Below are 57,671 nucleotides of genomic sequence, written 5' to 3'. Positions count from 1 at the left end.
ATTCTCCTGCGCCGGCATCCACCTGCGTCTCACCCGGGATTCGGTTCAAATAGGCCCAATCCTCTTTGCCCGGATATTCCGGAACCGGCGGGATGCCCGACATTACGGGAGAGCCATAAGTTCCAGCCGGGTATGACGGCGCCATGTAAGGTTCAGGAAACACCATACCACAAGGAAAGCTTTGGGCTTCGCTCGTATAAACAGGCATAGCGCCATATACCGGTGCCTCATAGCCACTCTGATACGGCTGCATTCCTGAAGGACCTCCGCATCCGCAGGAAGGCCAAGGGAGCATTGTCGGCTGACCCCCGTACTGAGGTGAGGTATAGGCCGGATGTTCGGGATAGGGATTGAAATCGGCGGCGGGCATCTCTGTGGCATAGCCCGGCATGACTCCCGGATAGCACGGCGCCGCCATATTGGCGACAGGATAAACCGGGCCCGGATAGCTATAAGGAGCCTGCATTTCAGGCATATACGCAGCGGGCTGAACTTCACATGGCGCATAAGACATTGGCTGTACGGCCTCATACATCGGGTACGTCGGCGGGCAGTCGTTATAGTATGGATTTTCCGTTATCCCCGGGTAACCATAAGATTTTTCGCAGGGAGTTATAGGTTCGCAGGTGCAATAATCTTTAGGAGGCTCGGGCATCGGCGGGCAAGAGACAGCTTCTTGAGCAGGAACTGAAATCTGCACGAACAGGCTTTGCGATTCGGTATGAATCGTCTCGCTTACCGGTGTCACAGGCGCCGGGGGCATCTCAATAGGTACCGGGGCAACCGGAGCCGGAGCAACTGGAGCGACCGGGGCTATGGGAGCTGTCTGTTTCTCTTTTTCAATGGGACCGGTATAGGCTTTTCCGCCGGGGGTGGTTTTGTCAGAAATGACCGACGTTTCATGTTGCATTTGCTGCTGTGCCATCGGAGCTGCCCCTTTTTTCGGAATGTTGACGATATCTCCTATTTTAAGCATATCGGGATTCTTGAGCTGGGGATTGGCCTGGATGATATCCTTGAGTTGAATCCCCCATGCCTTTGACAGTTTCCACAAGGTGTCTCCCTGCATGACCGTGTGTTTGTGGAACAGCTCGCCGCCGTCCGGTACGGGAACGGGAACTGAAGGGATTTTCACCTTGTCTCCGATAGCAAGAACTTCGGGATTTGCAATTTGCGGATTGGCTTCAATCACTTTATCCAGCGGCACCCCATACTTTTTCGATAATTCATAGAGCGTATCGCCTTGCTTGACAATGTGTATTTTCACGCAAATATAACCTCCTAACGTTTTGTGGAGCAATGCTTTTTCGAAATATAAGAATGCATAAGCGTCGAGCTTACTCAAGGTCTTATATTTCTGCGAGAAACGGTGCCGCCTCTTAAGAGGACGGAAATCCGTTTCTTCTGACGCAGTGATTTGCGGTAGAGCCGCCTCCATCGTTACTACATCTTATGCAGCCCATGGGCGATTGACATCCCAGAAGCAAAAAAAATCCTTTCATGCGGCATGAGTGCATGCGCATCAAAGGATTGGTCGTTTGATATTCAAAAACTTAGGACTGCCACACCTTATAGCCATCTTTGTCCACAATGCTCCGGAATTCCTCAAGCAGCTTCAGCGTGATCGGACCGGCATGGCCTTCGCCAATAATCCGTCCGTCGATCTCGCGGGCCGCGATAACCTCTGCCGCTGTACCGGTGAAGAACACCTCATCCGCAATATAAATATCATGCATCGTGAAAGGCTCTTCCTTCAGCTTGATGCCGAGCTTCTCGCACAACTCGATAATGGCAAGACGCGTAATGCCTTCGAGAGCGCCAAGGTAGCAAGGCGGCGTGTAGACAACGCCTTTTTTGATGATGAAAATATTGTCGCCGGAGCCTTCGGTTACATACCCCTGTGCGTTCAGCATGATCGCCTCATCGGCTTCCGCGAGGTTGGACTGGATTTTGACCAGAATGTTGTTCAGATAGTTAAGCGATTTGATCTTCGGATTTAGCGCATCCGGAATATTGCGGCGCTGGGAAACGGAAACGGCGCGAAGACCGTTCAGATAAGCCTCCTCCGGGTAAATGGCCAGTTGCTCCACGATGATAATTACGCTGGCTTTGGGGCAGCGGCGGGGATCCAGTCCGAGGTTGCCCGCACCGCGGGAAACGATAAGACGGATGTAGCCGTTGCGCATATCATTGCGGCGGATCGTCTCCGCCATCGCTTCCAGCATTTCATCATAAGTCAGCGGGATGTCGAGCATGATGGATTTGGCCGAATCGTACAGCCTGTCCAGATGCTCCTTGCATTTGAAAATATTGCCGTTATAAATACGGATACCTTCAAAAATACCGTCGCCATACAGAAAGCCGTGGTCAAAAACGGATACCATGGCGTTTTCCTTCGTTACATATTCTCCATTAAGATAAATCAACTGCTCAGACATGAACTTACTGCACCTCCGCTTTCTCTTCCTCATAGGTGTATGTGGGATACGAGCCCAGAATTCGGACCTGGCAGCCCAAAGCTTTGATTTCCTCAATAGCGGCAGGCAGGAGGACCGATTCCAACGGTTCGAGCACATCGATATAAAAATAGTAGGTACCCAGCTTCTTCTTCGTAGGCCGTGATTCAATCCGCGACAAATTCAGTTTGCGCCAAGCAAAGGCTGAAAGAACCTGATGGAGCGCCCCCGGAAAATCCTCCGGCAGGGTGACCAGCACGCTGGTCTTGCTGCCGGTGCTTACACGGGGGATATCAAGCTTCCCGGGTCCCGCCAGCACAAAACGGGTAAAATTGTTGTGATGATCGGTAATTTTGCTTGCGATAATCTCTAGTCCAAAAGTCTTCGCACCAAGCTCAATGCCGATTGCCGCCCAGCCTTTGCCGGGATTGTTCTTGACGATTTCCACAGCTTCCGAGGTGCTGCCCACGGTTTCAAGTTCGGCTGACGGGGCATGGCTGCGGATAAAATGGCCGCACTGGGCCATTGCGACCGGATGGGAAAGGATTTTTACGATGCCCGAGTAATCGACACCGCCTTTTCCGTCCGCAAACTCACCGGGGTTAGCGATCAGGTTCTGCACGGAAGGATAAATCCATTCGGCCTGCATCGGCAGATCCACTTCATGAATAAGCCAGTCCATGTGCAGGCTTACCGAGCCTTCAATCGTATTCTCGACCGGAATGACGCTGTAATCGGTCTCTCCTTTGGCTGTGGCCAGAAACACGTCGGAAATAAGCTTATAGAACACAGGCCGGCAGGGCTCCCCTTTCATTAGATACAGCAAAGCTTCATGAGAGGTCGTTCCCTGCGGCAGCACCGCTATTGATTTCATGACCGTACTTCTCCTTTTATCATATCCAAAAATGATTGACTTTGCATCCCATTTTCGTCCACAGACTCCGCAAGCGCCCCAATTCGGCACGGCAGAAGCCAGCGAGTACGCGCTTCAATGCCATGTTTACGCATAGTTTCTGTCAGAAAGGCTTCCAGTTCGCTCTTTCGCGACTCCCGCCCATCCACAAACGCAATCAGCGTCGGGCCGGCGCCGCTTAAAGCGATGCCGAGGGCGCCGTGCCGCGTCGCTTCGGCCAGAACGGCTTCCATGCCGGGAACCAGAGCGGCCCGGTACGGCTGGTGCAGGCGATCCCGCATTGCTGCCCCGATCAGATCGAGGCGCCCGCTGGCAAGTGCTCCCGTCAGCAGCGAAGATCGGCTGATATTGTATACGGCATCGGCGACAGTCACGCTGGACGGGAGCACTTCCCGCGCTTTGGACGTCGCCAGCTCGAACTCGGGTATGACGACGAGGGTCTCCAGATCATCTGGCGGTTCGATGCGGATTACGTCGGCATGGCTGCCATCCCAGGCGGCGGCGATAATCCCGCCGAACAGGGAAGCGCCGACGTTATCGGGATGCTTCTCCTGCGCCGTAGCCATATCGAAGATCCGCTCATGGCTCAGAGGGGAACCGATCAGCGCATTGGCCGCAACCATGCCGCCGATAATGGCGGAGGCGCTGCTGCCGAGTCCGCGTGTGAGCGGGATCTCGGAATACATTGATATTTCCAGTTCGGGGACGGATACGCCCGCCTCGTCGAACACCATCTGCGCGACTTTGTAAATCAGGTTGCTTTTATCCCGGGCCACTTCCTTCATCTCATCGCCGTAAAGGTGAAACTCGGTCTGCTCCGCTTCTCCCATTTCGATCCAGGCGTACAGCGACAGCGCCATCCCGAGCGTATCGAATCCCGGCCCCAGATTGGCGGTGCTGGCAGGAACTTTTACCCTTACCTTCCGAACGTTACTCATGTCTGCACCGCCCTTTGGCAGCCATAAGGCCTTGAATAAAAATCATGGGAAGCTTCTCTATATTATCCTTCAATATGAAATATCTCACAAGCCATGTTCTCCTTTAAAGATAATTGCCTTTCCGGCGGTTTGCTTTAGCCCTCGACACGGTAATGGCTCTTCACGCGGCGAATGACCTCAAGTTCCTCGAAACGGCGGAGAACCTTGTTCATGCTGGCTTTGCTGGCATCGTGCGTAACGATAATGATTTCGGCATTCGGGTTGTTCGGATTAGCCTGCTGCACGACAGAATCAAGGCTGACGTCGCATTCGGCGAACACCTGGGTGATTTTAGCAAGCACTCCCGCCTTGTCGTCCACATGGAGCAGCAGAAAGTTTTTAAAGTAAATATCGTCGTCGCTCTTCAGCTTCTTCTGCTTGTAGGGAACAATCTGTTTCAGGCCATTGACGCCCAGCTTCAAATTCTTGATCACCGCCACCAGGTCGGCCACGACAGAGGTTGCCGTCGGCATTTCTCCGGCTCCCGCTCCGTAGAACATCGTCTCCCCAACCGCTTCGCCATAGACATAAACCGCATTGTAAACGCCATTGACTGATGCAATAGGGTGGCTCGCGCGAATCATGGTCGGCTGAACACTGATGTTGAATTCATCATTTTGGCTCTCGGCAATGCCCAGCAGCTTCATTTCGTATCCGAGACGTTTGGCAAATTGAATATCCTCTTTGCTTACGCCGGAAATCCCGCTTACGCACACATCCTGCAGCTCAACGTTGGTGCGGAAGCCAAGCGTACCGAGAATCGACATTTTGCGGGCGGCGTCAAGTCCCTCCACATCCGAAGTCGGATCGGATTCGGCATAGCCAAGCTGCTGCGCCTCTTTCAGCACATCGTCGTATGAAGCGCCTTCCTGGCTCATTTTGGTGAGTATGTAATTGGTCGTTCCGTTGACGATGCCCATGATTTTGACGATCCGGTCGGATGAAAAACCTTCGATCAATGTCCGGATAATCGGAATGCCCCCCGCCACGCTGGCTTCATAGAAGACATCGCACTGTTTCTCCTGCGCTTTGGCCAATATTTCGGTGCCGTGCAGCGCCATAAGATCCTTGTTGGCCGTAACGATATGCTTACCGCGCTCGAGTGCCTCCAAAAGATATTCTCTGGTCTTTTCGACTCCACCCATTACCTCAACAATGACATCGATTTCCGGGTCGCGTATGACCTCCCACGGATCTGTGGTCAGCTTCGCCGGATCGATCTCGATCGAGCGCGCTTTATCTGCGGATTTAACGGCAATACGTTCAATATAAATCGGCGAACCGACCTGGCTGCTCAAATCCTCCTGGTTCCCCTGCACGATGCGCACCACGCCCGTACCGACCGTTCCCAGCCCGAGCAACCCTACTTTCACCGGTTTCATTTGAATCTGAATCCCCCTTAACGTGTATTCCACTCTTAGCCTTGCACATTCTTTCAAAGACGCTTCCATCGTCAACCCTGTCCTACAATCAAAGCGCGTTTGACGCCGGGCATCCCCTTCAGGCTGTCCAGCATGTCTCCAAGCTCATCGTTCAAATGGGTAATCTCAATGGAAAGGACAACGTTCGCCCACCCTTGCAGCGGAATGCTCTGATGAATGGTCAGCACATTGGCTCCATGCCCCGCTACGGCTCCGAGTACCTTGGACAGCATACCGGACTCGTGTTCGAGATCCATCGAAATCGTTACGATGCGCTCCCTTTCCAGTTGGTGAATCAGATGGATGCCGTCCTTGTATTTGTAAAAAGCGCTTCGGCTGAGACCCACCTGCTCCACGCCCTCATGCACCGTCTTGGCATCGCCGGCTTCCAGCAGCTGCTTGACCTGCATCGTCTTCAGCACCGCCTCGGGCAAAATATCTTCACGAACCAAATAATAACGTTCTTTCACAAACGTCCTCTCCTCAAAGACTTTTGTTTTTACATAGTGGACATTATAAAGTTATTCAGAAAGAATTGCAATACTTTTCACAAAACGGATGAACTCCAAATCGAATACCGATTTCGTCGCATCCAACAAAAAGGTTCGTCCCTCCCGGGACTTAGCTCCGCCGGCCAGACGTTTTAAATGAAGATACACCTTTGGAAAGCGTAAAAAAGGCGCCTGCATGGTCTTCCCTTACGGAAAACCAATGCAGTCGCCTGATTTCGAGCCTAAAATTTATTTAATTAATAGTAGCTGCTGTTCTCGACGAACTCGAATTCGAAATCGGCGATCCGCACGATGGTGCCTTCAACCGCTCCGCGTTTGCGCAATTCCTCGTCAACGCCCATATGCCGCAGTGTCCGCGCCAGCTTGAGGATCGCATCATGCGAATTAAGCTGCATCCGTTTGAGCATCCGCTCAATCTTCGGACTGTTGACGACAAAGGCTTCGTTATCGCGGGTGATGGTAAACGAATCGTCCTCCGCCGCATCCAGCTTGTACACCTTGCGCTCGGCACTCTCTACGACTTCTTCCACGGCCGGAGCCTGCGGGATGGAGTCGAGCAGATCGGCGGCGCGGTAGAGCAGCTCCTGCACCCCTTGGCGGGTGAGCGAGGAGATTGGAAGGATTTCCAGATCGGGCCGAACACTGCCGGTGCGCTCGCGGAAAGAAGCCAAGTTCTCCTGCGCTTCTTCCATGTCCATTTTATTGGCCGCCACAATCTGAGGACGATCGGCAAGCCCTACATTGTACTGCTTCAGCTCGTCGTTGATCTTCACCCAATCCTCAAAAGGATCTCGTCCTTCCGAACCGGCCATATCAACTACGTGGATAATGATTCGCGTGCGTTCGACATGACGCAAAAATTCATGTCCGAGACCGACGCCCTCATGGGCGCCTTCGATCAGCCCGGGCAGATCCGCCATGACAAAGCTGCGGCCGTCCCCGACGTCCACCACGCCAAGATTTGGCGTTATGGTAGTAAAATGATAAGCGCCGATCTTTGGCTTGGCAGCCGAAACAACAGACAGCAAAGTCGATTTTCCTACACTTGGAAAGCCGACGAGCCCCACATCCGCCATGACCTTAAGCTCAAGCACAACGTAGCGCTCCTGGCCTTCCTCCCCATTCTCCGCGAGCTCGGGAGCGGGGTTATTCGGCGTCGCGAACCGGATGTTGCCACGGCCGCCACGGCCGCCACGGGCCACGACGACTTCCTGGCCGTGACGCGTCATATCGGCGATAGTCTCGCCGGAATCGTCGTCGATCAGCACCGTTCCCGGCGGAATACGGACAATCATATTTTCGGCTCCCGCGCCGTGCTGGCTCTTGTTGCGCCCTTTTTCTCCGCGCTGAGCCTTGAAATGCCGCTGATAGCGGAAATCCATCAAGGTCCGCAGACCTTCGTCCACGCGGAAAATAACATCACCGCCCTTGCCGCCGTCGCCGCCGGCCGGACCGCCCTCCGGCACATATTTCTCGCGACGGAACGCCACTAGACCGTCGCCGCCGTCGCCGCCTTTTACAAATATCTTCGCTTTATCTACAAACATGGATGTCTCACCTTCCTTCACATTCCCATCGGCAGGCGCAGCTGAAAGTCCGCCTTATGGGCCGTCAACCGCTCCGCTTTTACAATTTTGCCCTGCACGATATTAAATATCTGCTTTTGGAACAACTCCGCTCTCCCGCGCAGACCATCGCTGCCGAATACGATTACGATGTCCCCTTCATCCCGCTTAAAAGTAAGACGCAGCGATAGGGTATCGCCTTGAGCGGCCATTCCGCCGAACTGACAGGCTCTGACCATCTGCACAATAACCGAGGTCAACTCATCTCCGGCTTCGGGCGTCAGCATGTCTTCCAGATGCAACCCTTCTTCCACCTCGATATCCAGCTGCAGGCTGCCGCCAACAGTCCGGAAGGATTGAAGGTAGAAGACCAGCGAAGGAATACCGAGCTTGGCGATCCGGCTGTCCAGCGCGATGCGTTCCTTTATTCTTTCCACACACTGCACCGATTTATCAGGCTTTCCCAACTGAATATAACCGTACAGTACTTGGAGATCATTCATCCAGTCATGACGGTGGTGATTAAGCGTCCGAATCGCTGTCTGCTGCAGAATCCGTTCCTGTTTCCACAGTTCCCGTTCAAAATGCCGACGGACCGTCAAAACGCTGAATAAAGCCGCAGCAACTGCCCAAAATCCTAGCAATAGACATGTCCAAAGCGTCGGCCATATACAGGCGAGACCCAAAGGAAACGCTACCGACAACACCGCCGCTCCTATTGCGCTTTTCCAGGATTTCATACTGTCTTCCCCGTCCCTTGCGTTCGCGAATTGTTAGCATTCTACCGTAACCAGATCATTTCATGTTTACCAGTATACCATAGGAATTCCCGCAAATTCACCAAGAGGTTGTAAGAATCTTCCTAGATCCTGTTCCCTATTTCTTTGAAAAAAAGCCTCCGGCGATCATGCCGGAGGCTTTATTGCAATTATGGTCCGTAAGCTTACGCTTCCAGAGCCGCCGCTACCGGAGCGACGTCTACCGGGTAGACGCTCACTTTCTTGCGGTCGCGGCCCAGGCGCTCGAACTTCACAACGCCGTCCACTTTAGCAAACAAAGTATCGTCTTTGCCGATGCCCACGTTTGTGCCGGGGTGGATTTTCGTTCCGCGCTGACGCACCAGAATGCTTCCGCCGGTTACGGCTTGACCATCGGCGCGTTTCACACCAAGACGTTTCGCTTGGCTATCGCGTCCGTTCTTTGTGGAACCTACACCTTTTTTCGATGCGAACAATTGAAGATCCAATTTCAACATGCTGTCTACCTCCTTCTTCAAATAATGACTTCCTGTATCTGAATATACTTCCCGTACGACTCTGCAATCGTATTGAGCATAACGATCATGGATTCCATAAGCAGCTGCACTTTGGCAGCAGTCTCGGGGTCTTCAATCGGCAACAGTGTCCCGCTGAGAAACCCGTCCTTCATGGACGAATCCAGCACGACTCCAGTTAAGGCTTCAATCGCGTTGACGGTACCGACCGTTACGGTCGAAACACCGGCACATACGATATCTCTGCCCTCTCTGTCATACTCGGCATGGCCTTTTACGGCAAAACTGAGGATCGCGCCTTGAGAGGAAGACCTCGTAATCCGCACGTTAATCATTAACGCACCTTCTTACGCTTGAATCTTCTCGATCGTTACTTTCGTGTAAGGCTGACGATGGCCCTGCTTCTTATGGTAGTTCTTCTTCGGTTTGTATTTGTAAACGACAACCTTCTGACCTTTACCATGCTTCTCGACCTTCGCCGTTACGGAAGCGCCGCTTACGAGCGGAGTTCCCGCTGTCAGACCGCCTTCGTTCGATACAGCCAGAACACGATCAAACGTTACGCTTGCTCCGTCTTCCGCGTTAAGCTTCTCGATGAACAATACGTCGCCCTCTTGGACTTTGTATTGCTTGCCGCCAGTTTCGATAATTGCATACATTGGTTTTGCACCTCCTCATGTCTCAGACTCGCCTGGTCCAGGTGGCTCAACCTTTCGGAATCGCGCTTGGTTACCCGATCGGAGCGGTTACAGCATGTGCAGGAAAATAATAAACCGGACACATACTTATAGATAATAGCACGAAGGACTGAAATAGTCAACGTTTATACATAAGCTATCCCTGGCCCGGTTTCCGCAGCGGCGTTCTCCCGGTGCCTCCGCAGCATTCGCATAGGCGGGACGAGAACTCCAGCGCGTCATGCCGCACTTTCTTTCGCGTCATCTCCAGAAGCCCCAGCCGGGTCCAGCCCAAAATGTGCGTCTTCGTCCGGTCTCGGCCTACGATTCTCTCCAGCCGGCCAACAACCATTTTACGATGCTCGTCCAGTTCCATGTCAATGAAGTCGATGACGATAATCCCGCCGGTATCCCTAAGCCGGATCAGGTGTCCGATTTCCTCCGCGGCGAGAAGATTGGTGCGCGTAACCGTCTCCTCCAGCGACGCTCCGCCCGTATATTGGGCGGTATTTACATCGATTACGGTCAGCGCCTCCGCCTCATCCCAGATCAGCGTCGCTCCTCCGTCGAGCGTGATTTTTCGGCTGAAGCCTCGCTCCAGCTGCTCTTCCACTCCATATGCGGCAAAGATCGGCAAGTTTCCGGCGTACCGTTCCACCGGCTTGTACCCATCCGGAGCCATCTCGCTTAAGAATGTCTCGGCCTCCCGGACGGCCTGCTGCGAGTCGATCAGCAGCTCGTCCCTCAGAGGATCGAATGTATCGCGGATGAAACGCTGAACGATGCTGAGGTCGCGGTGCAGAAGAGCAGGGGCCTCCACCTTCTGCGCGCGGCGCATAATCCCCTTCCACTGCGCCCGCAGAATGGAAAGATCTCCTTCCACCGCTTCGGGAGGCTCGTCCTCGGAAACGGTGCGCATAATCAGGCCCTCTTCGTTCTTCCGCAAACGTTCGCCCAGCGCCTTCAATCGGCTGCGCTCGGATTCGCGTCCGATTTTTTTGGAAACCCCGACGTATTCCGCAAACGGCATGTATACCATCCATCTTCCGGGAAGCGTATAGTGTGTGGTGACGCGGGCTCCCTTGTTACCTCTGGGCTCTTTTCTGACCTGAACGACGATTTCCTGTCCGGGACGAAGGAGCGTATCAATCGAAGGCTTTACTCTGGGCTGCTTCTCCAGATGCGGATGCAGCACATCATCGACGTATAGAAACGCGTTTTTTTTCTGTCCAATATCGACAAAAGCAGCTTGCATGCCTGGAAGAACATTCATTACCCGGCCTTTGTAGTAGCTGCCGACAAGTCCCTGCTGCTCCTCTCGCTCCGCCGCATATTCCACCAGTCTTCCCTCCTCCAGAAGGGCCATCCGGGTCATATGCTGAGAGCAGTGAACGATCATTTGTTTCATGGCTTCACCTCTGGCTTACATAAGAAGAACGGCTTCATTTCCTTTTTAGGACAGCGACCGCACTCTCGTAGAAATAAAAAACTATGGATAAGCAAAGAGCTTATCCATTCTAAATTACCCGGCTTCTCTCAAGCGGGTCGTCAGCAGCGCCAATCATAACTTCCATCACATTCCAAAATAAGATGAGAGCAGACGCTGTTCCGGTACGACCCCCATCACGCCTCCTTTGGCGTCAAGCACATAAATCAAATGATACTGGTGCCTTTTAAATAGACGCAAAATATCATCCAAAGGTTTCGCAAGAGGCGCAACTATCGGGCGGGCCGGAGTGCCTTTGTCCATATGTTGTTCATAAACGGCCTCCCGGCTCATGAGAAAAGCCATAAACCGGAAAGGAAGGTTCCGGTGGTCCGTTATATTGGAATATAGCAGAAAAGCGGCGATCATCAGCAGATTAAGCCGTAGTCCGCCTCCGCTTTCCAAGGGCAGCAGGGCGTACACGGCCGTCAAGGCGCTTGCGAATATACTAACTCTTCCGCACCACAGCAGAGTCGAATAATAAGGTGCTTGCAGGCTGACCGCAGCCTGTACGATTTTCCCTCCGTCAAGCGGCAAGATCGGAAGTAAATTGAACAGGGCAATGATAAGATTGGCGTGAATGAGATAAGTCATAAAAGCGGCGCTGCCCCAGCCCATTTCCCTCAATGCCGCTGCGAACAGAATCATCAGGACGTTCTGCAGCGGACCCGCAAGCGCAATTCCGATTTCACGGTAAGCGGTCAGCTTCCCGTTGTCCTCGAGTACCGCGACTCCCCCGAAGGGGAGCAGCTGCACCGATTTGACAGTGGCACCTGCAAGGAGCGCCGCCCAGACATGACCCAATTCGTGAACGAGAACGATGGCAAAAAGCGTGAGCAGTTCGAGAAACTGCCCGGTAAGCACGGAAATCAGCATGATGATTACGAGCAGCGGATGCAGGGAAAAGGAAATGCCCCAGACCCTAATCAAAGCCGATCTCTTCCGCCGGATCGATATAAGCCTTGTCCTGTATAAGCGCAAAATAAAGCAGATTGGTTGAAGAAGCGCCGGTTTCCTCCATCCATCCCACGGTATCTCCGCTTTGAAGCCAGTCGTCCGCTTTCCGCTTCGTTCCGCTTAAATGTCCGTATTCGGCGGTAATTCCGCCGCTGTGCTGAACGGTTACCCGAATGCCTCCTTCCGCTTCTCTAGAAACGGACAGCACCCTTCCCATATCTACACTCTTGACCGTTACGCTTCCGGATGAACCGGCCGATGGTATAATTTCAACGCCTTTAAGCGTAGAAGCGAACGGCTTGACAATACTGCCTGTCAACGGCGGAGCAAGCTTATGATGGACCGAAGCTTTCCGAGCCGTTTCGCTATCCCCAAACATCGGAATAAATGCCGGAGCGCCGTCAAAATAACGTTCGTACCACGCCCGGACCGAAGTAAAGTCCATGTCCTTGCTAAGGGCGCCTGTTATGAAATTTTGCGCCCGATAGGCCCAGGGCTGCTGCACCGCGAATATCCCCCATACCGTCCCGAACAAAAGACAGCTGATGACCGTTCGACGGATCAATCCGGACAAAAAGCGAGGCTTCTCCCGTCCCCCCTCATCGTTCCAGTCCTGGCGCCGCTCTTTCCAAAGCTTTTCGGGATCGGGCTCGCCTGTATTCCCGTTCCGGAATCCCCGCCAATCGTCCGCGCCGCTGTCCTCGGGCATGCCGAACCACGGCGGTTTGGCGAAGTCCTGCTTGGTGTTGGGCAAATTGCGGATATGCTCCTTACGGTAGTTCCCTGCGTTTGGTTTATGACCCATATCCATCCCTCCGGCGGGCTTGTTTTATACCATCCTATGAGGGAATGAAGGTATTTTAGAACAAGCCCGCTCGGAGGATAAGGAGAGGACATGATGAGTGAATTGCCAGACGCAAAAACAAAACAGTCCCGGATGACCACTGAAGAACGTGGTATCCGGGACTGATGCGTTTCGGGGGGCCTCCGGCCCAAGGCGTTAGCCCAGACCGAAAAATTTCTTCAGCTTCTTGAATGTGCCCGGCTTGCGGTCCAGCTGCATGAGCGGTACCGCGTCGCCCAATATGCGGCGGGCAATATTACGGTAGGCGATGGCTGCGCCCGAATCCGGATTCATAACCGTCGGCTCTCCGAGGTTGGCGGCCTTGATCACCAGTTCGTCATCCGGCACGATCCCGAGCAGGTCGATATTGAGCACCTGCAGAATATCCTCGACTTCCAGCATGTCGCCGGATTTAATGAGTCCAGGCCGGATGCGGTTGACGACCAGCTTAGGCGACTGCACTTCGGACTGCTCGAGCAGTCCGATCACACGGTCGGCGTCACGCACGGCCGCATGCTCGGGCGTCGTCACGACAATCGCCTTGTCAGCGCCGGCGATCGCGTTGCGGAAGCCGTGCTCGATCCCAGCAGGGCAATCGATCAGAATATATTCATACTCTTTCTTCAGTTCCAGCACGATGTCTCTGACCTGTTCCGGGGTGACTGAAGTTTTGTCCTTTGTCTGCGCGGCCGGCAGCATATACAGCTCGTCAAACCGCTTGTCCTTGACCAAAGCCTGCCCGAGACGGCAGCGGCCTTCGGCTACATCCACCAAATCGTAAATGATTCGGTTTTCGAGTCCCATAACGACATCCAGGTTTCTCAGCCCGATGTCGGTATCAACGAGACATACTTTTTTCCCCTGCAGCGCAAGCGCGGTTCCAATATTGGCCGTTGTGGTCGTCTTGCCCACGCCGCCTTTGCCGGAGGTAACAACGATCGCTTCTCCCATGAGGCTACACCCCTTTAAACACATTTAAATCCCGACGCAGCTTGACGATGTTGTGTATTTTGTCGATCTGCATGACACCTTCCGACAAAAAAGCGAACTCCATGCTGCTCTCACGGGTTTCCCATTCATCCGGGGGGCGACTGATTATCTCGGCTATGCGAAGCTGGGTCGGAGCCATCACGGAAGCCGCGATAACCGCTCCTTCGTTGCCCTCCACTCCCGCGTGAGCCACGCCTTTCAGAGCCCCGAGAATAAAAATATCTCCTGTACAGGTAATCGCGCCGCCGGGATTCACATCCCCGAGAAAGAGCAAGTCTCCCTTATGGTTCAGCACCTGCCCGGAACGAAGAATTCCGCTCATTACATACAGTGAGCTTCCGTTCCCCGGTTTCACGGAATCCTGCGCCTCGACCGACCGAATCAGCAAGTTGCCCTGTCCGCGCAAAATATCCAGCACCGCTTCCTTTTCTTCCTCAGTCACCGAGCGTTTACCCATCTTGATATCCACATGCACAATAGGTCCGGTCAAAATATTTTGATGGCTGTGCTCCAGCTTGTAGCGAAGCTCGCCAAGCATCTCTTCAAAGGGACATTTGTCGTCTAACAGGAAGACCAGGCCGTCCTTGATGCCTTTGATCCGTACATGCTTGGATTTTACTGTCATTTGACCCTCCCCCCATTCTCATTCATTCGTGCCGCGCCCCTCAAGTTCCTGCTTTTATCCGAGAGAAATTGCGCCGGCCTTTACGCCTTCTCTTCCTTGTGCGTCTCGTTCTTCAGCTTCTCAAGCTGACGGCGGACAGGAATGTACAGCAGAAGCCCAAGGGCAAAATGAATAAGCATGGTAGGCAGCATATGGTTCATTAGTTCCCAGTTGTATGGCTCGCGGTTCAACTTGAAAATGCTGTAAATGCCGAACAGGATGCTGTCCTCAAGCCAGCTTCCCAGCAGTAAGATCGTCATCATCAGCGGCAGCGGTGCGCGGGGCGTCTGGAATATCAGGCCGATCAAATAGGCAGACACTCCCATCGCAAAGGAATGGGCTCCGATGATTCTTCCGTAAAATATGATATCATGCAGCATGCCGAAGCTTAACCCCAGCATCAGCGCCGTGTGCCGGTGATGATAAACCGTTATGAATAATAGAACGATAAAGACGAGATTCGGGACAATTCTCATTTCCCATGAATTCGGTATAATCCAGGGCAGTACGGCTCCCTGAAGAATAAACAGCAGAAACAACAGCAAAACTAGGACCGACCTGTGCGCTCTCACTGCGGCTCCTCCGGAGTAAAGACGATTAGCAGCTGCTTCCAGTCCTCATATTCGGCGGCCGGCTTGATGACCGCGGTTTTGGTCAATCCGAACTCTCCGACCTCGACGCTCTCGACGGTCCCGATCGTAAGTCCCCGCGGATAGAGACCGCCCAGTCCGGACGATATAACGGTATCTCCCTCAGTGATCGGGTCTTTCTCGTCAATCCGGGTCATAATGAGCCTGCCGGTCTGCTGGTCGTAACGCTCAACCATGCCGAACGTCTGGTCGATTTTGCCAATGACCGTCGCGGCAATCGGCGGCTGTGAATTCGGATCGCTGCTGTCCATCATGGTCAGGAGCTTCACAGTCGACGTGAAATTGCTGACTTGGCTAATGATGCCCACAAGGCCTTTCTCGGAGATGACAGACATGTTCGGCTTAACTCCATCACGCGAGCCCAGGTCAATAACCAGCGAATTGTTGCTCGGCTCCGTCGTCAGGCTGACCACCTGGGCGTAATGATACTCATAATTGTATTTGGTTCTCTGTGCCTGCGTTAAATCCCACAGCCGTTTATAGTGTTCGTTATCGGCCTTTATCAGATTATACTCGGCCTTCTCCCGGGTATACTGCGCGGCGATGATCTTCAGCCGCTCGTTCTCCTCGGCCAGATCCTTCAGATTGCCGATATCTTCAAACAAGCCCGCTACGAATCCAGCGGGCTTGTAAAACAGATTCTGCACAAAACCGGTTGTATCCCTGACGAAGTTTTCGGGCCACGACAGTGACTTTCTTGTTCCGAGAGAGAAGCCCATAACCACAATAAAAAGCACCAGTGTTATTAACAGTATAAATAGTCGCTTATTGCTAAACAGCTTAAACAGTTTCAACACCCTCTAACAACCGTTTTTCTCTCCCGCTCCAGAGGTTCCCTTCGTCCTTCCCTCTCCTCACCTGCTTACCGTTTCGTGCGAAAAGATCCGCTGCCCCGGGTCTTGAACAAATGGATATTGTCCAGCGCTTTCCCGGTTCCGATCGCTACGCAATCGAGCGGATTCTCCGCTACGATAACGGGCATGCCGGTCTCGCTCGCCAGCAGCTTATCCAGATTACGCAGCAGCGCGCCCCCGCCGGTCAGAACAATCCCGCGGTCCATAATGTCGGCGGCAAGCTCAGGCGGACATTTCTCCAGCGTTACCTTGACTGCTTCAGTAATCGCATTGACCGTATCGGCCAGCGCTTCGGAAATCTCATCCGATGTGATGGTGAGCGTCTTAGGCAGTCCGGTCACAAGGTCCCGTCCGCGGATTTCCATCGTCTCCGCCTTTTCCAGCGGCATAGCGGAGCCAACGTCCATCTTCAGTTGTTCGGCGGTACGTTCCCCGATCATGAGGTTGTACTGACGCTTAATGTATTGGATAATCGACTCGTCCATTTCGTCTCCGGCCACACGAACGGACCGGCTGGTCACAATTCCGCCGAGCGAAATGACGGCAACCTCCGTCGTTCCTCCGCCGATATCAACGACCATGCTGCCCGTCGGTTCCCATACCGGCAGGTCGGCTCCTATCGCGGCCGCGAACGGCTCCTCGATGATATACGCCTCGCGGGCGCCCGCCTGCTTGGTCGCATCTTCCACGGCGCGCTGCTCCACAGCGGTAATGCCGGAAGGAACGCACACCATGACGTTCGGATGGCGCTGGAACATGGACCGCTGCTTCTGAGCCTGGCGAATAAAGTATTTAATCATCGTAGCGGTTGTATCGAAATCGGCGATAACCCCGTCCTTCATAGGACGGATGGCGCGAATGTTCCCCGGCGTGCGGCCGATCATTTTTTTGGCGGATTCCCCTACGGCTTCAATCGTTTTCGTATCGGTACGGATCGCCACAACGGAAGGCTCTCTGACCACAATGCCTTTCCCGCGGACGTAAACCAGTGTATTTGCCGTTCCCAAGTCGATTCCCAAATCTTTTGTAAAGCCACCTAACATGCTGTAAACTCCCTTTCCCTGTCAATGTGCATCGTTTAATTTTACATAAGACCTTGTTCCTTCATGCTGATAAATCCGTCATCGCCGATAATCAGATGGTCGAGCACGTCGATTCCGACAATTTCTCCCGCATCAAGCAGTCTCCGGGTCAAAGCAATATCCTCCGGACTCGGCGTCGGGTCCCCGCTGGGATGGTTATGCGCACATATAATGGAAGCGCTGCTGCATTTGATGGCTGCCCGAAACACCTCTCTGGGATGAACAATGGAGGCGTTTAGACTGCCCATTGACAGCGTTTCCTGCGCAATTACGTGATTTTTTGTATTCAAAAACAGGCAGACAAAGTGCTCCTTCTGCAGATAACGAAGCTGCTCGGTCAAAATGTCCGCCGCATCATGCGGGCTGCGAATCGTAACCGGCTGATCCAGCCTCGTATTCGCCATCCGGCGTCCCAGCTCCATACCGGCCTTCAGCTGTACGGCTTTGGCGGGACCGATTCCTTTAATTTGCATCATTTCTTCAATGCTAAGGTCGGCCAGACGGCGAAGACCGCCTACCTGTCCCAATATGCGCTGCGCGACATGAATCGCCGATTCCCGGCGGGTTCCCGTCCGCAGCAGAATAGCCAGCAGTTCGGTCTGGCTGAGTGATTCCGCCCCATATTGCATCATGCGCTCTCTAGGTCGTTCTTCATGGGGAAGGTCTCGCAGCATAAACGTCGACGATTCCATCCCTGTTCTCTTCCTTTCAGCCGCAGATAACACGGTATTGCTGTATAATGTGATAGTTCATAGCTTATAATACCGGACAAGCCCGAAATCCCTTCAGGCAACGCCAGTATCTTACACCCTCAATCATTATACGGGTAAAGCCTGCTCAATACAAATATAAATCGGGCGGGGGAAGGATTACCAAATCACGGCATCAAGCGATGCAAAAAGACTCCTCCAGACCGTTGTACCGGCATGAAAGAGTCCATGGATTAACGCATCCTTCGGAAGCCGTTTCCGAAATGCTGCAGTTCAGCCGGGCTCCGCCGGCCGTTTGTGTCCTGCCTGCGCCTTAGCCGATTTTGAAAGGACAGACGTTGTATTTCAGCAGCATTTGATACAGCAGATTCAGAGGAAGCCCCATTACGCTGTAAAAGTCGCCTTCAATCTTCTCAACAAAAACGGACCCAATCCCCTGTATCCCATACGAACCCGCCTTATCCAGAGGCTCACCCGTCTTGATATAATCGTCGATTTCTTCCCCCGACATCGGCCGGAACGTGACCTTGCTTTCCGTATAACCGGCCATAACGACAGGCTCGCCATCAGGCGATTCCGAGAGAACGCTGTATTGTCCAAGGTCCCCCAGCCGCACCGATTGGCTGCCGCTATTATCTGTGACTTCCGGCCGAAGAGTATCATTCCTGCCGTCCCCAAGTTTGATGCAGGCCACGCCCGTATATACCTTATGGCTTCTTCCCTGCAGGGCGGCCAGCATAACCTTGCTGTCTTCCGCATCAACCGGCTTGCCGAGAACCCGGCCGTCCAAGACGACAATCGTATCGCTTCCGACGATGATGGCGTCCCGTTCGCCCGCCAGCGGATGAACCGCTTCCGCCTTGCGGAGAGCAAGCTCGCTTACGATGCGTTCAGGCTCCCATTCCGGCGGGAAGCTCTCATCCGCTTCACTCGGCATAACCTCAAGGGGAAGGCCCAGTAATGATAAAAGCTCCCGGCGGCGAGGCGAACCGGAAGCAAGAATGATCGGAGTTATGCTGTTGTCGTTCACGTCATATTATCCTTTCCATAGGCTAAACGGCTATTTTCTGCGGTACAGCCAAACGGCTATAATAATGCCGACCAGACTGAGCAGACATAGCTTCAACCGAATCGTAATGTCATAGCTGATGATGTCCAAGTCGGCTTGCGGCGACCATTTGATCAAAGTTGACTTTGTCAGGAATGACAGAGCTTTAACCGGCTGCAGCAGCCTGGCGATCCAGGAGCCGGCCAGCCAGCCCAGAATCAGAAACAACAGAAGCGTACCTACATTTTTCTTCTTCATCGACCGTCTTCCCTCACCTTTGTGACATCTTCATTATTATACGGTGAAAAGACGGTGAAATACAACGCAAAATCCGGCGCGGAATGAGATCCCTCCCCTCCGCGCCGGATTCGGTCAACGCATGATCATAACCGGTACTGTCTAACCTTGTTCCATTGCGGCCATCAGCCGTTTTTGGCCGCTGAGCATTTCGAGCATGGAAGACTGCACTTCCCAGAGCAGGCCGTCGGCCTTGCTTTTGCCATATTCGTTCATCGCCGATACACCCTGGCTTACGGATTTCTCCAGTTCCTTGGCTACAGCCTGTTCCTTGGGAGGCAGTCCCGCTTCCAGCGCCTTCACCGCTTCCGTCCACTGCAGATGGAGATCGCTTACCTTCGTCGTGTCCGCCGCCGTATCGCCGCCAAGCAGCGTCGCAGAGAGTGAGCTAAGCTCGCCGAGCAGCGCTCCGCTGGCTTCAAAATACTGGGTCACCGTTTCACCGTCTCCGGTATATAGAAGCCTGCTTTCGTTTGGAAGCGTTACTTCCTTAACATACAGATCAATGCCCTGCGCCTCCAGCCTGCTCCCGAGCAGCTTCGCCTGCTCCCGGTCGGATGACAGTCCGGCGTACACCCGGTTGCCGTCCTCCGGGTCGATTCCGGCGGCCAGTCCGGCGCTCACCAGCTCCTGCTTCGCCTGCGCCGCTCCTTCCGGTGTGCTGAACACCCCGTACTGGAGCAGATAATAGCTCTGCGCCGCCACCTGTACGGGAACCGCCGGGGCGGTTGCCGCATTGCCCGCGGTATGCTGACCCACGGCTGAATTTGACGATGCCGTATCCGCGGAATCGCCGTTATGGACTCCGCCGATAAAAGTCAGCGCGGCATATCCAAGCATTAAGCCGATGCCGATGGCGCCCGCGACCGAAGCCGGGAACTTCCACCAGGAAGAGGAACGCCGGGTTGTGTAGTATCCCCCGCCGGCGTCTTCCGGATCCTCCGGCCATTCCCCCAAAGGACCTTTAGCCGGCGGACTATCATCTTCCGTGAACGCCGGAGAGCCGTAATCGAAATCGGCATAGCTCACATCAGTTTCCGGCTGTCCCTCCCGGAAATCTCCGATCCTCCGGGAGCGAAGAAACGAATCGCGCAGCAGCTCTCTGTCCTCAGCGCCTTCACTGTCCTGTCCATCTCGGTTGCCATCGTCCCAGTCGTCCGGATCTACGCCGCTGCCGGCGGTTTTCTTGTTATTGTTGTAAGCCTGTTCCAGCTCCTCCAACCGATATTCCCGATCCTGCAATCTGCCCCGTGGATGTATAGGGTCCAAGGTTCTGCCCGACCGGCTTCCCCCGGCCGTACGCCGGACCTCGTCCAGGCTGTATACTTCCGCCTGCTGTTCCAGCTTCGCCTTGTCCGGTCCGGATTCCGGCTGAAGCTCCCTCGGCTTGTCCTTTCCGGCATCGAACCGGAACGTCATTCTACCGTTACTCAATCCGTCCACCTCACCTTGTCCAGTCTATAAGAAAAGATATGATAGACGGTAGAGAAGTATGCGTATGATTACAGGAAAACCATCCCGCCGTCAATCAGCGGCGATTGACCGGTCATATAATCCGAATCAGGCCCTGCCAGGAAGGAAACAAAAGCAGCGACATCCTCCGGCGTTGACAGGCGTCCGAGCGTGATTTTGCTGCCGAACTCCTTGGTTGCTTCGCCTTGCTCTTCTCCTTTGGAGCTTGTGATTTGTTTATCGATAGACCCCCACATTGGCGTCTGAACAATACCGGGGCAATATGCGTTTACGGTGATTCCGTATTTCGCCAGCTCCTGAGCGGCGGTCTGCGTCAGCGAACGCACCGCGAATTTCGAAGCGGAGTATACGCTGAGACTCGCATTGCCAACATGGCCTGCCTGCGAAGAGGCATTGACGATTTTGCCCCCATGTCCCAGTTCTTTCAGCTTGGCCGTCGCAGCCTGAATTCCCCAGACGACGCTGGCCACATTGATATGAAATACTTTGTCCAAGTCCTCGATCGTTACTTCTTCAAGCATTTTTACAGGCGCAATACCGGCGTTATTGACAATAACATCGAAACCTCCCAGCTTCGCAGCCGTCTCCTCCACTGCGGAAAATACCTGATCACGGCTCGAGACATCGGCCTTCAGCGCAATGGAGCGACCGCCTGCCGCTTCGATTTCCCCAGCGACTTTTTTCGCATTGTCCTCATTCAGGTCCACTACAGCAACAGCAAATCCGTCTTGACTAAGCCGAAGCGCGATAGCCCGGCCAATTCCTTGTCCTCCGCCAGTCACCAACGCCACTTTTCCGTCAACTCTACTCATTTTCGTGCATCTCCTTTGTACGTATAAATTTTGAAAGAATTAGATAGCACGGCAAACGATCAGTACTATTTGCCTTTAACTACTATAGCACTCTGGGAAAATAAGGCAAAAAAACAGGACGATTTTCAGAAAAACATCAAATAATTTTCAATAAGTCTTAACAAGTCTGATACAGTTTGTTCTAATCTCAGCTGGCTTCCAACCAAGAATGAGAAAAGGACCCCCGGCTTCCTTAAACTCAGGAAAGCGGGCGTCCTCCAATTGGGTTCATCTTGTGACCGTTGACCGCCTAATGTCCACCGATTCGCGAGACCAAAAACTGCCGCAATACGGTATATTCCTGGCTGGCCCGGATCTCGCTGAATGGACGCTGCGTGTCTCCGGTTGTGAGCGGATTGGCGAAATCCTCCACAATCCGGCCCGGTCCGGGATGCATAACGACAAGGCGGCTGGCCAGAAGCAGCGCTTCGTCCACATCGTGGGTGATGAAAAACATGCACTTCCCCGTCCGGCTCCAAATCTGGCGCAAATGCGCCTGCATGTTCTCCCGGGTTAGGGCGTCGAGAGCGCTGAAGGGTTCATCCAGCAGGACGATTTCCGGCTCGGTCGCGAGCGTTCGGGCAATGGCGGCCCGCTGCTTCATGCCACCTGACAGTTGATGCGGCAGCATACCCGCCGAAGAGGTCAGACCCATCATTTCCAGAAAGTACGCCACCCGTTCCTTACGCCGGGCCTTGGGCATGCCCTTCATCCGCAGGCCGAACTCGATATTCCGGGCAAGCGACAGCCACGGAAACAGATTCGCCTGCTGAAAGACGACACCCACATCGGAATCGGGCGCGGTATGGCGCTGTCCGTTAATGGTGATCATCCCCCGGGTGGGCCGCAGATATCCGGCGATGATGTTCAACAGCGAGGTTTTTCCGCACCCGGAGGGACCCAATACCACCACAAGCTCGCCCGGTTCAAGCTTCATATTGATGTCGTCAAGCGCCTGCTTGAGGACCTTTCCGCCGCGGTAGGACAACCCGATTCCCTCAAGCACAATACCGTGCCTCCGGTCAGTCAAGGCCTCTGAATCCGAGGATGCATCCCGGGCGGAGGTTGCGCCCTCCGATGTTTGTCCATTTTCCCCGTAAACTCCTGCGTTCAATATCTCCTGACCGCCTAGCTGCTCCTCCAAGATCATAGTGCCTCTCCTTCCTTGAAGCTAAAATAACTGACCGACGGACTTGGATTAGTTGACTGGATAAAGGTCGTTTCGCAGCGCTTGTTGATATACGGATAAATCCGGTGAAGCCGTAATCGATTTCTGCTCCACCAGAAAATCTCCGGTGTCTTTCAGCAGTTGGCCGAATGCTCCCGGCTTGTCCGGTGTCCCCATATATTCCGGCGAGGTCTGCTGGGAAGCGTCAAGTACGATGATTTCATTCATCGCTTGGAGAGTAGCTTCCGGCGTTAATCCCAGTTCCTTGGACAGCGCCTGCGCCGATTCCTGCGGATGCTCGCGGTAGGTTTTCACTGCTTCATCCAGCACGGAGATATATCCTTTGACGAAATCCGGATACTTGTCGACAAAATCCTTGAGGACAACGCCGAACTCTCCGGTTATGCCGCCCTTGGCTGCTACCTCGGCAGAGCTGATAATCACTTCACCGCCGTCCTCGGTCAGCTTAGACTGGCTCGGCTGCCAGGTATAAGCGCCGTCAATGTCTCCCCTTTGCCATGCGGCGACAATATCGGGTGCCTGCATATCGAGGATGGTAATCGTGGACGGGTCGATGTTCTCCTGCTTCAGCGCGGACAGAAGACTGAAATGGGAAGTGGAGCCGAAGGTAGTCGCGATTTTATGGCCTTTCAGATCCTGAAGCGACTTGATGCCGGAATCCTTCTTGACGACCAACGCTTCACTCTTGCCAATAACGTCATGAATGTAATAGATCTGGTATGGAAGTCCCTGAGCAATGCCCGAAGATCCGGGAGGAGTACCGACCAGTCCGAAGTCGATGCCGCCGCTGGCGGCCGCCACATTGACATCACGCCCGGAATCGAATTTCAGCCAGGATATTTTGATGTCGGGATATTTTTTCTCAAGCAGGCCGAGCGCTTTCGCCAGAAGCTCACCGTTTGGTGACACCTGGTAACCGATGCGGACTTCTTTGGGCAGTTCTCCTGTTGACGCGCCCGCCGGGTCCGACGAAGCCGCCGCCGATGGTCCGGCCGAATTTTCCGGGGAAGGCGCTGCGCTTGCCGCTGCATCCCCGGCAGTATTGCCGCTTGCCGTTCCGCTATTGTTCCCGCAGGCCGATAGTACGAGCAGCATGGCAAATAGACTGAGTGCAAAGATCCATTTAAATTTATTAGGTTGTTTCATTTCCTGTTTTCTCTCCCTTTAGTACGTCTAGTACATCAACTGCGTGAACCTTTCTATTGCTCGATCCATGGCGACACGCGCCGGATCAGACCGCGGATGCACAGATCGATAACAATCGCGATCAGCGCCATGATAATAATGCCGAGATACATAATATCGCTTCGCAGAAATTTGCTGGCGTCCAGCACCATCCAGCCGACGCCGGACACGGCGGCCACCATCTCCGCGGCTACCAGTGTGGCGTAGCTGATGCCGACGGCGGTACGCAGCCCGGTCAGAAGCTCGGGGAGGATGGACGGGAAGATGACAAAAACATAGAGCTTCCAGCCCTTTGCGCCAAGCGATTTGGCCCCGTTAATCACTTCGCCGCCCAGACGCTGGACGCTGAATACGGAAGTTATGAACAACGGCGCGAACGCCCCCAGGAACAACAGAATGACTTTGGACACATCGGTAATGCCGAACCAGAGAACCAGCAGCGTGTAATAGGCCAGCGGCGGGAGCGGGCGGTAAAATTCGATAAACGGATCAAAGATCGCCCGAAGCCAGCGGTAGCGGCCGCATAAAATGCCCAGCGGCACCGCGGTTGCGAAAGCGGCGGCAAGAGCCAGAAACAGTCTCCGCATGCTTGCCCCGATATGGCTCAGCAAACTCACCCCTTTGTACCCCTCATGAAGGATATCCGTGAAGGCGGCCCAGACCGTATGCGGAGAAGGGAGAAACAGGGGATTCACCCAGCCCCGGCCGCTTGCCAGCGCCCAGATCAGTGCTGCGGCCAGCAGTGATCCGACGGAAATACAGCGGTACAACCACTTTACTGTGAAAGATGGATGGACCGGTCGGTCTGATTTGCCGTTTCTTCGTTCTCTTGTCCCGGTTTCCCGTATCTTTGTCTGCATCATATTTTCGTCCCTTTCCCCATTCCAGCTCCAACATGAGGAAAGGCCTTCCTCTATCGCTGCAGACTTGCAGTCTGAAGCTGATTTAAGCGGAAGGCCTCCAGTTGTCCGGTAGGCTTGAAGATATCATTATTGTTACGAGGTCAGCTTGAGCCCGACCATTCCCACGACGATCAAAACCATGCATGCCAGCTTCAGCGGATTTACAGATTCTCCATACAGGAAAATGCCGGTTGCAATGGCTCCCGTGGAGCCGATTCCGGTCCATACCGCATAAGCCGTTCCGACCGGGATGGAAGACAGCGACTGGGAAAGCGCATAGACGCTTAGCGCCAGAGCGGCAATTGCTGCCGTGGCCCATCCCTTCTGTCTCCGTCTTTGCCATTCCTTAAGCAGCGGAACGCTGATTACCTCGACCGCTCCGGCAAGCAGCAGCCAAATCCAGGCCATCAGATCAGTTCACCGCCCTTTGGTTGAACGGTCTCGCATCCGGACGCAAGCTTCAGTCCTACGATTCCCAAGAGCAGTATACCGATGAAAAAAATTCTCCAGCCGCCGGCGGGCTCGTCAAGGAATAGAATGCCGATCAGCCCCGTTCCGGCCGTTCCGATCCCGGTAAATACCGTATACGCCGTTCCGGCCGGCAGAAGCTTTAACGACAATACATACAATAAATAGCTGACCGTCATGGAGGCCAATGCGAATACGCTCGGCCAAAGTACGGTTAATCCTCGCGAATAATTCAGCAGAACCGCCCAGACCACATCCATCAGTCCACCGGCAATAACGACCATCCAGGCCGCCTTGGCCCGAGTGGAGCCAACTGGACATTGCAGCGTTTGTTTCATTTAAGTTCTGCTCCTTTAACCGGGAAATCGAACATCGAACAGAACGATTGAATCGTCCCCATCATCTCTTTTTCGATCAGCGACAGATGATGCCGCTTGCTCCAGGCCAGAACGATGGAAATATCCAGCCGGGTGTCGGATATGTCCAGCGGGACAATGCTCTCCCGGTTGACAAAGTATTCGCTCATGAACTTCGGAACGAATGCGGAGCATTCATTCAGGGAAATTACTTTTTCCAGCATGGGGAAGCTGTCGAGCCGGTAAGCCGCATGGAAGGTGCCATACTTTCTCAAAAGCTCCGACACGCCGCAATCAGTGGCGAATTCGGTATTGTACAGCACAAGCGGCTGGGCCATCGCCTCCGCAAGCGTCACCGACGAACGGGCCGCCAAAGGCGACTCCCGGCTGACCATCAGCACCAGCTGATCCCCGAACAGCTCTTTAATGCACAGATCCTTTTCTTCCGGATGATCACAGGTTTTCATTAGAACCCCGAAGTCGGCTTTGCCCGCCGCGATGTCGCGCAGATTGTTATTGGATTCTCCCACCTTCATCAGCACATTGACATTGGGGTGCCTGTTCTTGAAGGTGGTCAACGTATTGACCATAATCGAGTTGGTGATAAACGGCTCTACCGCCAAATGAATGCTGCCGGTCAGTGTTTGTGTGCTCTCCTCGGCGATGGAGCGGATATCTTCCAGCAGGCCGATCGCTTCCATCGCCTTCTTAATAACCGCTTCTCCAACTTCCGTAGGATGTACCCCCTGATTGGTGCGTTTGAAGAGCGTAATTCCGAGCTCCGTCTCCAGCTTGGATACCGAGGAGCTCAGTGCAGGCTGCGAAATGTAGGAACGTTCGGCGGCAAGAGAAATCGAACCCGTCTGCGCAATCGCCACGATATGATAAAGCTGTTCCACACGCATGCGTTCCTCCCTCTTTGCCCTTTAGTAATCCATAGTATATTATAAATCCAATGTGAATACTAGGAAAAAGATTATAGAGGAGAAGCGCCGCGCATTACGAAACTGCTGCGGCTATTATTTTTCGACGATGATTAGAATTATCCGCCCGATCCGGCAGGTACAGGCTGTTCGGCTTCATTTTCCCGCTGCGGCGATGGACTTCCGTCCCCGCTCAAAATTTGATAGATAACCCCGCCTTCCACATTCCGAGGTACCGGCGTTTCGGTCAATTCGCAGATGGTCGGCACAAGATCCACCACCTTGACTTTGCGGTCAATCGTCTCTCCGGATTTCACGCCTGCGCCGAGTGCGATAAACAGCGCCTTCATGGAATATCCCGACAAGGTGTGGTTACTGAGGCCGTTGCCGTGGCAGCGGGTAAAGTCGGGCTCCAGAATGTAAAAGATGTCACCGCTGTTCTCTCCGCCGAGACCGACAACTTCCATATCATTGCGGTTAAGCGCAAAGCTGATCACTCTTCTGCCCGTCTTCGGATCGCGGTAGCTGTACAGATCGTCAATAATTTTCTCCACCGTCTTGTCATAATCGGCCGGGTCGACAATCCCTTGAGGGTCTCTGCCTTTTACATTCAAATATATGAAGGTTGCACGCTGGGCGACAGCCGTGGTGCGGCTCCAGTCGATTTCTTTGGCGCCAAAAGCATCTTCCTTAAGCTGCGTATAGCCCAGTTGTCCCAGAATCCCGACGTTGATCCCCCACATATCGCCGATCAGCGGATGATCGGTTTCCGGATTTTTGGCTACGCCGCCATGATCGGATACGATGAATATCGCCGTTTCGCCGTCCAGCCGATCAAGCAGCGCCCCGATAAAATGGTCGGTGATTTCATAGATTTTATAGACGATTTCCTGGTAGCGTTCATACTCGGGCGAGGCGGCTTCCAGCGTATGATCGAGATAGAAGTGCATGAACATGTCGATGCCGTGCATATGGGTGTAGAACAAATCCCACTCCTTGTTGTCCAGCAGGTAATTGATGGCGTCCTCATGCCAGCGGTACATTTCCTTGATCGACTCCAGCAGCACGCCGTCGGCCTGCGGGTTCAACCGGCTGTAATTGGAAGGCTGCAGCATCGGGCCGACATTGGTGTACAGCTCCTCGCCGATGCTCTGCGGGTAAAAGTATTTTCCCGTCTTCAGATCGAGCACGTAGGAGGAATAGAACGTAAAGCTCTCGCCTGAAGGGTCAAGCTCCAGCACACGGATTTTATAAGCCACGTCAACAGCTTCGCCGTTAATGGTATAACGATCATAAATCCAATCACTCCATTCACCGGATGCCGCTTCGCCGAGAGGGACTTCACTCTCTTTCGCTGAGTAAATGGCAATACGGTTGTACGTAACGCCGTCATCGGCAGTAAGCAATCCCCAGCGCCGCTCCGCTCCGCCGTTGACCGGAACAATAAACTCCCGCGCGCCCTGCGGAGCGTGCTTCCAGCCGGATGCCGGCTTAATCGGCGTCTTGATCTGATCGGCCGTCGGGACATCGGCGGAGAGTTCGCCGTCCTGGGTCGTTGTTACCAGTCCCGGCTGTGTGTAGCCGAAGCCTTCGTAGGTGTCCTTGCTGATCTCGGCTTTTTGCGTCGTCTCCTCGCCTTCGAAGCGGCAGTTGGCTCCGGTGTTGTCCACGATATGCGGAATCTCGATCAATTCAAAATCCCCGGTTTCCCCTTCATATATTTTCTCGTAATCAATATATCCGCGAAGATTGGTATAGATGCTAGTCCCGTCGACGTAGATCGCGTCCTTCACCTGAGGCGGCCAGGAGGTCGGATAATTGAAAATAATGCTCTTCTTGCCCGCTCTCGCATAAGCCTCCCAAATCGTTTCGGCCTTCAGCAGGCTGGAATCGAAACCATAATCGAGCACATCCAGTTCATTGCCGAGCGTATGGTTCCAAAAGCAGGTGATGCCGTGCGTGTTCGGATAAGCGCCTGTAGCGATCGACGCCCAATTGGGCGGAGTAATTGCCGGGAGCACGCTTTGCATGCTGAGATCCTCTGTCGATACCCCGAGATTCAGCGCTTTTTTGAAATTGGGCAGTTTCCCCTGTGCAATGTAACGCGCAACGAGTGTCGGGTCCGCGCCGTCGAGCCCGAGCAGCATTACTTTTTTGGCTTTGCCGTTGTTCTGTGCCATGTCTCCACCCCATTCATCAATATATAATCCAATAAGTTAACTAGGAATTATATTATGGTCCTATTATAGAGCCGTGAGATGGAGGTTGTTAAATAGTTGTTGATTATATCGGGTATAAGTCACGGTTATCTATCTATTCATTGCATTACAAACAGCCCCTCGCCTGCCTGACGGCAAACGGGGGCATGATGACGAACAGCGGATCAACTCCGCTCCGGCTCTTCCATCCAGCGGCTTCGGACCACACGGTTTCTTCCATCCTTCTTCGCTTTGTAGAGAGCGGCGTCGCTAAGCTTGTACAGCAAATCCAGCTGCGGCTTTTTGCTCGGGATGACGGTAATCACGCCTATACTGATCGTATATTGGAGGGAGTGGCCTTCAATCCGCGAATTCATAACGGCTTGTCTCAGCAGCTCCGCTTTCCGGTCGCTTTCTTCTTCGTCCACACCTGGCAGCAGAACCGCGAATTCTTCGCCCCCGTATCTGCCGAACAAATCTCTGGGTCCCAAACGAAACTCCACGGTGGCCGCAAAATTCCGGAGAGCGCTGTCACCGGTGACATGCCCGTAATTGTCGTTGACCTGCTTGAAATGATCAATGTCGATCAGCAGAAAAGATATCGGCTCTCTCCGCTCGGCCGCGGCGGCGGCTGTAATCTGCGCTTGTACAATAAATGCCCTGCGGTTCAGAATTCCGGTCAGCTCATCGACATTCGCCATCCTTCTAAGCTCGTCGTAAGACCGTTCCTTTGACAGCAGAACAAAGCCGACGGTTCCCAGAATCATGATCAAAAACATGCCGATATAGTAGAGATGCTGGGCAAGCCCCGGTGAGAATACATTCATGTCCCGTTCCGAGAAAAGCGCGGCAAAAGCCCTGGCGACCAAGATGGATGCAAGCAGCGTGTACACCAATCCCATAACCGTCTGAAGCGGCGATCCTCCTCGGGTTGCGGTAAAGCGGTAGGCGGGGAATGCGATGAACAGCCCTGCCGCCAGGGAGGCGGAAGCGATGCGAAGGTTGTCCGAATTATAGAAAAAATAAATCAGTCCGAAGCTCAGCACGCTCAAGATTGTGATGACCTTATAGTAACGTCTGGCGTCCGCGCCGAACTCCTCCGCCATCATCAGAAGGGCGATGATTTCCAGCCCGCCGCCTACAAGTATCAGCGCATTGCTGAGCAGAACAAATCGCGGCCCGGGAAGACTGTCCCGTATCATCACCAGCAGCCAGCAAGCCGCCTGCAGCCATTTGGAGACAGCAAAAAATGAAGTCGCTTTATCGTGGGGAGAGCGGAAACGGTATGCGGCGATAAGCAGCACCATGAACATATTTCCGAGGATAAGCGTAATCAGTATTGTTCTTATGTCCAGTTGGAAATCCATACGACGTTCACCACCACATATGTGCGTAAAATGACGGGCTGCAAACACTATGTAAAAAGAATATTAGTAAAACAGTACCATACCATGATGCGAAAATCTGTCGATTTATGAGGAATCACCGAAGAAAAAACGCATCCCCTTCTTCCGAAATCGTGAAGAGAATGCGTTCTGTCTTTTTGCAAAACCGCCAGCGTCATCGGCTTCAAATGCGGTGTATTATTCTGCGGATGCGGCTCCGCTTTATTTCGAGGCTCCGCGCTTCTGCAGGTTGTCCGCGAGCGCGTAACCAACCTTCCAAATGTCGCCCGCCCCCATGGTGATTACAAGATCGCCAGGCTCCAGACGGTCTCTGAGATCCGCAAGAACATCTTCTTTGGCCGGCAGATAGCGCGCTCCGGGGTTGCTGTTCTGAATGATCAGTTCAACCAGCTTGGCGGAAGTCACGCCCTCGATCTGCTTCTCGCCTGCCGGAGAGTAGATATCGGTGATGATGACCTCGTCGGCTTCGCCGAAGGCGCGGCTGAACGCGTCAAGCAGAAAAAAGGTGCGCGTGTAGCGCTGCGGCTGAAAGACCGCGATAATCCGCTTGCCGGTCGCTTTGGCTGCGCTGATGGTCGCCTGAATCTCCGTCGGATGATGGGCGTAATCGTCAATAATCAGAATGTCGTCCGCTTCGCCGAGCACTTGGAAACGCCGCTTAGCCCCGTGGAATTTCACGATGGCCGAGGCGATAGCCGCAAACGGAATGCCCGCCTTCAGGCAAGCGATAACCGTGGCCATCGCGTTGTACAGATTATGCTGGCCGGGCACCGACAGCTCAATCCGTCCGAGCGTTGCTCCCTTGTGATTCATCGTAAACGTTACCTGGCGGTCGCCGAGTGCAATGTCCGTCGCGGTATAGTCCGCCGTCTCCGAGCGGATGCCGTAGGTTGTCACATTCGCTTTAATCTTGGGAAGAAGGGAGATGACGGTCTCGTCGTCCCCGCAGACAATCGCCGTGCCGTCCGCGCGCAATTGGCTCATGAACTGCGCATACGCGCTCTTCAGGCGTTCGAAATCGCCGCCGTAATTCTCAAGATGATCGGCTTCAATGTTCGTGACAATCGCAAGCCAAGGATGATACTGGAGGAAAGAACCGTCGCTCTCGTCCGCTTCGGCCACAACGAATTCCCCCTGGCCTGCCTTGGCATTCGTGCCTACGTTCATAATCTCCCCGCCGATAATATACGTAGGGTCAACCCCGCATTCTTCCATGACGAGGGCAATCATCGACGAGGTCGTTGTTTTGCCATGCGCTCCGGCGACAGCGACGCCCTTGCGCTCGTTAAGCAGCCGGGCCAGCATCTGCGACCGGTGCAGAATCGGAATATTCAGGCGTTCCGCTTCCACCCGTTCCACATTATCCTTCGACAAAGCCGTGGAATAGACGACCAGATCGGCGCCTTTTACCTGCTCCGCCGTATGGCCGATATATACTTTTGCGCCTTTGGCTATCAATTTCTCCGTCAGTTCCTGGGCGGCCACATCGGAGCCCGTTACGGTATACCCCATCTCCAACATGACACGGGCAATAGCGCTCATCCCGTAACCGCCGATTCCTATAAAATGAACTCGTTCTGTAGTATCCAACAGTTAGTCACCAGCCTTTTTCAGAATCGGGTTGCCGCAAAAGCGCGCTCCGTACATCAGCGATCAAATAAAGCGTACCGGACACGACCGCCAAATCGTCTTCTTCCGTCATCGACTTCAGAAGCTGGAGCGCTTTGCCCCAATCATGCTCCACAATGATTTGCAAATGATCCTTGGCATAGTTCTCCCGCAGACTCTCCGCGATGAGCTGAAGGTGTTCCGCGTCCATTTTCTTCCGGAAATCCGGTTCGGTCAGGATAAGCGTATCCACTATAGGAAGTATATGCTTGAAGTACGACTCATGATGCTTGTTTGACAGCATACCCATCAGTAAATTTAATTTTCGGTAGTGATAGTACTTCGGCAGGCTTGACGCCAGGCTCTGAGCCCCCTCGGGGTTATGCGCGCCGTCAAGAACAATCCGCGGGGTGCCCGGAATTTCTTCCAACCTTCCGGCCCAGAACGTATGGCGAAATCCTGAGAGGACATCCTCGTCCTCAAGAATGAACGCCATATACTGGCGCAGCACCTCCAGGGCCATCATGGCGCCGGCGGCGTTGGCCAGCTGATGCTCCCCCTTCATGGCAATGCCGATATCCAGCGAGCGGAAAGGACCTCTGAAGGTAAAGGTCTGCACACCCTCTTCGATCCCTTTGCTCTCATAGGCAAATTGTTCCCCGGCGAGATACAGGGTCGCCTTGCAGGACGAGGCCTTATCCTTAAGCACGGAGATCGCTTCTGGCTGGGAGACGCAGCTGACGACAGGAACGCCGGGCTTGATAATGCCCGCCTTCTCGTAGGCGATTTTCTCAAGCGTATCTCCAAGAACATCCGTATGATCGTAGCCTACGTTCGTTATGACCGACACGATCGGGGTAACGATGTTCGTTACATCCATCCTTCCCCCCAGGCCCGTCTCCCATACGACAACGTCCGGATAGCATTCTTCGGCGTAATACAGAATGGCAAGCGCGGTTGCTACCTCAAACATCGTAGGAGAACCCAGCTCGGTATTCGCAATTTCTTCAACCAGCGGATGAAGGCGGTTCGCAATCGCCGTAAGCGACTCTTCGGGAATGTCCTCGCCGTTATACTGAAACCGGTTCGTGAACTTCGTAATATAGGGGGAAGTAAACGTTCCGACGGAATATCCGCTTTGTCTAAGCACTGACGTCAGGAAAGCGCAGGTCGAACCCTTGCCGTTCGTTCCCGCAACATGAATGAATTTCAGCCGGCGGTGCGGCTGCCCCATTCTTTCCATCATCCGTTCGATCCGTTCAAGGCCCGGACGGATGCCGAAAGGAATGAGGCCGTTGATCCAGTCCACCGCATCTGTATAGGATTGTAAAGGGGCGGCAGCGCCGGCCCCGTTCATCTCTTCCATATCCGTTATCCTCTCAGCTCCGCGATACGGGCCAGCACTTTCTCGCGTTTAGCCGAGTAATCGGCCTGCTTGGCCCGTTCCTCTTCGATGACTTTGGCCGGCGCCTTGGCTACGAAGCCGGGGTTGCCGAGCTTTTTATCCACACGTTCCACTTCGCTGTTCAGCGTCTGCACCTCTTTTTCAAGCCGGGCGATTTCCTGCTCGATATCGATCAGGCCAGACAGCGGCAGCAGCAGCTCGGCCCCCGTTACAACTGCGGACATAACCTTCTCCGGAGCCTCCGGATTCAGGCCCGCCTCGAAAGAGGAGGTATTGGCGAAACGGCTGATATAGGCGTTGTTCCGCTCGATAATAGCCAGCGTCTCTTCGCTTCCCGCCTTGACGATCAGCTCGACCTTTTTGCTCATCGGCACATTCACTTCGGCCCGGATATTGCGCACGGCGCGGATCATATCCATCAACAGATTCATTTCGGCCACCGCATCCGGATTCTCAAGCGCGGCATCATATTCCGGCCATGCGGCCAGCGTAATCGTCTCGCCTTCATGCGGCAGATGCTGCCAGATTTCCTCCGAAATGTACGGCATGAACGGATGAATCAGGCGCAGTGTGCGGTCGAGCACGTAAGCCAGTACGGATTGCGTGCTGCGTTTGGCGGCGGCGTCCGAGCCGTACAGGGACAGCTTCGCGAACTCGATATACCAGTCGCACAGATCGTCCCAAATGAAATTGTACAGGAGACGTCCGGTCTCGCCAAAATCATATGCATTAATGAGACGCGAAATATCGCGGGAAGTTTCGTTCAGGCGGTGCAAAATCCAGCGGTCGGCGGTGCCAAGCTTGCCGGAAATGTCGATATCCTCAAAGGACACGCCTTCCAGATTCATCAGCGCAAAGCGCGAGGCGTTCCAGATCTTGTTCGCAAAATTGCGCGCCTGTTCAACCTTCTCCCAGCGGAAACGCAGGTCCTGTCCCGGCGTGCTGCCTGTGGAAATCATATAGCGCATGGCGTCGGCGCCGTATTTCTCGATGACTTCGAGCGGATCGACGCCGTTGCCGAGCGACTTGGACATCTTCCGTCCTTCCGAGTCGCGGACAAGGCCGTGAATCAGCACGTCGGAGAACGGCTTCTCGCCGGTAAATTCCAGCGCCGTGAAGATCATCCGCGCCACCCAGAAATAGATGATATCGTAACCCGTCACGAGCACGTCAGTCGGGTAAAAGCGTTTCAAATCCGCGCTGTCATCCGGCCAGCCGAGCGTGGAGAACGGCCACAGGCCCGAGCTGAACCACGTATCCAGCACATCCTCATCCTGCTTCAGATCGTCCAGGCCGCTAATCCGGCGAGCTTCCTCTTCGTCGCGGGCGACAACCATCTCGCCGGTGGATTCGGAATACCAGGCCGGAATGCGGTGGCCCCACCAGAGCTGGCGGGAAATACACCAATCGCGCACATTTTCGATCCAGTGCAGATAAATCTTCTCGAACCGGTCCGGCACAAAGTTCACGCCGCTGCCGTCTTTTTGCGCCTGGATCGCCGCTTCGGCGAGCGGCTGCATCGCCACGAACCACTGCGTCGACAAATAAGGCTCAACCACGGCTCCGGAGCGCTCGCTGTGTCCCACCTGATGGACATGGTCCTCAATAGAGATGAGCACGCCCTGTTCTTTCAGGTCGGCGGTAATGTTCTTGCGGCATTCGCTGCGGTCCTGACCCTGGTAAGGCCCCGCTTCGGCGTTCATCGTGCCGCTCTCGTCCATGACGACGATCTGCGGCAGATTGTGGCGCTGGCCGACCTCGAAGTCGTTCGGGTCATGAGCAGGCGTAATCTTTACCGCGCCGCTGCCGAACTCTTTTTCAACATACTCATCAGCAATGACCGGAATCTCGCGGCCGATGATTGGAAGAATCAGCGTCTTGCCGATCATATCCTTGTACCGCTCATCCTTCGGATGCACCGCTACCGCCGTGTCCCCAAGCATCGTCTCCGGACGCGTTGTCGCTACGGTAATGAAGCCGCTGCCGTCCTTGAGGGGATAACGCAGATGATAGAGATGGCCGTTAACTTCCTTGTACTCCACTTCAATATCGGACAGGGCCGTACGGGCCGCAGGGTCCCAGTTGATGATGCGCTTGCCGCGGTAGATCAGGCCCTTTTCGTACAGCTTGACGAATACCTCGCGCACCGCCTTGGACAGTCCCTCATCCAGCGTAAACCGTTCGCGGGTGTAATCGAGCGACAGCCCCATTTTGGACCACTGCTCATGGATGGTTGCCGCGTACTGGTCTTTCCATTCCCATACCTGCTCCAGAAATTTCTCGCGGCCGAGATCGTAGCGGGATACGTTCTGGGCGCGCAGCTTCTGCTCAACCTTCGTCTGAGTCGCGATGCCCGCATGGTCCGTTCCCGGCAGCCACAGCGTATCGTAACCTTGCATCCGCTTGGTGCGGATGAGAATATCCTGCAGCGTAAAATCGAGCGCATGCCCGATATGCAGCATCCCCGTCACGTTCGGCGGCGGAATGACAATCGTATAAGGCTTCGCGTCCGGACGCAATCCTGCGCGGAAGAAGCCGCCCTCCATCCAGTAAGGATACCATTTCTGCTCCGCAGCCTTGGGATCATACGTGGTCGGCATGTCGTTCTTGGCGCCGCCCTCCGCCGGGCTGCCTCCAATCTCTTCAAGTTCCGGCTGCTGCGCCGGAGTCAATGGATTATGTTCTGTCATTGCTTTTTACCTCCATATTTGTCTAACTGTCGAAATAAATACAAAAAGACCTTCCGTCCTCAAAGGACGAAAGGTCATTCTTTCGCGGTACCACCTTTGTTTCGCGTACTGCGCCGGGCAACGGCGGAGCCGGATTGTTCAATAAAAAACGCCGGCAAAACGCGACACTCAATGCAGAAATAACGGCCTGCGTCCGGCGCGCTCTAACGATATGGGCTTAACGGCCATACAGCTCAAACGTGCGACTCCGGGGCGACTTCGGCTGGCTGCATCCTGCGGAAGCTCACAGCTGTTGCATTCCGCTCTCTGAAGGGCTCACCGCCTACTCTTCCCGTTCCCAGTCTTTAAGGAAATATTGCTTAATACTTTACATAATACATTTTGCTTTCGGCGTAGTCAACAGGGAGGCTGGTCATAGCAGGACAATCGCTTACGAATTTTTGGCGGAAAGTATCTGCTGGGCATGAGGGCTTGCTTGGCGTCTCGTCATTTTGCAAGTATTACTCTACGAGTATGTAAGTTCGAGGTTGGCTTTCGTGCTCCACCATGAAGGGCTTGGCGATTTTTAGTTGAGCGTCTGGCAAAACAGCTAATCGACGTCTTGAAAATAGCTAATCTACAATCGGCGTCTGGCAAAGCAGCGAATCGGCAATCGGCGCCTTGCAAAACAGCTAAAGTGCAGGTTATTTCGAACACAAGCGGTGGTTAGGCGGAAAAACCTGCTATTGTGCAGGAACTCAAGGCTCTGCCGACTGCATTTGAGCTTGCACGGGAAAATAACTGTATCTAGGCAGGCATATTATTCAGTGAACGTTCCAACGCCGATAAAAGATGTATAATTTCAGGTTTTCTGCATGATTTGGTTCATCGCGCCTCGCTGCAGCTCGTACCGCACTATATGTTTGCCCGCCGCTCCGGTTGCAGCAGTAAACCATCCTTTCTCGCAAAGTGTTTGCAGCATTCGAACGGCTGTGCGATGGTTGATGCTTAAATGAGTCTCCACATCGATGGGGCGAAGGGGGCGGGCGAGCATACAGGCAAGGGCGGATGATTTCCCGTTCCGCCACACTGTTCAGGTTAACCGGAGAAGTCTCGGACTGATAACGGCTAAGCACCATGCGCAGAAGCGTGATGGTTCGTTCAGGATGATGAGCGACGTCGTCATAGGCAAAAGAAATGACCTGGAAACCCATCGCCGTTAAAAAAGTTTCCCGGTTCAGTTCGTTGCAATATTTTTTTCTGTCCATGTCCGTGACGTGGGGACCGAAACCTTTGATTTCGATGATCAGCTTCGCAAACGGCGTAAGCCAGGCAAAATCGCAAAAGTAGGATAGCCCCCGCCAATCCAAAACTTCGTATTCCGGATGCAAATTATTGAAATTTCCTTGAAGCGGCCACCATATGCTGCGGCAAAATAGCTTCTCGGCATCGCGGTGTCCCCGCTTCAGGCGGCCTTTTCGTTCTCCTGTTCTGCTCTGCAAATGGTACTCGATAAATGCTGCATGCGCTTCCTCAACATTCATTTTGATTACCTCCCCTAAAATGACGAAGAACGTCCCGATCCATTCGGCGGGAATGGATCGGGACGTTCTTCGTCTCCTATATTTTAGTCTATCGCAAAATCGACCAATTCGCCAGTACAGCCTGATCGCAGCCACGGATATTTCACCGATATTTAATGCGGAAGTTAGCGTCTGAGTTCCTCGAACGTCCGCAGGGTATCCGAAGCTTTTCTATCGTTAAACACGATATATTCATCCGCTAACCTGATGACAATATAAGGAGGCGAGTGCTTGAATATGTACGCCCTGGTATTTCCCCAGCCATCCAGTCTGAAATGCCCTCTGGCATAGCTATCGGTTGCCACGCCATTCGTCCGAGTCCCGTCAGGCAATCTGTCCTCCAGCCGAAGTTCACGGATTTGATCCAGTTGAAAAGAATAACCGTAGCTTGGACTTTGCACACGTACGGTTCCATCCATGCCCACCGTCAGTTTCGGCGGCATCCAATCTTCCCTGAACAAAAAAATCGCAAGTCCCGCAATAATTATAGCAACCAATGCAAGGGTGACGCCCATTATGACTTTGCCGCCGCGCGTCGCCATATTGAGCGTGAATCCGGTCCCGGTCCGCTTAGACACCAGCATACTCCGGTCGTTCGGGTTGCAGTAAGTAATTCCGTTAATCCAATATTCATCATCGTCCGTGTAGAATAGCCGACCGTCGGCTTCATCAAGCCGTTTACTCCACTCCTTCATTTTACGATCCGTGTAATTGGCGACGGCAAAAGGGGCCGCCACCTGGATTCCGATAAAAATGTGCCAAGCAGCGTCAAAGCGGGCCGAGGTTTCCATTCCGGAAAGCGTAACGGCTGCGGTAAATACGGCGTCCAGTATAGCCATTGCCAGGAACAGCACCGACCAATATCTCCGCTGCGCCCGATTGAGCGCCGTATTTATTGCGCTGTCTGCGCTGTATACCTTGGTCCGCATACGCCGGATCGCAAGAGAAAGAAGGAAGAACAACAGCGTCATTCCGGCTGCCTGGATGCCCATGATTACCTCAAGTTCTCCGGAAGAACGCCGCGAGTAGAACATAACGAACAAAGAGAGCAGAAACGGCGCGATACACCAAAAAGGAGAAAGGGTCAGCTGTTTCTTCTGAGAAATAAGCGTGGTATCGACTCGAACGACGCGCCGTTCTCCCATGATCCAATCATGCTCACGCTTGATCCGGGCAACGGCCCGGTGATATTTTACGAACAATCGGTATCCGCCCCATATTCCAAGACCCATCCAGGCCCACCAGTATAAAAAGATCAGTGAAAAATAACGGTTCAACGCAAACATCGGGAGAAGCGTAAACGAGCTCATAACGATAAAGAAGATATTGTTTCGACGGAAAGAAGCCCTTAGGCTCTCCAGTTCCTCGGCTTGGGAGGCATGCTCCGGGATGCCAATACCGAAGACAATGATTCCTCCAGTAATGTGCGGCCGCATACCGTAAGACAGTTGCATTGTTAAGAGGATAATGAGGCATATGGGAATCAATATCAATACCATCGTCATTTTTATCAGGCCCCTTTCTATTCTGCAATCGGACGTTGTCCAGCGGCGAGCTCTGCGAAAATATCCGCGCAGGTATCAAGGAATTCCTTCCGGCCCACTCCCTTTAGGCTGGCTTCGCTGATAACGAGGGTCAGTTCCTGTTCCAGCTTCTCTCTGTACTCCCCGCGTCCGCCCTCGGGCCTTGTTACTGTAGCTCCGTGCCTGCGGTCAATCGTAATGAATTCTTCGTTCTTCAGAATTGCATAGGCTTTATTTACCGTCATCGCGTTAATCCCGAGCTCCTCTGCCAGCTGCCGGATCGTCGGCAGTTTCTCGCCGTCCTTCAAATCGCCCTTGCCGATCGCTACAACCACCGCATTCCGAAGCTGCATGTAAATAGGCGTCTCACTCTTGAAATCAAGCGTTATGATCATAAGTTACCTCCAACCAATAAAGTATTATTTGTATTATATATTATAATACAAATAATACAAAAAAACGTCTCCCTCCAGGAAAGACGTATTGTTGAGATCTTCCAAACAAAAATCCCGACTGTTTATCAGCCGGGATTTGAATATGCTCCGCCGGGAAGTCCCTACGGAATATAAATAACCTGCCCTTCCTCCACCGTCTGGCCGGGCAGCCGGTTGTACAGAACCAGTTCGCGGGCGCTGAGCTGATATTTCTCCGCAATCGTATCCAGCGTCTCCTCGCGCTGCACAATGCAGAGGCGAACCTTGCGGAAGGCCCCCTCTCCGTCCTTGTTCCTCATGAATCTGCTCTTCCATTCAGTATCCTCGGAAGATTCAGACGGAGTGACGGCCGCCGCTTCGGAGGCGGCTTTTTCCGCCAAAGCTTCCTCATTCTCGCTGCGCGAGCGGCTGGAGGACAACAGGGAAGAGAAGCTCAGGTGCTCCTTGGCCTGTTCGCCTGCGTCCTTTTTGCTGCCGAGAGCGATTTTCAGATCATGCTTCTCCTCCGGGGACAAGGCCGTCTCCGAAAGGCTGCCGGCGTCCTGCGCAAGCTGTTCTTCCGCCGAAGTGCCGTCGTCCGCAGCGTGGGACTCAAAGGAAACCGCGTCTGAAGCGTCTGCGATATCCGCACTCTCTTCGCCGTCCGCCGCCTCAATATCCGCCGTGTCCGCAGCGGAAGTCCGGCCACCGGCAAACGTGCTGCCGCCTGCGTCCGTACCGCCCGTGGCAAAATGGCTCCAGCTTTCCGGAGTCTTCCACTGGCTGCCAAAATCCGGCTCTTGTTCAATGCTGAACGGTTGGCCGCTCTCCGTATGAATCTCGGCATACCGGTCCTCCTCCAGATTCAAGATGGGCGATTCATCGCCGTCTTCTTCCTCCGTGATTCCCGGATATGCCTGAGCAGCACTGAATGCTACCGTCTGCTCCCGCTCCTGGACGGCATCTTCCGTTGCTCCTTCTCCGAATGTCCAAAGGGAATTTTCATACAATCCCTCTGCGCCCTCCGCCGGGTCATCGGCTTTCCCGGACAAAGCTCTCTCTCCCTCATCCGGCGAATAAGCAACGGTAAACTCTTCACTCTGCCAGGCGGGAGCCGGCTCCGCCCCTCCGATTCCGCGCAGCGACAGCACACCGGTAATATTCACGCTGCGCATCGTCAGAAGGTCGATATCGAAATTTTCAATTTCCACACCGATCTCATCAAGCGAGCTGACCCGGGCCAGCGGCACCGTGATTTCAACCGGAATGGAGTGCTCCAAACGGTGGGTCCGGTCGTCTTCGCTCCGGTAAAGGCCCGTCAGCAGCAGCTGTCCGTGCAGTTCCGCCCGGTCTTCTCGCTGAATGACCTGAATATCCGGCAGCAGCTCAACCTCTTCCAGTTCGGATATCCCCGGAAGGTCTTGAGACAGGTGAATGCGTTCGTAAATATCAAACCGCAGGCCGTGGGACTGGTCAAACACGGGAAATGTCCTCCTTCTTGGCATAATCTAACCCCGGGACAGGCCCAGAGCGTAAGCCCAAAATGTTACTCTCCCCATGTATATGCTTCTAAAAAGAGCACATGACAATCCGTTCAAAAGCCGCCGCCAAAAGCCCCCTGAAGCTGCGAAAATTCCGCGAATAAACCGACCATTAAACCGGACATTATCACTTGCGCCCCATTTAGGGTACAATAGAGGCAGAGTTAAAAGCGAGAAATTGGGAGTAGTGATCATAATGGCTAACAAAGAAGATGAAATTATCCTGACTCCGGAGGGCTTTGCCCAGCTGGAAGAAGAACTTAAAGAACTCAAAACGGTAAAACGCAAGGAACTGGCCCAGCGCCTGAAGGTAGCGATCAGCTACGGTGACCTTAAGGAAAACAGCGAGTACCATTCCGCCAAGGATGATCAGGCTTTTATGGAGACGCGCATCAAGCAGTTGGAGAACATGATGAAGTACGCCCGTGTCGTAAGGGCGGACAGTCTGGATGTTTCCTCCGTCAGCATCGGCTCCGTTGTTGTCCTGAATGATATTGAGTTCTCGGAGAAAGTCGAATACCGGATTGTAAGCCCCGCCGAGGCCGATGTGGCCCATAATAAAATTTCGTACGAAAGCCCCCTGGGCAAAGAGCTTATCGGCAAAAAAGCCGGCAGCGTCATCAAAGTGGATGCGCCAGCAGGCGTAATTGAGTATGAGCTGCTGGAAATCCGGCTGGCTTAACAACAGGCTCGCAGGTTTATTATACGGCGGAAGGGCCGGGCGGTTAGTCTCTGGTGACTCCGGCGCGAACGGGAAAACCTCCCTCTCATTTCCTGAAAAATGGGGCATCCCGGCCTTTAAGCAGGAAAAACTCCGGCTTATTGACTTCCATCTGGCAGTTTTCAGAGGAAACGTCCAATTAAGATGGAGAAATTCCCGTCCGGGTGCAGCCTAAGACCATTTTTGGAGAAATAAAAGGGAGGAATTCCGTTTCATCCATTCTGCGTTCCGATTTGATTACGAATGCACAGTTCGGCCGGGAGACGCCTTCTGCGTCCCCGGCTCTATTTTTCCGCAGCAGCTAAACAAAAAAAGGATCAAAAGCACCCGGCAGCTTGGCTGATGCGTTTTGATCCTTTTTTGTCGGTTTACCTGATGCCGCCGCTAAGAACGTTCTGCAGCAGCAGCATATCGTCCGGCCAGGGATCGCCAATGTCAAGTTCTTCCCCGCTCCATGGATGCGCAAAGCGCAGGGCTTCCCCGTGCAGCGCCTGCCGCAGCAGCGGACGGCTCCCCTGAACTACCGGCGCTTTCGGCCCTCCATACAGCTCGTCTCCGTATAGGGGATGGCCTACATGGCTTAAATGCACCCGGATCTGGTGCGTCCGGCCTGTCTCCAGCTCGATACGCAGCAGAGATGCTCCCTGCCATACCTCGCGGCCGACAATCCGGGTCACCGCCGGCTGCCCGCCGGGAGATACCCTCCGGCGTCCGGCATGATGGCGGTCCCGGCCGATCGGCTGATCGATTACGGTCAGCGAGCGGGGCACCTCCCCACGGACAATGGCGGCATACCGGCGGGAAATCGCCTTGTCCCGCATCGCCTCATCCAGAATCGCCTGCGCGAATTCATTCTTCGCGTACAGCACCGGTCCGGTCGTTTCCTTGTCCAGCCGGTGAATATGCCGGACGGCGCAATTCTCGCCGGAGGCGGCGTAATGGGCGGCGACCGCATGATCCAGCGTCACGCCGTTCCCGCTTCCGTCCGGATGCACCGCCATGCCTGCAGGCTTGTGAACGACGAGGCAGAAGTCATCCTCGTGCAGCACTTCAAGCTCATGCCAGACCGGTTCAATCCCCGGTTCCCTGAGCGGAAAAAGGGCCAGCCGCAGCCGGTCCCCTCTCCACTGAATACCGTCCTCGCGGCGAAGCCGCGCCAGCAGCTTGTCCGGCATTCCGACCGTCTCCTTCAGCCACCGGTCAATGGCCTCGCCTTTGTCCTCGGCGGAGGTCACACTGCGGCCGGGCATCGTCTCCAGCCATTCCCCGCGCCGTACCCCGCCTGGCTTCTTGGCCGATTCCCCCGGCTTCATAGCGTCTTCAGGGCCGCGCGATGAGCCTCAATCGTATCGTCGATATCCTGCTCGGTGTGGGCCGCGGAAATAAACATACCCTCAAATTGCGAAGGTGGCACGCTGATTCCCCGTTCCAGCATCTCGCCGAAATAGGCGCGGAAACGGTTCACGTCGCTGCCCTTCGCCGTTTCGTAATTGGTTACCGGCCCCGCCGTAAAGAACGGACACACCATCGAGCCTACACGGTTCACGGTCAGCGGAACTCCGGCCTCCTCCGCATTCGCTCTGAGCCCTTCTTCCAGCCGCGCGCCCAGAGTTTCCAGCCGGTCGTAGACCTCAGGCGTCAGCAGCTTCAGCGTCGTAAGACCCGCCGCCATCGCCAGCGGATTGCCGCTGAGTGTGCCCGCCTGGTAGATCGGACCGGATGGGGCGATTTGCTCCATAATCTCCCGGCTTCCGCCATAGGCACCGACGGGAAGTCCGCCGCCGATGACCTTGCCGAAGCAGGTCAGGTCCGGCTTGATGCCGAACAGGCCCTGCGCGCAGCCCCGGTTCACGCGGAAGCCGGTCATGACCTCATCAAAAATAAGCAGGGCTCCATAGCCCGTGGTCACCTTGCGCAGGCCTTCCAGAAATCCGGGAGCCGGCGGAACGACGCCCATATTCCCGGCAATCGGCTCCACGATAACCGCGGCGATATCGCTGCCGAAGCGCTCGAAAGCCAGCTTGACCGATTCCAGATCGTTGTACGGCACGGCGATTGTATTCGAGGCTATCCCTTCCGGCACCCCCGGGCTGTCCGGCAGCCCGAGCGTCGCGACGCCGGAGCCGGCCTTGATCAGCAGGCTGTCGCCATGGCCGTGATAGGAGCCTTCGAATTTCAGGATTTTGCTTCTGCCCGTATACCCGCGGGCCAGCCGGATCGCGCTCATGGTCGCTTCCGTGCCGGAGTTGACCATCCGCACGATATCCACCGAATCAACGCGTTCCACGACCGTCTTGGCCATTTCCGTCTCGATCAGCGTAGGCGCGCCGAAGCTCGTTCCTCTGACCGCCGTTTCCTGCAGCGCCTTAACCACTTCCGGATGGGCATGGCCCATAATGAGCGGTCCCCAGGAGCAGACGTAATCAATAAAGCTGTTGCCGTCGATATCGTAAATCCGGGAGCCTTCCCCGCGTTCCACATAGATCGGAGTCAAGCCGACCGATTTGAACGCCCGGACCGGGCTGTTCACCCCGCCGGGAATGTAGTGCTTCGCCTCTTCAAAAGCGGCCCGGGAAGCTTCTTCCCTCCGAGCCAAGCTCTCCTTGCCCATTCCTAATCCCTCCTGTCTAGTTCTACTCCCCGCGCAGCCAGCGGACCGCGTCCTTGGCATGGTACGTAATGATCGTATCGGCGCCAGCGCGCTTCAGACCTGTCAGAAGCTCCAGCACAATTGCCTTCTCGTTGATCCAGCCCTGCTGCGCAGCCGCCTTGACCATTGAGTATTCGCCGCTGACGTTATAAGCGACGAGCGGAAGAGCGAACTGGTCGCGGATCACGCGAATGACATCCATATAAGCGAGCGCGGGCTTCACCATCAGCATATCGGCGCCTTCCAGCACGTCGCTCTCCGCTTCGCGGATCGCCTCGCGCACATTCGCGGGGTCCATCTGGTACGTCTTCCGGTCGCCGAACTGCGGCGCAGAGTCCGCCGCCTCACGGAACGGACCGTAGAACGCGGAAGCGTACTTGACCGAATAGGACATGATCGGCACATGCTCGAACCCGGCCTCGTCCAGCCCGGCGCGGATCGCCTGCACGAACCCGTCCATCATGTTCGACGGCGCGATGATATCCGCTCCGGCCTTCGCCTGCGATACCGCCGTGCGGGTCAGAAGTTCAAGCGAAGCGTCGTTCATCACATCGCCGTGAACAACGCCGTCCACGGTATGGGTATGCACCATGCCGCAGTGGCCGTGGTCCGTGAACTCGCACAGGCAGGTATCGGCGACAACGAGCAGATCGGGATACCACTGCTTGATCAAGCGTGTCGCCTCCTGCACGATTCCGTGCTCGTCGAACCCGGAGGAGCCGACGGCGTCCTTCGTCTCCGGAATGCCGAACAGCAGAACCGCCGGTATGCCAAGGGAGACGATTTCATCCACTTCCTCCTTCAGCGTATCGAGCGAGAAATGATAAACGCCCGGCATGGAGCCGATCTCCCGCTTGATCCCGGTTCCATACGTAACAAATATCGGCTGTATCAAATCGAGCGGATTCAGCACCGTCTCGCGCACCATCCCGCGAATACCGGCGGAAGACCGCAAGCGGCGGTGCCGCATAAATGGAAAGCTCATTCTACTTCCTCCTGCATATCAGTTAGTTAGTGTAAACAAATATCGCGCTGCCATCCGCCGCGTTTAATGAACGTGGGATTATTTATCTATGGCCTTCATCGAAGCCTCGGGATACCGGAAGCCGGCTGCTGCCCCCTGCGGCGCCACTTCGTCGATTCGGCGCAGGTCATCCTCATCCAGCGTTATATCCAAAGCGCCAAAGTTCTCTTCCAGATAGGATCTGCGTTTCGTTCCGGGAATCGGCACGATGTCATCGCCCCGGCTGAGCAGCCAGGCCAGCGCCAGCTGCGAGGACGAGCAGCCTTTTTCCTTGGCAATCTCATGGATGCGTTCGACCAAATCGAGATTCTTGCGGAAGTTGTCCCCCTGGAAACGCGGAGAGAATCTCCGGTAATCATTCTCTTCCAAATCTTCGAAGGATTTGATCTGACCGGTCAAAAAGCCTCTGCCCAGAGGACTGTATGCCACAAAACCGATGCCCTCTTCCCGGCAGAACGGCAGAATCTCATCCTCAACCTCCCGGCTCCACAGCGAATATTCCGTCTGGAGCGCGGCGATGGGATGAACGGCATGCGCTTTGGCTATCGTCCGGGGCGATGCCTCGGATAATCCGAGATATCTGACCTTGCCGGCTTGTACAAGATCGGCCATTGCGCCGACCGTTTCTTCAATCGGAGTGTTCGGATCGACCCGGTGCTGGTAATAGAGATCGATATGATCCACGCCTAGACGCCGCAGGCTGGCATCGCACGCTTGCTTCACATACTCGGGCCGGCCGTTTATTCCGAGCGGTGTTCCGTCAGCTGCGCGAACGTTGCCGAATTTCGTAGCGAGGATAACGTTGTTTCGCTGTCCCTTGATCGCACGTCCGACCAGTTCCTCGTTTCTGCCGACGCCATACATATCCGCCGTGTCGAGAAAGGTAACGCCCATCTCAATCGCCCGGTGGATCGTGCGGATGGATTCCTCTTCGTCGAGGCCGCCGTAGAATTCGGACATGCCCATACAGCCGAGACCGAGAGCGGAAACCTCAAGACCGGATTTGCCCAATTCGCGTTTCTTCATATTAATCCCTCATCTCTGTAATTAATAGAGAACCGAATAACTAACCCTTTAATTTTACCGCAGCCTGCCGGGAAAAGCATCTTTGCACACTCTAGAGCAGGCAATGTCCGTCTCCGTTCAAGTTCACCGCTATTGCCCTTCCCGTGTTATCACCCCAAAAGCTCTTGCACCCATCCGGCCTCCTCCGATCCGGGACGCGAAGCCGCCTTCAAAGCGGGAAAGACAGCTGCTCTACCGGCAGCTCCCCGGCGATTTCCGCCAGTGCGGGACGCCGCAGCTCTTCCCCGGCGCGATGCCCGCCCTTTAAGGGAGACCATTCAGGCGCAGAGCGAAACCTTGAGCTGTACTTGCGGTGCAGCTCATCCAGAAGCCGGGACATGCTCTCGCGGTAGCCCGCTTCGGCATAACCTCCGTCCGCATACATTCTCCGGTATCGCTCCAGGATATCCGGGAACTGTTCTTTCAGCGTGCGGAAATACCAGCCTTTCACATCCGGGGAAAGACGCAGCAGCGAAGTCATAACCGATTCAGCTCCCCGTTCCGCCGCGGCGGCGAACAGCGCTTCAAGCCCGGCCGGATCATCGGTAAGCAGAGGAAGGATCGGGGCGATGAACACGCTCGTTGCAATTCCCCGTTCCGCCAGCTTGTGAACCGTATCCAGCCTCTTGGAAGGGAGCGGCGATCCCGGCTCCAGCCTGCGCGCAAGTCCGTCATTCAATGTATTGATGCTGATATTGACCGTAAGTGGACGCATTTGCTCCAGCAGATCCAGGTCCCGCAGAATTAAAGGAGAACGGGTAGTCACCGAGGTTCGAATACCGTACTTGGCAAGCACCATGAGACATTTCCGGGTCAGTTCCGTCTTGCCCTCAACCGGCTGATAGGGGTCGGTTGCCGTCCCGATCATCACCTCGCCCACCTCTTTTCGCATGGCTTCAAGATCATGCCTGTATCTGCGGGCCAGTCTCGACAGCTGTGCCTCCAGCGCCTCCGCCGCATTCGTCTTGAGCATAATATGGTTCTGGAACTCGTCATCCGCCTTTTTGTCGATGAATCCCTGAAATCCTCTGGCATAACAGAAGCTGCAGCCATGGGCGCAGCCCCGGTACGGATTGATTGACCAGCCGAAGGGCATTCGTTCCTCTTTTACACGTGTCATTCCCGTCTTCGCTGTTACCGGTTCGTATGTCTTCGGCATTCTCCATCCTCCATCCTCTATCATCAATAGGAACATTTGTTCCTATATCATATCACATCCGGAAGATTTAATACAGAGAACCGAGCCTGAACAACCCGAAGCGGCCAGCAACGACAAACAGCCCGGCGCGCATGTCGGGCCGGGCTGTAGCAGGCAGCCGTTGTGTACTAATCAGAGCGTCCGTTCATTCCAGCGGCATAGCTCGCCCACCAGCGAGTCGATCGTGGCTTCCGCTGCCAGCAGTCCGGGCTTCAGCCCCGCTTCCACAGCCGTCTGCTCCGTGAGCGGGCCGATGCACGCAATCTTGATCTTCTCCAGCAGCGGCAGCGGATCTTCCAGCCCCATCCGCTTCAATACTTCGAGGAGGTTCTGCACCGTGGACGAGCTGGTGAAGGTGACAGCATGTATCCGTTCTTCCTCCAGCAGCTTCAATAACTCGATGTCATCTTCGCCGGTAACGACCGTCTCGTACGTGTCAATCTCCGTCACCGGCAGCCCCAGTTCCGCCAGCTTCTGCGGCAGCCAGTTCCGTGCAAGATCGCCGCGTGGCAGCAGCACCTTTTGCCCGGGAAGCAGCTGCTCGCCGTATGCTTCGATCAGCCCTTCTAACTGGAAGCGGGCCGGCAGTTCCTCGGCGATCAGACCGCGCTGCGCAAGCGCCGCTGCGGTTGCGGGTCCGACGGCGGCGATGCGGGCGTTGGACAAGCCGCGAATGTCCACTTTAAGCTCCGCCAGATGGCGAAAGAAGAACTCCACGCCGTTGACGCTCGTAAAGAATACCCAATCATATTCCGGAAGCTTCGACAGCGCCGAGGCTATCGCTTCCTTCTTCTCTTCGCTCTCAGGCATGACCGTTTCGATAACCGGGAATTCATAAGGCTCTCCGCCCAGGTCCTCAATCCGGTCCACCAGCTCACTCGCCTGGCTGCGCGCCCGGGTGACTAGAATCCGCTTGCCGAACAGCGGCCGTTCCTCGGCCCACTTGAGTTCCTCCCGCTGCTTCACCACATCGCCGACGACGATAACGGCCGGCGACCCGAAATTCGCCGCCTTCACTTTCTCTTCAATGTCGGCGAGCGTACCGATCAGCGTCTCCTGCTCCGCGCGCGTTCCCCAGCGGACCAGCGCCACCGGCGTCTCCGGCGAACGTCCGTGCTTGATCAGATTGCCGCTGATATAGCCGATTTTGGCGACTCCCATCAGAAAGACCAGCGTACCCGTGGCATTCGTCACTTTATCCCAATGAATCGAGCGGTCCAGCTTGTCCGGGCTTTCGTGCCCGGTAATAATCGACACAGAAGATGCATAGTCGCGGTGAGTGACCGGAATGCCGGCATAAGCCGGCACACTGATCGCCGATGTGATCCCCGGGACAATCTCGTAGGAAATGCCGTTTCTGCGCAGCAGCTCCGCTTCCTCGCCAACCCGGCCAAATATCGTCGGATCGCCTCCCTTTAATCTCACCACCGTCTTGCCCTGAAGCGCCAGATCGACGAGCAGCTGATTAATTTCCTCCTGCTTCATCGTATGCCGGTCCGGCAGCTTGCCCACATAAATCTTCTCTCCGCCGGGAGGCATCCATTTCAGCAGCCGGGGACTGGCCAGCCGGTCGTAAACCAGCACATCCGCCTTCTGGATACATTCCATTCCTTTAATCGTAATCAGCTTTGCATCGCCGGGGCCTGCGCCCACCAAATATACTTTGCCCGTCAATCTCCTCAACCCCTTAGCTGTGACAAAATCTTCTCCGCGCCCCTCACGGTCAGCGCTTTTGCCACTTCTTCGCCCAGCCGCACCGGGTCGGTGCCGGTACATGTCTCCTTCAATATCACGGCTCCGTCCGGCGTGCCGACCATGCCGGTAAGCGTAATGCTCCGGCCTTCGGCCGCCGCGCCCTCCTCCCCGCTCTTCGTAAGGGTCGCAAAAGCGCCGATCGGCACCTGGCAGCCGCCATTAAGCACGCCGAGAAAGCGGCGTTCCGCCGCTACCGTGAGTGCAGTCTCTTCATCATTATACAATGAAAGCAGCTTCCGCAGCTCGCCATCGTCTTCGCGGCATTCAATCCCCAGCGCGCCCTGTCCTACCGCGGGAAGACACTCCTCCGGCGGCAGATAGGCCGTCACGCGGTCCTGCCAGCCCATCCGGGCCAGGCCCGCCGCCGCCAGCAGGATCGCGTCATACTCGCCGCTCTCGAGCTTCCGCAGCCTGGAGTCGATGTTGCCGCGCACCGGCTCAATGACCAGATCCGGCCGCAGCGCCGCCAGCTGGCTGGAACGGCGCAGACTGCTTGTGCCAACCCGCGCTCCCGCAGGAAGGTCTGCTAGTGCCACACCCCCGCGTGAAATCAGGCAGTCTCTTGGATCAACACGCCGGGGAACCGCCCCGTTGACCAGACCTTCGGGCAGCTCGGAGGGCATATCCTTCATGCTGTGCACAGCCATATCGATCTCCCGGTCCAGCATAGCCTGTTCAATTTCCTTGACGAACAGCCCCTTGCCGCCCACCTTGGACAGCGTAACGTCAAGGATGCGGTCGCCTTTGGTGACGATTTTTTTCACCTCGAATGTAAAAGAGAAACCGTGCTCCGCGCTCAGCCGCTTCAAATCGTCGATCACCTGGCCGGTCTGGGTCAATGCCAGCGCGCTTTGTCTGCTGCCAACTATAATTGTTCGCATCTTAATATTCCTCCCGATGTTGTGCGATCCAAGTCCCGATCTGCTCCGAATCCCACTCTGTAAAGGTACCCATTCTGATCTCATCCAGCACATTCAATGTGCCCAGCCTCTTTATCAGAGCCTTTCGAGCCTCCAGCGACGGTTCCTGCCGCTTGATTTCCTGCCGCATTTTATATAAAAAATCCAGATAAGCTTCGTATTCCTCGCCAAACGTTTCCTCCAGCAGCTTCGTGATCTTCGCGGCGGTGCCGGGACCCGCTCCCGAAGTCGATACCGCAACGGTCAGACGGCCCCGGCGCAGCACGCCCGGCGTGATGAAGCTTCCGGCTTCCGCATCGCTGCCCACATTGACCGGCACGCCCAGGCTGTCCGCTTCGCGCGCCACTTCAACGTTCACCGCCGGATCGTCGGTTGCCGCATAGACGAGAAAAGCTCCTCGGGCATCCCCGGGAGCATAGATACGGTTCAGCCAGACAATGGATGCCTGTTCCGACAGCTCCGAGAGCTGCGGCGTCAGCACAGGGCTGATTACCGTTATCGCCGCTCCCGCATCCAGCAGCCCAAGCGTCTTGCGCTCCGCCACCTTCCCGCCTCCGACAACGACGCAGCGTTTTCCCCAAACGTCCAGCATTACCGGCAAATATACAGCCATTGTCTACTCACTCTCCGCCCCAACGATGAAAATCAGACCACGAATTCAGCAAAAAATTAAGGATGATGAACCCGTAGCCCGAGACCGCCCAACGCGCCATAACAATCCCGCTGCGCCGGCCCGACCGTCTAAGTATAAGATAGGTTATGTAAATCCCGAGCCCGATAAGCGTGGACAACACTTTTAAATCTTGAAACAGCGGCAGACGCCCTTCGGAGACAATCGAGATCCCGGCCACCACAAGCGACACCGCAAGCAGAGGCGTCCCGGCAAGCACCGATGTGTAAGCATACTTATCAAGGACTTCCAGACTTGGCAGGCGCCGGACCCGGTCATTCCATTTCTTGTGCTTCAGCCTGGCGTGCAGGAACAGGTACATAATCCCGAACACCGCACCCAGCGTCAGCGCGGCAAAGCTCAAATTGGCGAGAATAATATGCATAGCCAGCCAGCCGTGCACCGCTTTCCAGCTCTGAAGCGTATGATCCTCAGCCGTCAGCCACACCCGGTTTAGCAAAAAAGCGCTGAACCCTGCCACACTGAGCAGCAGCACCGTGAATTCGGAACGCCTCATAAACGATTGGACCAGTGAAATCAGCACAATGGTGAAGGAGAACCAGAACAGGAAATCATACGGCGTAAAAATCGGCAACCCCCGCTCCTCGTAAAAGCGTATGCCAAGTCCGGCACATTGCAGCAGGCCGACAAAGACAAGAAGCCCTGTGCCTAACCGCTTCCGATCCGGACTCCGTTTCAGGCAATCCGAGAAATAAAACAGCAGGCTCAGGGCGTACAGCAGCAAGGCTGCGTCATATATTCCATTCAGGTATTGCATTCCGCTATCCTCCCATTAGAGGCCTGCCGGAGCAAAGGCACTCTTGGGCAGAGCGGCGTTTCCGCTGCCGGACGAAGGTTCGGGCGGTTTGCGGTTCCTCTCGGCAGCGGCGCTCACGCCCTCCGATCCGGACTCCAGCCGATCCTCAAGCGCAAAGATCTTCGTAAAAAACTCAAGAGATTCATTCCCGTTCTTGTCGCCCGACATTTCTTTGATTACATTAATCGGGTCATGCATCATCTGGTTCACGATACTCTTGGTCAGGCGGCGGATAATCTTGCGCTGATGCTCATCCAGTTCAGGCAGCTTGTTGAACAGGCTGTCCAGCGTTTCTTCATGAATGGCATTCGATTTCTCCTGAAGAGCCCGGATGACCGGCTGCACGCCCAGCGTCTTGACCCAATGCTGAAAGCTGTCGCTCTCCTCCGCAATCAACCCTTCGATCTTCGCGGCTTCGCTGCGCCGCATTTCCAGATTGCTCTCCACAATACCCTCCAAATCGTCGATATCGTACAAAAACACATTCGGAAGCTCCGACGCGGACGGATCAATATCGCGCGGAACCGCAATGTCGATCATAAACAGCGGACGGGACGGACGGTTCTTCATGCTTTCCGCGATTCTGCCAGCCGTAAGCACATAGCCTCCAGCTCCCGTTGAGCTGATCACAATATCGAACTCATGCAGTCGCGAAGCCGCTTCTTCCAGCGTGCACGGACGGCCCGCGAACTTCTCCGCCAGCTCGGCCGCGCGCGCCAGGGTGCGGTTCGCCACAACCACTTCCGCCGCTCCGCTCGCGTACAGGTGCTTGACCGTCAGCTCGCTCATTTTGCCGGCGCCGAGAATCAGCACTTTTTTGCCGGTGAACATACCAAAGATACGCTTACCCAGCTCAACCGCCGCGTAACTGACCGATACCGCGCTCTCTCCGATCGACGTCTCACTGTGGGCCCGCTTGCCCACGGTCACCGCTTGCTTGAACAGCCGGTTGAACCACGTTCCCGTGACGCCTTCGCTCTGAGCAGTCAAAAAGGCGCTCCGAACCTGACCCAAAATCTGCGTCTCGCCGATCACCATAGAATCCAGACCGCAGGTCACCCGGAACAGATGCCGGATCGCCTGCTCTTCCTCATATATATACATATGTTGTGTAAATTGCTCGCTCTTCACGCCGAACCACTGCTCCATGAAGCTGCGGATAAAATGCCCGCACATAGGAAGACGGTCCACAACCACATAAATTTCCGTCCGGTTGCAGGTGGCGACGATGACCCCCTCCAGCACGCTCTTCGTCCGCATCAGCTCATGAAGCGCTGCCGGCAGGTCCTTCTCAGCAAAAGCAAACTGTTCCCTCACTTCGACAGGCGCTGTACGGTAGTTCAGGCCAACGGCGACGATGTGCATCTGCAAGTTCACCATCCTAGTCTTAATTCATTGCTGTATATTAGCATTTGCATGTTTAGTCCATATCAATCGAGACTATCCATTTCATACATTCGCTACACACTATATAAAGTATATCACACAGACATAACGCTTCTTACTCATTTTTTGAATACTTTATGAAATTAGAATTATTATAATGTAGGAAAAAGAATGGAGCAAGGCAATCATGAAGATTTCATTAGTTTCGCAAATGCGCAATGAAGTCCTACTTAATGTAGAATTTAATTCAAATCAGCAAAAAAGTTCAAAAAAACATATCCATTTAAGAGATTAAAGAAACAAGGAAATCTTAGAAAATAACATATTCAGGGACATAATTCCATTTATAGATCAAATATATAACCTTTTATGTAGGGTACTATTCGAGAAAGGATATGTATAATAATTATTTTCCGGGTCAAAAAACGACAAACATTACTTACGAACCAGCTTATAATTAGAGTAATATAGCAATCGGTAAGGAGAAATGGAATAATGCCCAACTACTATTTCAAAGAAATCTGGACCCCCTTAAAACTGTTCCGGATCAGCTTCTTCCGTGATGATGAGGACCGCGTTTGGATTAAGTTTGGAACGAAGCCGCGGAGGTTGCTGCGGAGACAAGCGGCGGACAAGTCGGGTGAACATGTTGTTTAGAGGCCTAAGCTTGAGGTAGTTTTATGAGCGTCGTCCAGATCTAATTGGCGGAAATGATAAGAGTTAGCGGAACCAGCCCTTGATCTGATCAAGGTTTTTTTTGGCTCCTGGCCCACTGTATCCGAAAAAGTTGCCGATCATTTTAGCATACTCGCTGAAAGTGATCTCTCGACTGTACGGGTTGCTCCACCACCGCTTCGAATCGTATCCGGAAACGGAGCCTACATAGGTCAATTCAATACCTGACTTCTTGTACACATGGTCAAAAATAAGCTTCACCCGCCGCATATGAAAATCGGAAGAAACGACAATGGCCGAGGTGAAACCATGCTTCTTCATTATGGCTAATGTGAGTGTAGCATTGTCATACGTGCTTAAGGCTTTATTTTCGGTAAGGATGTCATCCTGCGGTATGCCGAGAGCTAGGGTGGTTTGGAGCATGTTGCCGGACTGGCTGCCATACCCCTTCGAATTAGATAGAACAAGATACTGTGAATAACCGGCATGATACAAATCGGCTCCTTTTTTCACCCGTCCTCCACTTCCGCTTAACACGATGATGGCATCGGCTTGTTTCGGTGAATCAGTCAAGGTGAGAAAACGGCCTGCGGTAAGGAATGCTATAAGAACCAGGAGAGCGAACAAACAAAAAGCAGATGCCAGCTTGCTCGGTCTCCTTATTTTCATCCGGATTTGCTTCATATCAAACCTCGCGGTACTCCCCGCTGAGAATTCGTTCCCACCACTCCGTATTGTCAACGTACCACTGAATCGTTTGGGCAATCCCGGTCTCAAAGATGAATGTCGGCTTCCATCCCAAATGCTCAAGCTTGGAGGGGTCAATAGCATATCTTTTATCATGTCCTAGACGGTCGGCGACAAATTCAATTAAATCTTCCGATTTACCAAGTGTATGGATAATCGTCTTGACCACCTCAAGATTGGTGCGTTCATTATGTCCCCCGACATTGTATACTTCGCCGCTTACGCCCTCATGCATGACCAAGTCGATAGCAGCACAGTGATCCCATACATGCAGCCAGTCCCGAATATTTTTGCCGTCCCCGTAGACTGGCACCTTTTGATCGTTCATGACGCGGGAGATCGTAAGGGGGATTAATTTTTCCGGAAAATGAAAAGGTCCGTAATTATTGGAGCAACGTGTAATATTCATTGGCAGTCCGTAAGTCTCGTGGTAAGCGCGAACCAATAGATCTGACGACGCCTTGCTGGCGCTGTAGGGGCTATTAGGCTGAAGAGGTGTATTCTCCGTAAAAAATACAGCCGGATCAAAATCCAGTTCTCCATATACCTCGTCCGTTGATACATGAACAAATTTCGTTATCCCAAACGTTCTTGCCGCATCCAGCAGTACCTGTGTTCCCATTACATTCGTACGCACAAATACCGAAGGGTCCGTAATGGAACGGTCTACATGACTCTCCGCCGCGAAGTGAATGACAAAATCAAATCGTTCCCGCTCAAAAAGAGTCATGATCGTCTTACGATCCGCAATATCCGCCTGTTCAAACTGGTAATTGACCTTATCCTTGATCGAGCGATGCTTTGATAAATCACCGGCATAAGTCAACAAGTCCAAATTTATCACGTCATAATGCGGGTATTTATTCACCATGTATTGCACAAAATTCCCGCCTATGAAACCGGCGCCGCCGGTAACCAACACTTTTGTTTTACTCATCATCCACTCCAATCCTCAAAAAGCTACTGAATTATTTTTTAATTTGAATTAAGACTTCTAATAAGAATCATCCCCACCACATAAAGCGAGTTCAAGGAATGTCCTCGCATTTAATAGTGATATCAAAGATTGTGAAAAATAACATCATTTTATATCATATGTGAATAAGTAACTAAACGAAAAGGTAAATAAGTATTACCTCTCACATATAAAACTAAGCATAAATGACCGAAACAAACCTGCTAGGACTAGGCTGTACTATATATTAAAAAATGCCGAATTATGATTTTCATCTCCAAACAGACTCTCGAATCCACTGTAACCTCAGGAATTCAATTGGTATTACCATCCTAAATAAAAGTAATAAATTCATTGGATAATAAATCACGGTCTATCGTAAATCTGAATCAACTGCTTACTTGTTATCAATTAAATGGGATAAACACGTAACACTACCTCCGACTAGGATAATACCTTTCATGGACTTGGTTTCTTCTTAGATTATCTTCGTTCGTTGGTCTTTAGAATTTTCTTTGATATTAACATTTTTATTTTCTTTGGTATGCGTTTTAACCTCATTGAAAATTCAACTGGTTCTAAGTTAATTACCGGAACCTCTTTTATTTTCAAGTTTCTGTGTACTAACCACACGTTGAATAAACGTTCACTTAAAAAACCAAAAATTCTCTGTTGGTATCTATCGTAACTAGAGATATCTAATCTCATTTCCAGTTCGAAAAGTATATCAAATAACCAGTTGCTATATTCATTAAATAAATTCTTATTGGTAATAAACATATTAAATAAATACAACTCTTTACCAGACATTACTTTATCGAATGAATTAAGATATATTGGATATTTTTCTGATAATATGTTTCTTATTTCCTTTAAATCCTGAGATCGGTGATACTTAATGTAATGCGATTCTACTGTATGTTTATTGGTAAGGACTTTTTGAGGCATGATGATGTCATAATTTTTCATTATATCTATAATTTGGATTTCATTTAGAATATTTGTTAATTTACTATTAAGCTTTGAATTGTTTATACTAAAATATCTTCTGTAATGGCAAAGTCCTATTATATCGCAGGTTACGTTTTTCCAAGCCCAGTAAATGGCTGTTAATTCACAATAATTACTGTTTTTAGATGAGATATTATCGCCTGTATTATCTCCCTGATAACCTAAATCAATCCTCCCTTCTCTTCCTACATGAATTGGTGTATATATTCCCTCACTTGGCATTTCATATTTTTTATGTGTTGCCACAAGTATTTTAATCTTCAAATTCTCCAAACTCCTTTTTCACTATCTTTAGCGCTTCATAAATTACATTGTGCATGTCGTAATACTTATATTCTGCCAATCTGCCGCCAAAGATCACATTTGTCTCTTTTTCTGCTAGTTGCTTATACCTGATATATAACTCGTTATTTTTCTTATCGTTAATTGGATAATAGGGTTCGTCGCCTGGTTTCCACTCTACTGAATACTCTCTAGTAACAACAGTTTTTTCTTGAGTACCAAATTCAAAGTGCTTATGTTCAATTATTCTTGTATAAGGTGTCTCTCTATCCGTGTAATTCACAACAGCATTTCCCTGATAGTTCTCAATGTCCAGCAACTTATTTTCAAAAACTAAACTTCTATACTCTAATCTTCCGAATTTATAATTATAGTATTCATCAATCATTCCCGTAAAGACAACTTTTTTTGTTAATTGTTCAAACTCATTTCGGTTGGTTAGAAAATCAGTTGATAATCTCACATCTGATCCCAATAATAATTTCTCAACAATAATATTGTAACCACCCTCAGGTATCCCCTGATATTTATCATTAAAATAGTTGTTATCGTAATTAAACCTGATAGGTAATCTTTTAATAATAAATGCAGGTAATTCAGTTGCATTTCTCCCCCACTGCTTTTCAGTGTAACCTTTAATTAATTTTTCATATATATCTGTTCCTACTAGAGAAATCGCCTGTTCTTCAAGATTCGTAGGATCGATTATACCTGAAGTCTTCCTTT

Annotated in this window: 55 protein-coding genes and 2 other annotated features (2 of these 57 running past the window's edge); of the genes, 2 read left to right on the top strand and 53 right to left on the bottom strand. The window is 53.5% G+C overall.

Annotated features, from left to right (window positions below):
• From EH198_RS25320 to EH198_RS08875, 39 genes are all read right to left on the bottom strand, one after another.
• A protein-coding gene (locus tag EH198_RS25320) for a LysM peptidoglycan-binding domain-containing protein (protein ID WP_185702818.1) crosses the window boundary here: on the bottom strand, window positions 1–1,267 show its 5' portion. It extends 218 nt beyond the left edge of the window; only the first 1,267 of its 1,485 coding nucleotides appear in the window; the start codon lies at window positions 1,265–1,267; the stop codon falls past the left edge of the window.
• Between the two features lie 286 nt (window positions 1,268–1,553).
• Window positions 1,554–2,438, bottom strand: a complete 885-nt coding sequence (gene ilvE, locus EH198_RS09060; protein ID WP_124695208.1) for a branched-chain-amino-acid transaminase — start codon at window positions 2,436–2,438, stop codon at window positions 1,554–1,556.
• A 4-nt stretch (window positions 2,439–2,442) separates the two neighbouring features.
• Window positions 2,443–3,330: a prephenate dehydratase gene (gene pheA, locus EH198_RS09055; RefSeq protein WP_124695207.1), complete on the bottom strand. Its 888-nt coding sequence runs from the start codon at window positions 3,328–3,330 to the stop codon at window positions 2,443–2,445.
• On the bottom strand, window positions 3,327–4,307 hold the full coding sequence (thrB, locus tag EH198_RS09050; protein WP_124695206.1) for a homoserine kinase: 981 nt from the start codon (window positions 4,305–4,307) through the stop codon (window positions 3,327–3,329). Before thrB ends, pheA begins: the two co-directional genes overlap by 4 nt.
• Before the next feature lie 134 nt (window positions 4,308–4,441).
• A complete protein-coding gene (locus tag EH198_RS09045) occupies window positions 4,442–5,728 on the bottom strand; it encodes a homoserine dehydrogenase (protein ID WP_124695205.1) in 1,287 nt (428 codons plus the stop codon).
• 71 nt (window positions 5,729–5,799) lie between these two features.
• Window positions 5,800–6,237, bottom strand: a complete 438-nt coding sequence (locus EH198_RS09040) for an ACT domain-containing protein (RefSeq protein ID WP_025336025.1) — start codon at window positions 6,235–6,237, stop codon at window positions 5,800–5,802.
• Window positions 6,238–6,515: 278 nt separating this feature from the next.
• The gene (gene obgE, locus EH198_RS09035) at window positions 6,516–7,826 is read right to left on the bottom strand and encodes a GTPase ObgE (RefSeq protein ID WP_124695204.1); all 1,311 of its coding nucleotides are present in this window, start codon (window positions 7,824–7,826) and stop codon (window positions 6,516–6,518) included.
• A gap of 17 nt (window positions 7,827–7,843) precedes the next feature.
• Entirely contained in the window at window positions 7,844–8,584 is a 741-nt protein-coding gene (locus EH198_RS09030) for a Spo0B domain-containing protein (protein WP_124695203.1), read from the bottom strand.
• A 203-nt stretch (window positions 8,585–8,787) separates the two neighbouring features.
• Window positions 8,788–9,099, bottom strand: a complete 312-nt coding sequence (gene rpmA, locus EH198_RS09025) for a 50S ribosomal protein L27 (RefSeq protein ID WP_124695202.1) — start codon at window positions 9,097–9,099, stop codon at window positions 8,788–8,790.
• Window positions 9,100–9,116: 17 nt separating this feature from the next.
• Window positions 9,117–9,452 (bottom strand): ribosomal-processing cysteine protease Prp, encoded by a 336-nt coding sequence (locus EH198_RS09020; protein WP_124695201.1) that lies wholly within the window; start codon window positions 9,450–9,452, stop codon window positions 9,117–9,119.
• A 12-nt stretch (window positions 9,453–9,464) separates the two neighbouring features.
• Window positions 9,465–9,776: a 50S ribosomal protein L21 gene (rplU, locus tag EH198_RS09015; protein WP_036603262.1), complete on the bottom strand. Its 312-nt coding sequence runs from the start codon at window positions 9,774–9,776 to the stop codon at window positions 9,465–9,467.
• A 14-nt stretch (window positions 9,777–9,790) separates the two neighbouring features.
• Window positions 9,791–9,875, bottom strand: a sequence feature (ribosomal protein L21 leader region).
• Window positions 9,876–9,951: 76 nt separating this feature from the next.
• Entirely contained in the window at window positions 9,952–11,202 is a 1,251-nt protein-coding gene (locus EH198_RS09010) for an Rne/Rng family ribonuclease (protein WP_124695200.1), read from the bottom strand.
• 165 nt (window positions 11,203–11,367) lie between these two features.
• Window positions 11,368–12,210, bottom strand: a complete 843-nt coding sequence (locus EH198_RS09005; RefSeq protein WP_185702817.1) for a M50 family metallopeptidase — start codon at window positions 12,208–12,210, stop codon at window positions 11,368–11,370.
• Entirely contained in the window at window positions 12,203–13,042 is an 840-nt protein-coding gene (locus tag EH198_RS09000) for a M23 family metallopeptidase (RefSeq protein ID WP_185702816.1), read from the bottom strand. Before EH198_RS09000 ends, EH198_RS09005 begins: the two co-directional genes overlap by 8 nt.
• Window positions 13,043–13,237: 195 nt before the next feature.
• Window positions 13,238–14,032, bottom strand: a complete 795-nt coding sequence (minD, locus tag EH198_RS08995) for a septum site-determining protein MinD (protein WP_124695198.1) — start codon at window positions 14,030–14,032, stop codon at window positions 13,238–13,240.
• Between the two features lie 4 nt (window positions 14,033–14,036).
• The gene (locus tag EH198_RS08990; protein WP_124695197.1) at window positions 14,037–14,696 is read right to left on the bottom strand and encodes a septum site-determining protein MinC; all 660 of its coding nucleotides are present in this window, start codon (window positions 14,694–14,696) and stop codon (window positions 14,037–14,039) included.
• An 80-nt stretch (window positions 14,697–14,776) separates the two neighbouring features.
• On the bottom strand, window positions 14,777–15,307 hold the full coding sequence (gene mreD / locus EH198_RS08985) for a rod shape-determining protein MreD (RefSeq protein ID WP_124695196.1): 531 nt from the start codon (window positions 15,305–15,307) through the stop codon (window positions 14,777–14,779).
• Window positions 15,304–16,182 carry a rod shape-determining protein MreC gene (mreC, locus tag EH198_RS08980; protein WP_124695195.1) on the bottom strand — a complete coding sequence of 293 codons (879 nt, stop codon included), beginning with the start codon at window positions 16,180–16,182 and terminating at the stop codon, window positions 15,304–15,306. Before mreC ends, mreD begins: the two co-directional genes overlap by 4 nt.
• A 65-nt stretch (window positions 16,183–16,247) precedes the next feature.
• Entirely contained in the window at window positions 16,248–17,282 is a 1,035-nt protein-coding gene (locus EH198_RS08975) for a rod shape-determining protein (protein ID WP_124695194.1), read from the bottom strand.
• A 41-nt stretch (window positions 17,283–17,323) separates the two neighbouring features.
• Entirely contained in the window at window positions 17,324–18,013 is a 690-nt protein-coding gene (gene radC, locus EH198_RS08970) for a RadC family protein (RefSeq protein WP_124695193.1), read from the bottom strand.
• Window positions 18,014–18,344: 331 nt separating this feature from the next.
• Entirely contained in the window at window positions 18,345–19,061 is a 717-nt protein-coding gene (locus tag EH198_RS08965; protein ID WP_124695192.1) for a Maf family protein, read from the bottom strand.
• Between the two features lie 30 nt (window positions 19,062–19,091).
• On the bottom strand, window positions 19,092–19,337 hold the full coding sequence (locus EH198_RS08960; protein ID WP_124695191.1) for a DUF4321 domain-containing protein: 246 nt from the start codon (window positions 19,335–19,337) through the stop codon (window positions 19,092–19,094).
• Window positions 19,338–19,478: 141 nt separating this feature from the next.
• Complete coding sequence (locus tag EH198_RS08955; RefSeq protein WP_124695190.1) at window positions 19,479–20,810, bottom strand: SPOR domain-containing protein; 1,332 nt, start codon at window positions 20,808–20,810, stop codon at window positions 19,479–19,481.
• 68 nt (window positions 20,811–20,878) lie between these two features.
• Complete coding sequence (locus EH198_RS08950) at window positions 20,879–21,661, bottom strand: (S)-acetoin forming diacetyl reductase (RefSeq protein WP_124695189.1); 783 nt, start codon at window positions 21,659–21,661, stop codon at window positions 20,879–20,881.
• A gap of 289 nt (window positions 21,662–21,950) precedes the next feature.
• Window positions 21,951–22,850 (bottom strand): ABC transporter ATP-binding protein, encoded by a 900-nt coding sequence (locus EH198_RS08945; RefSeq protein ID WP_124695188.1) that lies wholly within the window; start codon window positions 22,848–22,850, stop codon window positions 21,951–21,953.
• A 48-nt stretch (window positions 22,851–22,898) separates the two neighbouring features.
• Window positions 22,899–24,035 carry a taurine ABC transporter substrate-binding protein gene (locus tag EH198_RS08940; protein ID WP_246014157.1) on the bottom strand — a complete coding sequence of 379 codons (1,137 nt, stop codon included), beginning with the start codon at window positions 24,033–24,035 and terminating at the stop codon, window positions 22,899–22,901.
• Between the two features lie 53 nt (window positions 24,036–24,088).
• On the bottom strand, window positions 24,089–24,934 hold the full coding sequence (locus tag EH198_RS08935) for an ABC transporter permease (RefSeq protein WP_124695187.1): 846 nt from the start codon (window positions 24,932–24,934) through the stop codon (window positions 24,089–24,091).
• 135 nt (window positions 24,935–25,069) lie between these two features.
• The gene (locus EH198_RS08930) at window positions 25,070–25,384 is read right to left on the bottom strand and encodes a DMT family transporter (RefSeq protein ID WP_124695186.1); all 315 of its coding nucleotides are present in this window, start codon (window positions 25,382–25,384) and stop codon (window positions 25,070–25,072) included.
• Complete coding sequence (locus tag EH198_RS08925; RefSeq protein WP_124695185.1) at window positions 25,384–25,782, bottom strand: DMT family transporter; 399 nt, start codon at window positions 25,780–25,782, stop codon at window positions 25,384–25,386. Before EH198_RS08925 ends, EH198_RS08930 begins: the two co-directional genes overlap by 1 nt.
• The gene (locus EH198_RS08920) at window positions 25,779–26,699 is read right to left on the bottom strand and encodes a LysR family transcriptional regulator (protein ID WP_221621500.1); all 921 of its coding nucleotides are present in this window, start codon (window positions 26,697–26,699) and stop codon (window positions 25,779–25,781) included. The genes EH198_RS08925 and EH198_RS08920 overlap by 4 nt, the downstream gene beginning before the upstream one ends.
• 143 nt (window positions 26,700–26,842) lie before the next feature.
• Window positions 26,843–28,903 (bottom strand): alkaline phosphatase family protein, encoded by a 2,061-nt coding sequence (locus tag EH198_RS08915; protein WP_124695183.1) that lies wholly within the window; start codon window positions 28,901–28,903, stop codon window positions 26,843–26,845.
• Window positions 28,904–29,106: 203 nt separating this feature from the next.
• On the bottom strand, window positions 29,107–30,288 hold the full coding sequence (locus tag EH198_RS08910) for a GGDEF domain-containing protein (protein ID WP_124695182.1): 1,182 nt from the start codon (window positions 30,286–30,288) through the stop codon (window positions 29,107–29,109).
• 240 nt (window positions 30,289–30,528) lie between these two features.
• Window positions 30,529–31,917 (bottom strand): UDP-N-acetylmuramate--L-alanine ligase, encoded by a 1,389-nt coding sequence (murC, locus tag EH198_RS08905; protein WP_124695181.1) that lies wholly within the window; start codon window positions 31,915–31,917, stop codon window positions 30,529–30,531.
• A gap of 7 nt (window positions 31,918–31,924) precedes the next feature.
• Entirely contained in the window at window positions 31,925–33,301 is a 1,377-nt protein-coding gene (locus EH198_RS08900; RefSeq protein WP_124695180.1) for a bifunctional folylpolyglutamate synthase/dihydrofolate synthase, read from the bottom strand.
• 5 nt (window positions 33,302–33,306) lie between these two features.
• Entirely contained in the window at window positions 33,307–35,940 is a 2,634-nt protein-coding gene (locus tag EH198_RS08895) for a valine--tRNA ligase (RefSeq protein ID WP_246014160.1), read from the bottom strand.
• A gap of 149 nt (window positions 35,941–36,089) precedes the next feature.
• Window positions 36,090–36,378, bottom strand: a binding site (T-box leader).
• A 455-nt stretch (window positions 36,379–36,833) separates the two neighbouring features.
• Entirely contained in the window at window positions 36,834–37,553 is a 720-nt protein-coding gene (locus tag EH198_RS08890; RefSeq protein WP_342772030.1) for a DUF559 domain-containing protein, read from the bottom strand.
• Window positions 37,554–37,717: 164 nt separating this feature from the next.
• Window positions 37,718–39,046, bottom strand: coding sequence for a DUF5808 domain-containing protein (locus EH198_RS08885; RefSeq protein WP_148091492.1), 1,329 nt, complete (start codon window positions 39,044–39,046; stop codon window positions 37,718–37,720).
• 68 nt (window positions 39,047–39,114) lie between these two features.
• The gene (locus EH198_RS08880) at window positions 39,115–39,510 is read right to left on the bottom strand and encodes a GntR family transcriptional regulator (protein ID WP_124695177.1); all 396 of its coding nucleotides are present in this window, start codon (window positions 39,508–39,510) and stop codon (window positions 39,115–39,117) included.
• 161 nt (window positions 39,511–39,671) lie between these two features.
• Complete coding sequence (locus EH198_RS08875; protein WP_185702815.1) at window positions 39,672–41,009, bottom strand: LysM peptidoglycan-binding domain-containing protein; 1,338 nt, start codon at window positions 41,007–41,009, stop codon at window positions 39,672–39,674.
• A 256-nt stretch (window positions 41,010–41,265) separates the two neighbouring features.
• Here EH198_RS08875 and greA point away from each other — a divergent pair, with 256 nt between their 5' ends.
• Window positions 41,266–41,751 carry a transcription elongation factor GreA gene (gene greA, locus EH198_RS08870; protein WP_124695175.1) on the top strand — a complete coding sequence of 162 codons (486 nt, stop codon included), beginning with the start codon at window positions 41,266–41,268 and terminating at the stop codon, window positions 41,749–41,751.
• Window positions 41,752–42,158: 407 nt separating this feature from the next.
• Here greA and EH198_RS08865 read toward each other — a convergent pair whose 3' ends face one another.
• The 10 genes from EH198_RS08865 to hemA form a co-directional block, all read right to left on the bottom strand.
• The gene (locus tag EH198_RS08865; RefSeq protein WP_124695174.1) at window positions 42,159–43,103 is read right to left on the bottom strand and encodes an RluA family pseudouridine synthase; all 945 of its coding nucleotides are present in this window, start codon (window positions 43,101–43,103) and stop codon (window positions 42,159–42,161) included.
• On the bottom strand, window positions 43,100–44,401 hold the full coding sequence (gene hemL, locus EH198_RS08860) for a glutamate-1-semialdehyde 2,1-aminomutase (RefSeq protein ID WP_124695173.1): 1,302 nt from the start codon (window positions 44,399–44,401) through the stop codon (window positions 43,100–43,102). The genes EH198_RS08865 and hemL overlap by 4 nt, the downstream gene beginning before the upstream one ends.
• Before the next feature lie 22 nt (window positions 44,402–44,423).
• Entirely contained in the window at window positions 44,424–45,425 is a 1,002-nt protein-coding gene (hemB, locus tag EH198_RS08855) for a porphobilinogen synthase (protein ID WP_124695172.1), read from the bottom strand.
• A 78-nt stretch (window positions 45,426–45,503) separates the two neighbouring features.
• Window positions 45,504–46,490: an aldo/keto reductase gene (locus EH198_RS08850; RefSeq protein ID WP_124695171.1), complete on the bottom strand. Its 987-nt coding sequence runs from the start codon at window positions 46,488–46,490 to the stop codon at window positions 45,504–45,506.
• 208 nt (window positions 46,491–46,698) lie between these two features.
• Window positions 46,699–47,688: an SPL family radical SAM protein gene (locus EH198_RS08845; protein WP_124695170.1), complete on the bottom strand. Its 990-nt coding sequence runs from the start codon at window positions 47,686–47,688 to the stop codon at window positions 46,699–46,701.
• 171 nt (window positions 47,689–47,859) lie between these two features.
• Window positions 47,860–49,401, bottom strand: coding sequence for a uroporphyrinogen-III C-methyltransferase (cobA, locus tag EH198_RS08840; protein WP_124695169.1), 1,542 nt, complete (start codon window positions 49,399–49,401; stop codon window positions 47,860–47,862).
• Between the two features lie 5 nt (window positions 49,402–49,406).
• Entirely contained in the window at window positions 49,407–50,363 is a 957-nt protein-coding gene (hemC, locus tag EH198_RS08835) for a hydroxymethylbilane synthase (RefSeq protein ID WP_124695168.1), read from the bottom strand.
• 1 nt (window position 50,364) lies between these two features.
• A complete protein-coding gene (locus tag EH198_RS08830) occupies window positions 50,365–51,015 on the bottom strand; it encodes a precorrin-2 dehydrogenase/sirohydrochlorin ferrochelatase family protein (RefSeq protein WP_124695167.1) in 651 nt (216 codons plus the stop codon).
• A gap of 7 nt (window positions 51,016–51,022) precedes the next feature.
• Window positions 51,023–51,850: a cytochrome c biogenesis protein CcsA gene (ccsA, locus tag EH198_RS08825; RefSeq protein ID WP_124695166.1), complete on the bottom strand. Its 828-nt coding sequence runs from the start codon at window positions 51,848–51,850 to the stop codon at window positions 51,023–51,025.
• A gap of 15 nt (window positions 51,851–51,865) precedes the next feature.
• Window positions 51,866–53,254: a glutamyl-tRNA reductase gene (gene hemA, locus EH198_RS08820; RefSeq protein ID WP_124695231.1), complete on the bottom strand. Its 1,389-nt coding sequence runs from the start codon at window positions 53,252–53,254 to the stop codon at window positions 51,866–51,868.
• 516 nt (window positions 53,255–53,770) lie between these two features.
• On the opposite strand from hemA, the gene EH198_RS24570 reads away from it, so the two are divergent.
• Entirely contained in the window at window positions 53,771–53,932 is a 162-nt protein-coding gene (locus EH198_RS24570) for a hypothetical protein (RefSeq protein ID WP_185702814.1), read from the top strand.
• Window positions 53,933–53,995: 63 nt separating this feature from the next.
• Here EH198_RS24570 and EH198_RS08815 read toward each other — a convergent pair whose 3' ends face one another.
• The 4 genes from EH198_RS08815 to glf form a co-directional block, all read right to left on the bottom strand.
• Window positions 53,996–54,523 carry a YdcF family protein gene (locus tag EH198_RS08815; RefSeq protein WP_221621499.1) on the bottom strand — a complete coding sequence of 176 codons (528 nt, stop codon included), beginning with the start codon at window positions 54,521–54,523 and terminating at the stop codon, window positions 53,996–53,998.
• A 112-nt stretch (window positions 54,524–54,635) separates the two neighbouring features.
• Entirely contained in the window at window positions 54,636–55,634 is a 999-nt protein-coding gene (gene rfbB / locus EH198_RS08810; RefSeq protein WP_124695164.1) for a dTDP-glucose 4,6-dehydratase, read from the bottom strand.
• Between the two features lie 501 nt (window positions 55,635–56,135).
• The gene (locus tag EH198_RS08805; RefSeq protein ID WP_124695163.1) at window positions 56,136–56,927 is read right to left on the bottom strand and encodes a DUF4422 domain-containing protein; all 792 of its coding nucleotides are present in this window, start codon (window positions 56,925–56,927) and stop codon (window positions 56,136–56,138) included.
• Window positions 56,917–57,671: the 3' portion of a UDP-galactopyranose mutase gene (glf, locus tag EH198_RS08800; RefSeq protein ID WP_124695162.1), read on the bottom strand. It continues 364 nt past the right edge of the window; the window shows 755 of its 1,119 coding nt (coding positions 365–1,119); its start codon lies beyond the right edge, outside the window; the stop codon is at window positions 56,917–56,919. Before glf ends, EH198_RS08805 begins: the two co-directional genes overlap by 11 nt.

The organism is Paenibacillus rhizophilus, from assembly GCF_003854965.1.
GTDB classification, from domain to species: Bacteria; Bacillota; Bacilli; order Paenibacillales; family Paenibacillaceae; genus Paenibacillus_AQ; species Paenibacillus_AQ rhizophilus.
This window is presented reverse-complemented; position numbering and strand designations above follow the sequence as displayed.

Bases quoted from the DNA above. Each gene is read 5' to 3' on its own strand.
- ilvE (WP_124695208.1), bottom strand. From the start codon at position 2,438: ATGTCTGAGCAGTTGATTTATCTTAATGGAGAATATGTAACGAAGGAA.
- pheA (WP_124695207.1), bottom strand. From the start codon at position 3,330: ATGAAATCAATAGCGGTGCTGCCGCAGGGAACGACCTCTCATGAAGCT.
- thrB (WP_124695206.1), bottom strand. From the start codon at position 4,307: ATGAGTAACGTTCGGAAGGTAAGGGTAAAAGTTCCTGCCAGCACCGCC.
- EH198_RS09045 (WP_124695205.1), bottom strand. From the start codon at position 5,728: ATGAAACCGGTGAAAGTAGGGTTGCTCGGGCTGGGAACGGTCGGTACG.
- obgE (WP_124695204.1), bottom strand. From the start codon at position 7,826: ATGTTTGTAGATAAAGCGAAGATATTTGTAAAAGGCGGCGACGGCGGC.
- EH198_RS09030 (WP_124695203.1), bottom strand. From the start codon at position 8,584: ATGAAATCCTGGAAAAGCGCAATAGGAGCGGCGGTGTTGTCGGTAGCG.
- rpmA (WP_124695202.1), bottom strand. From the start codon at position 9,099: ATGTTGAAATTGGATCTTCAATTGTTCGCATCGAAAAAAGGTGTAGGT.
- EH198_RS09020 (WP_124695201.1), bottom strand. From the start codon at position 9,452: ATGATTAACGTGCGGATTACGAGGTCTTCCTCTCAAGGCGCGATCCTC.
- rplU (WP_036603262.1), bottom strand. From the start codon at position 9,776: ATGTATGCAATTATCGAAACTGGCGGCAAGCAATACAAAGTCCAAGAG.
- EH198_RS09010 (WP_124695200.1), bottom strand. From the start codon at position 11,202: ATGAAACAAATGATCGTTCACTGCTCTCAGCATATGACCCGGATGGCC.
- EH198_RS09000 (WP_185702816.1), bottom strand. From the start codon at position 13,042: ATGGGTCATAAACCAAACGCAGGGAACTACCGTAAGGAGCATATCCGC.
- minD (WP_124695198.1), bottom strand. From the start codon at position 14,032: ATGGGAGAAGCGATCGTTGTTACCTCCGGCAAAGGCGGCGTGGGCAAG.
- EH198_RS08990 (WP_124695197.1), bottom strand. From the start codon at position 14,696: ATGACAGTAAAATCCAAGCATGTACGGATCAAAGGCATCAAGGACGGC.
- EH198_RS08975 (WP_124695194.1), bottom strand. From the start codon at position 17,282: ATGTTAGGTGGCTTTACAAAAGATTTGGGAATCGACTTGGGAACGGCA.
- radC (WP_124695193.1), bottom strand. From the start codon at position 18,013: ATGGAATCGTCGACGTTTATGCTGCGAGACCTTCCCCATGAAGAACGA.
- EH198_RS08960 (WP_124695191.1), bottom strand. From the start codon at position 19,337: ATGAAGAAGAAAAATGTAGGTACGCTTCTGTTGTTTCTGATTCTGGGC.
- EH198_RS08950 (WP_124695189.1), bottom strand. From the start codon at position 21,661: ATGAGTAGAGTTGACGGAAAAGTGGCGTTGGTGACTGGCGGAGGACAA.
- EH198_RS08945 (WP_124695188.1), bottom strand. From the start codon at position 22,850: ATGATCTTGGAGGAGCAGCTAGGCGGTCAGGAGATATTGAACGCAGGA.
- EH198_RS08940 (WP_246014157.1), bottom strand. From the start codon at position 24,035: ATGAAACAACCTAATAAATTTAAATGGATCTTTGCACTCAGTCTATTT.
- EH198_RS08935 (WP_124695187.1), bottom strand. From the start codon at position 24,934: ATGCAGACAAAGATACGGGAAACCGGGACAAGAGAACGAAGAAACGGC.
- EH198_RS08930 (WP_124695186.1), bottom strand. From the start codon at position 25,384: ATGGCCTGGATTTGGCTGCTGCTTGCCGGAGCGGTCGAGGTAATCAGC.
- EH198_RS08925 (WP_124695185.1), bottom strand. From the start codon at position 25,782: ATGAAACAAACGCTGCAATGTCCAGTTGGCTCCACTCGGGCCAAGGCG.
- EH198_RS08915 (WP_124695183.1), bottom strand. From the start codon at position 28,903: ATGGCACAGAACAACGGCAAAGCCAAAAAAGTAATGCTGCTCGGGCTC.
- EH198_RS08910 (WP_124695182.1), bottom strand. From the start codon at position 30,288: ATGGATTTCCAACTGGACATAAGAACAATACTGATTACGCTTATCCTC.
- EH198_RS08900 (WP_124695180.1), bottom strand. From the start codon at position 33,301: ATGGAAGAGATGAACGGGGCCGGCGCTGCCGCCCCTTTACAATCCTAT.
- EH198_RS08895 (WP_246014160.1), bottom strand. From the start codon at position 35,940: ATGCCGACCACGTATGATCCCAAGGCTGCGGAGCAGAAATGGTATCCT.
- EH198_RS08890 (WP_342772030.1), bottom strand. From the start codon at position 37,553: ATGAATGTTGAGGAAGCGCATGCAGCATTTATCGAGTACCATTTGCAG.
- EH198_RS08885 (WP_148091492.1), bottom strand. From the start codon at position 39,046: ATGCAACTGTCTTACGGTATGCGGCCGCACATTACTGGAGGAATCATT.
- EH198_RS08880 (WP_124695177.1), bottom strand. From the start codon at position 39,510: ATGATCATAACGCTTGATTTCAAGAGTGAGACGCCTATTTACATGCAG.
- greA (WP_124695175.1), top strand. From the start codon at position 41,266: ATGGCTAACAAAGAAGATGAAATTATCCTGACTCCGGAGGGCTTTGCC.
- EH198_RS08865 (WP_124695174.1), bottom strand. From the start codon at position 43,103: ATGAAGCCGGGGGAATCGGCCAAGAAGCCAGGCGGGGTACGGCGCGGG.
- hemL (WP_124695173.1), bottom strand. From the start codon at position 44,401: ATGGGCAAGGAGAGCTTGGCTCGGAGGGAAGAAGCTTCCCGGGCCGCT.
- hemB (WP_124695172.1), bottom strand. From the start codon at position 45,425: ATGAGCTTTCCATTTATGCGGCACCGCCGCTTGCGGTCTTCCGCCGGT.
- EH198_RS08850 (WP_124695171.1), bottom strand. From the start codon at position 46,490: ATGAAGAAACGCGAATTGGGCAAATCCGGTCTTGAGGTTTCCGCTCTC.
- EH198_RS08845 (WP_124695170.1), bottom strand. From the start codon at position 47,688: ATGCCGAAGACATACGAACCGGTAACAGCGAAGACGGGAATGACACGT.
- hemC (WP_124695168.1), bottom strand. From the start codon at position 50,363: ATGCGAACAATTATAGTTGGCAGCAGACAAAGCGCGCTGGCATTGACC.
- EH198_RS08830 (WP_124695167.1), bottom strand. From the start codon at position 51,015: ATGGCTGTATATTTGCCGGTAATGCTGGACGTTTGGGGAAAACGCTGC.
- ccsA (WP_124695166.1), bottom strand. From the start codon at position 51,850: ATGCAATACCTGAATGGAATATATGACGCAGCCTTGCTGCTGTACGCC.
- hemA (WP_124695231.1), bottom strand. From the start codon at position 53,254: ATGCACATCGTCGCCGTTGGCCTGAACTACCGTACAGCGCCTGTCGAA.
- EH198_RS24570 (WP_185702814.1), top strand. From the start codon at position 53,771: ATGCCCAACTACTATTTCAAAGAAATCTGGACCCCCTTAAAACTGTTC.
- rfbB (WP_124695164.1), bottom strand. From the start codon at position 55,634: ATGAGTAAAACAAAAGTGTTGGTTACCGGCGGCGCCGGTTTCATAGGC.